At 67.9% G+C, this 45,085-nt stretch carries 47 protein-coding genes and 8 pseudogenes; 22 read left to right on the top strand and 33 right to left on the bottom strand.

Features of this window, described 5'->3' with window-relative positions:
- Positions 1 to 254 precede the first annotated feature (254 nt).
- The 4 genes from ACZ4SW_RS35470 to ACZ4SW_RS35455 form a co-directional block, all read right to left on the bottom strand.
- Positions 255 to 383 (bottom strand): hypothetical protein, encoded by a 129-nt coding sequence (locus ACZ4SW_RS35470; protein ID WP_468253200.1) that lies wholly within the window; start codon positions 381 to 383, stop codon positions 255 to 257.
- Positions 384 to 720: 337 nt separating this feature from the next.
- Complete coding sequence (locus ACZ4SW_RS35465; protein ID WP_468253204.1) at positions 721 to 1,140, bottom strand: AAA family ATPase; 420 nt, start codon at positions 1,138 to 1,140, stop codon at positions 721 to 723.
- 230 nt (positions 1,141 to 1,370) lie between these two features.
- Positions 1,371 to 1,739 carry an MmcQ/YjbR family DNA-binding protein gene (locus tag ACZ4SW_RS35460; RefSeq protein ID WP_468253199.1) on the bottom strand — a complete coding sequence of 123 codons (369 nt, stop codon included), beginning with the start codon at positions 1,737 to 1,739 and terminating at the stop codon, positions 1,371 to 1,373.
- Complete coding sequence (locus ACZ4SW_RS35455) at positions 1,736 to 2,131, bottom strand: MmcQ/YjbR family DNA-binding protein (protein ID WP_468253198.1); 396 nt, start codon at positions 2,129 to 2,131, stop codon at positions 1,736 to 1,738. Before ACZ4SW_RS35455 ends, ACZ4SW_RS35460 begins: the two co-directional genes overlap by 4 nt.
- Before the next feature lie 128 nt (positions 2,132 to 2,259).
- On the opposite strand from ACZ4SW_RS35455, the gene ACZ4SW_RS35450 reads away from it, so the two are divergent.
- Complete coding sequence (locus ACZ4SW_RS35450) at positions 2,260 to 3,192, top strand: helix-turn-helix domain-containing protein (protein WP_468253197.1); 933 nt, start codon at positions 2,260 to 2,262, stop codon at positions 3,190 to 3,192.
- 178 nt (positions 3,193 to 3,370) lie between these two features.
- Here ACZ4SW_RS35450 and ACZ4SW_RS35445 read toward each other — a convergent pair whose 3' ends face one another.
- Positions 3,371 to 3,637 (bottom strand): hypothetical protein, encoded by a 267-nt coding sequence (locus tag ACZ4SW_RS35445; RefSeq protein ID WP_468253196.1) that lies wholly within the window; start codon positions 3,635 to 3,637, stop codon positions 3,371 to 3,373.
- A gap of 134 nt (positions 3,638 to 3,771) precedes the next feature.
- Between ACZ4SW_RS35445 and ACZ4SW_RS35440 the strand changes: the two genes are divergently transcribed.
- Complete coding sequence (locus ACZ4SW_RS35440; protein WP_468253195.1) at positions 3,772 to 3,903, top strand: hypothetical protein; 132 nt, start codon at positions 3,772 to 3,774, stop codon at positions 3,901 to 3,903.
- Between the two features lie 767 nt (positions 3,904 to 4,670).
- Here ACZ4SW_RS35440 and ACZ4SW_RS35435 read toward each other — a convergent pair.
- The 3 genes and pseudogenes from ACZ4SW_RS35435 to ACZ4SW_RS35425 all read right to left on the bottom strand — a co-directional run.
- Positions 4,671 to 5,551 (bottom strand): IS5 family transposase gene (locus ACZ4SW_RS35435; RefSeq protein ID WP_468253194.1). Its coding sequence is split into 2 segments (ribosomal slippage): positions 4,671 to 5,177 and positions 5,180 to 5,551, totalling 879 coding nucleotides; the frame shifts between segments, so codons are not numbered across the junction.
- 93 nt (positions 5,552 to 5,644) lie between these two features.
- Positions 5,645 to 6,232: an SMI1/KNR4 family protein gene (locus ACZ4SW_RS35430; protein ID WP_468253193.1), complete on the bottom strand. Its 588-nt coding sequence runs from the start codon at positions 6,230 to 6,232 to the stop codon at positions 5,645 to 5,647.
- A 49-nt stretch (positions 6,233 to 6,281) separates the two neighbouring features.
- Positions 6,282 to 7,372: pseudogene (locus tag ACZ4SW_RS35425) on the bottom strand (ISL3 family transposase); the annotation flags it as partial.
- Between the two features lie 70 nt (positions 7,373 to 7,442).
- On the opposite strand from ACZ4SW_RS35425, the gene ACZ4SW_RS35420 reads away from it, so the two are divergent.
- On the top strand, positions 7,443 to 7,934 hold the full coding sequence (locus ACZ4SW_RS35420) for a hypothetical protein (RefSeq protein ID WP_468253192.1): 492 nt from the start codon (positions 7,443 to 7,445) through the stop codon (positions 7,932 to 7,934).
- Positions 7,819 to 8,571 carry a NucA/NucB deoxyribonuclease domain-containing protein gene (locus ACZ4SW_RS35415; RefSeq protein WP_468253191.1) on the top strand — a complete coding sequence of 251 codons (753 nt, stop codon included), beginning with the start codon at positions 7,819 to 7,821 and terminating at the stop codon, positions 8,569 to 8,571. The genes ACZ4SW_RS35420 and ACZ4SW_RS35415 overlap by 116 nt, the downstream gene beginning before the upstream one ends.
- A gap of 55 nt (positions 8,572 to 8,626) precedes the next feature.
- Here the strand turns inward: ACZ4SW_RS35415 and ACZ4SW_RS35410 are convergent, their stop codons facing one another.
- On the bottom strand, positions 8,627 to 9,322 hold the full coding sequence (locus tag ACZ4SW_RS35410) for an SMI1/KNR4 family protein (protein WP_468253190.1): 696 nt from the start codon (positions 9,320 to 9,322) through the stop codon (positions 8,627 to 8,629).
- A 54-nt stretch (positions 9,323 to 9,376) separates the two neighbouring features.
- Between ACZ4SW_RS35410 and ACZ4SW_RS35405 the strand changes: the two are divergent.
- A pseudogene (locus ACZ4SW_RS35405) lies at positions 9,377 to 9,726 on the top strand (transposase); the annotation flags it as partial.
- Between the two features lie 16 nt (positions 9,727 to 9,742).
- Here the strand turns inward: ACZ4SW_RS35405 and ACZ4SW_RS35400 are convergent.
- From ACZ4SW_RS35400 to ACZ4SW_RS35390, 3 genes are all read right to left on the bottom strand, one after another.
- Complete coding sequence (locus ACZ4SW_RS35400) at positions 9,743 to 10,174, bottom strand: transposase (protein ID WP_468253189.1); 432 nt, start codon at positions 10,172 to 10,174, stop codon at positions 9,743 to 9,745.
- A gap of 8 nt (positions 10,175 to 10,182) precedes the next feature.
- Positions 10,183 to 10,608, bottom strand: a complete 426-nt coding sequence (locus ACZ4SW_RS35395) for an IS5 family transposase (protein ID WP_468253188.1) — start codon at positions 10,606 to 10,608, stop codon at positions 10,183 to 10,185.
- A gap of 595 nt (positions 10,609 to 11,203) precedes the next feature.
- The gene (locus ACZ4SW_RS35390; protein WP_468253187.1) at positions 11,204 to 11,710 is read right to left on the bottom strand and encodes a MarR family winged helix-turn-helix transcriptional regulator; all 507 of its coding nucleotides are present in this window, start codon (positions 11,708 to 11,710) and stop codon (positions 11,204 to 11,206) included.
- Positions 11,711 to 11,794: 84 nt separating this feature from the next.
- On the opposite strand from ACZ4SW_RS35390, the pseudogene ACZ4SW_RS35385 reads away from it, so the two are divergent.
- Positions 11,795 to 13,288 (top strand): annotated as a pseudogene (locus ACZ4SW_RS35385) (chloride channel protein); the annotation flags it as partial.
- 344 nt (positions 13,289 to 13,632) lie between these two features.
- On the opposite strand, the pseudogene ACZ4SW_RS35380 reads toward ACZ4SW_RS35385, so the two are convergent.
- Positions 13,633 to 14,037: pseudogene (locus tag ACZ4SW_RS35380) on the bottom strand (transposase); the annotation flags it as partial.
- Between the two features lie 15 nt (positions 14,038 to 14,052).
- On the opposite strand from ACZ4SW_RS35380, the pseudogene ACZ4SW_RS35375 reads away from it, so the two are divergent.
- Positions 14,053 to 14,265 (top strand): annotated as a pseudogene (locus ACZ4SW_RS35375) (IS5/IS1182 family transposase); the annotation flags it as partial.
- A gap of 693 nt (positions 14,266 to 14,958) precedes the next feature.
- A complete protein-coding gene (locus ACZ4SW_RS35370; protein WP_468253203.1) occupies positions 14,959 to 16,215 on the top strand; it encodes an amidohydrolase in 1,257 nt (418 codons plus the stop codon).
- A 190-nt stretch (positions 16,216 to 16,405) separates the two neighbouring features.
- Here ACZ4SW_RS35370 and ACZ4SW_RS35365 read toward each other — a convergent pair whose 3' ends face one another.
- Positions 16,406 to 17,080, bottom strand: a complete 675-nt coding sequence (locus tag ACZ4SW_RS35365; protein ID WP_468253186.1) for an HAD family hydrolase — start codon at positions 17,078 to 17,080, stop codon at positions 16,406 to 16,408.
- Between the two features lie 196 nt (positions 17,081 to 17,276).
- Positions 17,277 to 19,094, bottom strand: coding sequence for an APC family permease (locus ACZ4SW_RS35360; protein WP_468253185.1), 1,818 nt, complete (start codon positions 19,092 to 19,094; stop codon positions 17,277 to 17,279).
- Between the two features lie 376 nt (positions 19,095 to 19,470).
- Between ACZ4SW_RS35360 and ACZ4SW_RS35355 the strand changes: the two genes are divergently transcribed.
- Positions 19,471 to 20,907, top strand: a complete 1,437-nt coding sequence (locus ACZ4SW_RS35355) for a sugar porter family MFS transporter (protein ID WP_468253184.1) — start codon at positions 19,471 to 19,473, stop codon at positions 20,905 to 20,907.
- A gap of 98 nt (positions 20,908 to 21,005) precedes the next feature.
- Positions 21,006 to 22,091, top strand: a complete 1,086-nt coding sequence (locus ACZ4SW_RS35350) for an FUSC family protein (RefSeq protein ID WP_468253183.1) — start codon at positions 21,006 to 21,008, stop codon at positions 22,089 to 22,091.
- A gap of 16 nt (positions 22,092 to 22,107) precedes the next feature.
- Here ACZ4SW_RS35350 and ACZ4SW_RS35345 read toward each other — a convergent pair whose 3' ends face one another.
- The 8 genes from ACZ4SW_RS35345 to ACZ4SW_RS35310 form a co-directional block, all read right to left on the bottom strand.
- Positions 22,108 to 23,154 carry a glucose 1-dehydrogenase gene (locus tag ACZ4SW_RS35345; protein WP_468253202.1) on the bottom strand — a complete coding sequence of 349 codons (1,047 nt, stop codon included), beginning with the start codon at positions 23,152 to 23,154 and terminating at the stop codon, positions 22,108 to 22,110.
- A gap of 20 nt (positions 23,155 to 23,174) precedes the next feature.
- Positions 23,175 to 23,549 carry a hypothetical protein gene (locus tag ACZ4SW_RS35340; protein ID WP_468253182.1) on the bottom strand — a complete coding sequence of 125 codons (375 nt, stop codon included), beginning with the start codon at positions 23,547 to 23,549 and terminating at the stop codon, positions 23,175 to 23,177.
- Positions 23,546 to 24,382: a family 1 encapsulin nanocompartment shell protein gene (locus ACZ4SW_RS35335; protein ID WP_468253181.1), complete on the bottom strand. Its 837-nt coding sequence runs from the start codon at positions 24,380 to 24,382 to the stop codon at positions 23,546 to 23,548. Before ACZ4SW_RS35335 ends, ACZ4SW_RS35340 begins: the two co-directional genes overlap by 4 nt.
- 19 nt (positions 24,383 to 24,401) lie before the next feature.
- Complete coding sequence (locus tag ACZ4SW_RS35330) at positions 24,402 to 25,481, bottom strand: Dyp-type peroxidase (RefSeq protein ID WP_468253180.1); 1,080 nt, start codon at positions 25,479 to 25,481, stop codon at positions 24,402 to 24,404.
- A gap of 722 nt (positions 25,482 to 26,203) precedes the next feature.
- Entirely contained in the window at positions 26,204 to 26,872 is a 669-nt protein-coding gene (locus ACZ4SW_RS35325; protein WP_468253179.1) for a trimeric intracellular cation channel family protein, read from the bottom strand.
- A 117-nt stretch (positions 26,873 to 26,989) separates the two neighbouring features.
- Positions 26,990 to 27,631, bottom strand: a complete 642-nt coding sequence (locus ACZ4SW_RS35320; RefSeq protein ID WP_468253178.1) for an NADPH-dependent F420 reductase — start codon at positions 27,629 to 27,631, stop codon at positions 26,990 to 26,992.
- Between the two features lie 172 nt (positions 27,632 to 27,803).
- The gene (locus ACZ4SW_RS35315; protein WP_468253177.1) at positions 27,804 to 29,039 is read right to left on the bottom strand and encodes a threonine/serine exporter family protein; all 1,236 of its coding nucleotides are present in this window, start codon (positions 29,037 to 29,039) and stop codon (positions 27,804 to 27,806) included.
- 684 nt (positions 29,040 to 29,723) lie between these two features.
- Positions 29,724 to 30,038 carry a hypothetical protein gene (locus tag ACZ4SW_RS35310; RefSeq protein ID WP_468253176.1) on the bottom strand — a complete coding sequence of 105 codons (315 nt, stop codon included), beginning with the start codon at positions 30,036 to 30,038 and terminating at the stop codon, positions 29,724 to 29,726.
- A 98-nt stretch (positions 30,039 to 30,136) separates the two neighbouring features.
- Between ACZ4SW_RS35310 and ACZ4SW_RS35305 the strand changes: the two genes are divergently transcribed.
- The 4 genes and pseudogenes from ACZ4SW_RS35305 to ACZ4SW_RS35290 all read left to right on the top strand — a co-directional run.
- Positions 30,137 to 30,406 carry a hypothetical protein gene (locus ACZ4SW_RS35305; RefSeq protein WP_468253175.1) on the top strand — a complete coding sequence of 90 codons (270 nt, stop codon included), beginning with the start codon at positions 30,137 to 30,139 and terminating at the stop codon, positions 30,404 to 30,406.
- Between the two features lie 238 nt (positions 30,407 to 30,644).
- A complete protein-coding gene (locus ACZ4SW_RS35300) occupies positions 30,645 to 30,797 on the top strand; it encodes a hypothetical protein (RefSeq protein ID WP_468253174.1) in 153 nt (50 codons plus the stop codon).
- A 6-nt stretch (positions 30,798 to 30,803) separates the two neighbouring features.
- Entirely contained in the window at positions 30,804 to 31,493 is a 690-nt protein-coding gene (locus ACZ4SW_RS35295; RefSeq protein ID WP_468253173.1) for an inositol monophosphatase family protein, read from the top strand.
- A gap of 184 nt (positions 31,494 to 31,677) precedes the next feature.
- Positions 31,678 to 32,195 (top strand): annotated as a pseudogene (locus ACZ4SW_RS35290) (transposase); the annotation flags it as partial.
- A 95-nt stretch (positions 32,196 to 32,290) separates the two neighbouring features.
- Here the strand turns inward: ACZ4SW_RS35290 and ACZ4SW_RS35285 are convergent.
- From ACZ4SW_RS35285 to ACZ4SW_RS35275, 3 genes and pseudogenes are all read right to left on the bottom strand, one after another.
- Complete coding sequence (locus ACZ4SW_RS35285) at positions 32,291 to 32,623, bottom strand: pentapeptide repeat-containing protein (RefSeq protein ID WP_468253201.1); 333 nt, start codon at positions 32,621 to 32,623, stop codon at positions 32,291 to 32,293.
- 6 nt (positions 32,624 to 32,629) lie between these two features.
- Positions 32,630 to 32,716: pseudogene (locus ACZ4SW_RS35280) on the bottom strand (pentapeptide repeat-containing protein); the annotation flags it as partial.
- A 101-nt stretch (positions 32,717 to 32,817) separates the two neighbouring features.
- A complete protein-coding gene (locus ACZ4SW_RS35275) occupies positions 32,818 to 33,192 on the bottom strand; it encodes a MerR family transcriptional regulator (protein ID WP_468253172.1) in 375 nt (124 codons plus the stop codon).
- Between the two features lie 45 nt (positions 33,193 to 33,237).
- Between ACZ4SW_RS35275 and ACZ4SW_RS35270 the strand changes: the two genes are divergently transcribed.
- Positions 33,238 to 34,131, top strand: coding sequence for an NAD(P)H-binding protein (locus ACZ4SW_RS35270; protein WP_468253171.1), 894 nt, complete (start codon positions 33,238 to 33,240; stop codon positions 34,129 to 34,131).
- Positions 34,132 to 34,213: 82 nt separating this feature from the next.
- Here ACZ4SW_RS35270 and ACZ4SW_RS35265 read toward each other — a convergent pair whose 3' ends face one another.
- The 3 genes from ACZ4SW_RS35265 to ACZ4SW_RS35255 all read right to left on the bottom strand — a co-directional run bounded on the left by ACZ4SW_RS35265 (position 34,214) and on the right by ACZ4SW_RS35255 (position 36,461).
- The gene (locus ACZ4SW_RS35265) at positions 34,214 to 35,482 is read right to left on the bottom strand and encodes a transposase family protein (protein ID WP_468253170.1); all 1,269 of its coding nucleotides are present in this window, start codon (positions 35,480 to 35,482) and stop codon (positions 34,214 to 34,216) included.
- A gap of 32 nt (positions 35,483 to 35,514) precedes the next feature.
- Entirely contained in the window at positions 35,515 to 35,952 is a 438-nt protein-coding gene (locus tag ACZ4SW_RS35260) for a transposase (protein ID WP_468253169.1), read from the bottom strand.
- Positions 35,953 to 36,062: 110 nt separating this feature from the next.
- The gene (locus ACZ4SW_RS35255) at positions 36,063 to 36,461 is read right to left on the bottom strand and encodes a winged helix-turn-helix transcriptional regulator (protein WP_468253168.1); all 399 of its coding nucleotides are present in this window, start codon (positions 36,459 to 36,461) and stop codon (positions 36,063 to 36,065) included.
- Positions 36,462 to 36,538: 77 nt separating this feature from the next.
- Between ACZ4SW_RS35255 and ACZ4SW_RS35250 the strand changes: the two genes are divergently transcribed.
- The 4 genes and pseudogenes from ACZ4SW_RS35250 (at position 36,539) to ACZ4SW_RS35235 (ending at position 39,045) form a co-directional block, all read left to right on the top strand.
- Positions 36,539 to 37,495 carry an NADP-dependent oxidoreductase gene (locus ACZ4SW_RS35250; RefSeq protein ID WP_468253167.1) on the top strand — a complete coding sequence of 319 codons (957 nt, stop codon included), beginning with the start codon at positions 36,539 to 36,541 and terminating at the stop codon, positions 37,493 to 37,495.
- Positions 37,496 to 37,947: 452 nt separating this feature from the next.
- Positions 37,948 to 38,235 (top strand): annotated as a pseudogene (locus ACZ4SW_RS35245) (pentapeptide repeat-containing protein); the annotation flags it as partial.
- A gap of 18 nt (positions 38,236 to 38,253) precedes the next feature.
- Positions 38,254 to 38,382 (top strand): hypothetical protein, encoded by a 129-nt coding sequence (locus ACZ4SW_RS35240; RefSeq protein ID WP_468253205.1) that lies wholly within the window; start codon positions 38,254 to 38,256, stop codon positions 38,380 to 38,382.
- 135 nt (positions 38,383 to 38,517) lie between these two features.
- The gene (locus ACZ4SW_RS35235; RefSeq protein WP_468253166.1) at positions 38,518 to 39,045 is read left to right on the top strand and encodes a hypothetical protein; all 528 of its coding nucleotides are present in this window, start codon (positions 38,518 to 38,520) and stop codon (positions 39,043 to 39,045) included.
- 67 nt (positions 39,046 to 39,112) lie between these two features.
- Here ACZ4SW_RS35235 and ACZ4SW_RS35230 read toward each other — a convergent pair whose 3' ends face one another.
- The gene (locus ACZ4SW_RS35230; protein WP_468253165.1) at positions 39,113 to 39,592 is read right to left on the bottom strand and encodes a hypothetical protein; all 480 of its coding nucleotides are present in this window, start codon (positions 39,590 to 39,592) and stop codon (positions 39,113 to 39,115) included.
- Between the two features lie 942 nt (positions 39,593 to 40,534).
- Entirely contained in the window at positions 40,535 to 40,939 is a 405-nt protein-coding gene (locus tag ACZ4SW_RS35225; RefSeq protein ID WP_468253164.1) for a nuclear transport factor 2 family protein, read from the bottom strand.
- 138 nt (positions 40,940 to 41,077) lie between these two features.
- On the opposite strand from ACZ4SW_RS35225, the gene ACZ4SW_RS35220 reads away from it, so the two are divergent.
- Positions 41,078 to 41,923: a MerR family transcriptional regulator gene (locus tag ACZ4SW_RS35220; protein ID WP_468253163.1), complete on the top strand. Its 846-nt coding sequence runs from the start codon at positions 41,078 to 41,080 to the stop codon at positions 41,921 to 41,923.
- Between the two features lie 184 nt (positions 41,924 to 42,107).
- On the opposite strand, the gene ACZ4SW_RS35215 is transcribed toward ACZ4SW_RS35220, so the two are convergent.
- Positions 42,108 to 42,551, bottom strand: a complete 444-nt coding sequence (locus ACZ4SW_RS35215; RefSeq protein WP_468253162.1) for a PaaI family thioesterase — start codon at positions 42,549 to 42,551, stop codon at positions 42,108 to 42,110.
- A 65-nt stretch (positions 42,552 to 42,616) separates the two neighbouring features.
- On the opposite strand from ACZ4SW_RS35215, the gene ACZ4SW_RS35210 reads away from it, so the two are divergent.
- Together ACZ4SW_RS35210 and ACZ4SW_RS35205 are read left to right on the top strand one after the other, a co-directional pair.
- Positions 42,617 to 43,045, top strand: a complete 429-nt coding sequence (locus ACZ4SW_RS35210) for a MarR family winged helix-turn-helix transcriptional regulator (protein ID WP_468253161.1) — start codon at positions 42,617 to 42,619, stop codon at positions 43,043 to 43,045.
- Between the two features lie 144 nt (positions 43,046 to 43,189).
- Entirely contained in the window at positions 43,190 to 44,083 is an 894-nt protein-coding gene (locus ACZ4SW_RS35205) for a 2-dehydropantoate 2-reductase (RefSeq protein ID WP_468253160.1), read from the top strand.
- A 178-nt stretch (positions 44,084 to 44,261) separates the two neighbouring features.
- Here the strand turns inward: ACZ4SW_RS35205 and ACZ4SW_RS35200 are convergent, their stop codons facing one another.
- Complete coding sequence (locus ACZ4SW_RS35200; RefSeq protein WP_468253159.1) at positions 44,262 to 44,849, bottom strand: histidine phosphatase family protein; 588 nt, start codon at positions 44,847 to 44,849, stop codon at positions 44,262 to 44,264.
- Between the last annotated feature and the right edge of the window lie 236 nt (positions 44,850 to 45,085).

The raw sequence follows: 45,085 nt of genomic DNA, 5'->3' as shown, positions 1-45,085 counted from the left end.
ACCAGATACGACAAGACCGCCACCTCCTACGAAGCGGCGGTCACCCTCGCGTCATTCCTGCTCTGGGCAAGATCCGTTTGAAGACGGACCCTAGTGCTGTGACCGGAAAGGTTTGCCGGGAAGCTCGCGGCGTCCGGTGCGGTACATCGCAAGGCGCAGCATCGCCCGCGTACTGGATGTACTCGGGTGATGCGACAACGCGGCGAGGTGCCGTGCCAGGCGTCGCGAGCCGGTGAACCTTTCCGGTCACAGCACTAGGTCGGCCCAAGCGCGGACTCCTGGGCGATGCGCACAGCCAGGCGTCGCATGAAGTCGTCGGTGGCGTGGTTGTCGTAGGTGCGGTGCAGGGCCTTCGCTTCGGCGCGCAGGAGATCTTCCAGCATCAGGACTGCCCTTTCCCCGGATCCGGGAGACCGATGAGGCGGCTGAGGTTCTGCAGACCGAGGTGCTCTTCACGAGAACCCTGACGCCAGCGAAGGCGACGCCTCTGAACCAGGTGAGCCGACCGGATCTGCCCCTATGATCCGGCATCTGCCTGGCGAGCCGTCGCCCAGTGCTCCTCGAACTCGCTCCGGCTGACCTCTTGTCTCGAGAGCACAGGGTCAAAGAGGTCCACGATCGGTGGATTGAACGGCCAATCGTCAGGGCCACTGCGCACGGCGGTTCCGTCCTTGGCCAGCTCCACTTGGCGAATCCGACGCCCATCGGACCCCACTTCCATCAGATATACGACCGGTTCATCGCTCTCCTCGTCCCAGCGACGCCGCAGGAACACGACGTCTCTCTCTGCGAGCGCACCGAAGCCTTCACACTCACGCTGGGCGTCACACTCGGCGCGCAGACCATCCAGTCCTGGAGGCATTCGAGGACCGTCGATGTCGACTTCCTCCAGGCCCTCATCCTGAGACCGGGCCACAGTGTCCGGGTCGGTGACCACCTCAACCCAGGCGAACGTTTCGAGGACCTCCCGCTTGGAACGACCCCTGGTCGGTGCGCACCGCCGCATCGGGTGCGCTCCGTGGCCGACACCGGCTCGAAGGTCAGGCCGCCGGCGTCCGCGAGGAGCCGGGCGATGGTGGTCTTCCCGACGCCGGGCGGGCCCCACAGGACGGCGGAGCTGAGGCACTGCTGAGCGACCATGCGGCCCAGTGGGGCGTCCGGGGCCAGGAGGTGGGCCTGCCCGACGACATCGTCCAGCCGGGTGGGGCGCAGGCGGTCGGCGAGGGGCCGGGCGGGCTCCTCGCCGAAGAGCGGCAGGGTCGGTTCCATCGGTCTCTCGGCTCGCTGGCGGACGTGTGCGGACATGACGAGCCTTGCACGAGGGTGCTGACACGCGTCGGCTCAGCCGCGCGTGGGGAAGCTCGCGGAACTCATGGGGCCCTGGGGCGGTCGCGTCGCGGCAGTCGCTCGACGGCCAGGTGGTAGGAGTCCTCGACCGCGTCGGTGACCAGTTGCTCGGTGATGCCGGGGCCTGCCCCGAGGGAGATCCAGTGGCGTTTGTCGAGGTAGCGGCCCGGTGTGATCGAGGCGTAGCGGCGTACTTGGGCGCGGGCGTGTTCGGGTTCGCACTTGACCGTAATGATCTGCTCGTCCGGGTCGTCGGTGACGATCAGGAACACCTTGCCCGCGACCTTGTACACGCCGAGTCCGGGGGTGAAGGGGTATCCGTGGCTGACGTCGGGGAGGGCGAGGGCCGCCTGGCAGGCGGTGTCTTGGAGCCGGTCGCCGGCCGCGCTCACCGGGCTGACCGTGTGCCGTTGCCGTAGGTGCGTGGGTCGACGGGCCGCTCGGCCTTGGGCAGGTGGGCCACGACGAGCAGGTAGGAGTCGGTGACGAGTTCCCTGACGAGCTCCTTGCCGACGTCTTCCCCGCCCTCCAGCGTGATCCAGTGCTTCTTGTTCATGTGATAGCCGGGAGTGATGTGGCTGTGGTGTTCCCGCAGAGCGAGGGCCTCCCCGGGGTCCGCCTTGAGGATCACGACAGGTCGGCCGGGGACCTCGGTCATCAGCATGAACACCTTGCCGCGTACCTTGAAGACCTCCCAGTCGGGGCCGAAGGGGTGCTCCAGCCGGGCTCCGGGAAGTTCTTCCGCGCAGTCCGCGGCGGTCTGCTGCAGGGTCGGTCCGTCCATGGGCGGTAGGCCTCCACGAGTGGTGTCGGAATGTGGCGTCAAAGGACGCGGAGGCACGCCACGCGGTCGCGGCGGCACGTCCCATCCTTCCCTCGAAGCCGGCACAGAGGGCAGTAAAATGCGGACACGTGATGGTCGGCAAGCGACACGACAGCCCGAGCGGACAGGCCGGGTCGGCCGCGGTTCCGCTGTACGGTTTCCAGCCCCCGGTCGGCACGCCGTACGGCCTGGAAGTCACCCTCATCGAGGACTTCTTCGCCCAGCACGACGACTGGCCTTGGAACCCGCCCCTGCCGGGGCGCGCCACCTTCCACTACCTGATCCTGGTCACCGAGGGTGAGTTGCTGCACGACGTCGACCACGTCACGCGGACCGTCGCCCCCGGCCAGTGGCTGTGGGTGCGCCCCGGGCACGCACAGTGCTGGCATCCGCCCGGCGCCGCCCGCGGCCCGTTCATCCTGTTCGAGCCAGGCGTGCTGACGGCCGGCACCGCCCGCCTCCTGGCCCCGCTCACCTCGCACGAGGCCCCCGCCGTGCTGAGTCCGCATCCCGACGACGCCGACTGGCTCCAGCAGACGGCACTCCAGCTCCTGGACGAACACCGCGCGCTCGGACGCCGCCCCCTCGACGTCCACCACGCCCTGCGCCGCAGCCTGCTCGAATCGCTGCTGCTGCGTCTTGCCAACTCCCCCGGCATCGCCCCAGCCGACACCACGGCCGGTACGGGGCATGGTGAAACCTACGGACGGTTCGCGGACGCCCTGGAGCTGCACTTCCGCGAACTGCACCGGGCCGCGGACTACGCCGAGCTGCTCGGCTGCTCGGTCCGCACCCTCAGCCGCGCCGCCCGGAACACCACCGGAAAAGGGGTCCGGGAACTCATCGACGAGCGGCGGCTCCTCGAAGCCCGGCGCCTGCTGGAAGGTGCTCGGTGGGACGCCCGGGCCGTGGCCGCGCACCTCGGCTTCACCGATCCCGCGAACTTCGGCCGCTTCTTCCGCGACCGCACCGGCCTGACTCCGGCCGCGTTCGCGGCCGGCCACGGGAGGACCGGTAAGTGAGGTGAGCGCGCGGAGGCCCGCCTCCCCATGGCCGACCAGGTTTTTACCGCAGTGCACCATCACGACCCGACCGGCCGATCCAGGGGGTTGAGCGCCTCGCGCAGGCACCGGCCAGTGACGCTGTCGGGACTGTCGGCGAGCTGCTCAGGGGTGCCGGTGGCGGTGATACGTCCGCCGTTCACGGCGCCGGGCGGTGCTCGGTGTTCCACCAGAGCGTCCAGGCCAGAAGCCGGGCGGTGAAGTCCTCGAAGCCCAGCAGCACTTCGTCCTTCGGACGGAAGGAGCGTTTGCCGGGGCGCGGCTGACGGGCGTAGCCGGGCAGCGCGGCCAGGAACATGCTCTCCACCGCCCGGTTCAGGCCCTCCACAGTGCCCTTGAGGTGGGGGGTGCAGGCGGGCAGGTCCTCCACCGCCACGTCCAACAGATCGAACGCTGCGGTCACCATCCTAGACAGGAAGTCCTTGCCACGGTCCACCCATACCTTCTCGGGCACGCCGCCGAACGGGCCGTAGAGGTCCTCACGCAGCAGGGCGGAGCGCAGCGCAGCAAGTACCGACTCCCGCGACGGATGCCCCCGGCGTGACCGCGACGGATGCCCCGGGCGTGACCGCGACGCCGGTGATCGCGTTCGTCGCGCAGTCGGTGAACCAGATGATCCACGGCCTGCGGGCCCTGCCGCCGACGTCGACCAGCACCACCGCCTGGACATGATCGGTCTCCCACACCTGGTTCCGCCCGCCCCACGACCAGGCCAGGAACACATCACGCTTGCACGCCGCCCGCTCCCCACCCACAAACCCGGCCCGCTCCCCCGGCGTCAGATCACGGCAGATCGCCCGGAGCAGCGTCGGAATCGACGGAGGAGACTCGCCCTCCCCCCTGACCGCGCGAGCGGTCAGCTCACCATGCACCGCCGCGACATTGCCCTTCCACAACCCCAGCAGAGCCCGGACCTCATCAGTAACCGTCAACCGCCCCGGAAACGCAGCCCCCTCCCCCGCTGCCCGGGCCACAGCCTCGTCCCGCTCAACGGCCGCCAGCCACCGCCACACCGCACGCTCCCACACCCCCAGCACGTCCGCCGCCGACCTCACCTGCCCAGTGGTTAGGCTCCCCTCCCACCGCAGGGCCAACAGACGGCACACCGCCAGCCCCCGCAACACCCGAACCGACACAGCCGGCAAAACCCCACTCGAACCACCACCCGCCCCTTCCGAAGCCAGACCCAACTCTCCCTGATCCACACCCCCGAGCACACCAACACCCACCAGCCAGGGAATCAGAACCCACAAAACTGAGACAACGACACCCCCCATACAACAAAGCCCAGAACAGCAACGCCCCCCAGCTCTCTCACGCCCAAAACAGTGACCCCACACCTCCAAACCGCCACCGACCAGCAACAACACACCCAGCCCCCCACCATCTCTCACCCCACCACCCCAAAACCAAGACATCGCACCTACTAGGGTCCGTCTTCAAACGGATCTTGCCCACAGCAGGAATGACGCGAGAGAGACCGCCGCTTCGTAGGAGGTGGCGGTCTTGTCATACCGGGTAGCAATGCCGCGAAAGCTCTTGAGCCGGTTGAAGCAGCGTTCGACAGTGTTGCGCCGGCGGTAGATCTCCCGGTCGAACTGCGGCGGGCGACCGCCGTCACGGCCCCGGTTGCGGCGGTGGCGTTGCTGGTCCCGCTTCTCCGGAATGGTGTGGCTGATGCCGCGCTTGCGGAGGTAGGCGCGGAAGCCGCGGGAGGCGTAGGCCTTGTCCGCGACCAGGTGGTCTGGTCGGCAGCGCGGTCGGCCCGGACCGATGCGGGGCACTCGGATCCGCTCGAGAAGCGGACGTGCGCAGACGCCGTCGTGACGCTGACCGGCCGTGAGCATGACGGCCAGCGGCCGTCCCCGGCCGTCGCAGGCGAGGTGGATCTTGGTTGTCAGACCGCCTCGGGATCGGCCGAGGGCGTGATCATCCGGTTCGTCTTGCCGGAGGGTCCCCTTTTTCGGCCCGTGGCCCCAGCGTGCTGATGGGCGCGGACGATGGTGGAGTCGATCTGGACCAGCCAGTCGATGTCTCCGGCCGCATCCGCCCGGGCCTGCATCTGCTGCAGGGCCCGGGTGAAGACGCCATCGAGGGCGTAGCGGCGGAAGCGGGTGTAGACCGTCTTCCATGGCCCGTAGCGTTCGGGCAGGTCACGCCAGGAGATCCCGGTCCGGATCTTGTAGACCATGCCGTTGATCACCCGGCGGTCCTCCACCCGCGGTCGTCCCGTTTTGGCCCGCGGTATGAGTGGAGCGAGTAACTCCCTCTCTTGGTCGGTGAGTTCATGACCGCGTACCACACCACCATGATCCACCATCTAGCGATCTTTGAAGACGGACCCTAGTCCAGGGGGGAGGGACCAATGGCTTTGTCCATGAGAACGGGTTCTTGCTCAGGTTCTGTGGAGTGGTCACGGCGAGTGAGCGAACTGCTGCCGAATCGGATGCGCTCGGAGCTGGGGTGAGGTGAGCTCCAGAGCCCGGTTGTCCTGTCCGGCAGCCATGCGGTCAAGCCATCGTTCATACCAGGCGAGAAAGTCCGGGGCTGAGGAGACGTTCGGGCCCCAGAAGCCGTCTGCGTTGCCGATGAGCATACGCCCGGTGAGAGGGCCGGTTATGCCTATGAGGACGAGATCGCTGCATCCGCGTTCGATGACGTGTAGGAACAGGTCACCACGGCGGGTGGGGCGGTAGGCCCGGCTGAATCCTCTTGAGCCCGTGCTGGCGTCTCTGGAGTTCATCGTGAAGAGCGTGCAGTCCCCCAACGGCATCAGTCCGTAGTACGGAGACGCACCACTGCCGCCCATGTTGGTGAGGAAGTCTCGATAAGGCTGCGGAAGTTCCACGTCATGCTCGGCCTGAAAGGCATCTGCCTGACCTTTGGTGAGACGGGGGCCGAGACGAAATTCGTGCCGCTCCTCCCCAAAGGAGTGGCTTCGGTTGGGCGCGTAGGGGATGCGTGCCAGCTTGCGTCGCAACCGCGGGATACGGGAGTCCATGCGAGCTCTTCTCTCGTGTCGCCAGCAATCTATCGCATGGCACCAGAGCTCATCCTGCGAGCAGGACTCGCTTCCTCAGCAGCTGGAAGCCTGCCCGGCCAAACATCTGGCGCTTGAGCATCTTGATCCGGTTGACGTGCCCTTCAACAACGCCAGAACTCCACGGCAGAGTGAGGCCGGCGATGACGGCGTCGCGGTCGATGCCCGCGGCCAGGGTGTGGAGGCTGGGCAGGGCGTCTCGCCGGACGGCGTCGAGCCAGTCGGGCAGGCGCTCGCCCTTGCGCTCGGTGAGCATGGTCGCGAAGGAGCGGGCGTGCCCGGTGAGGGCGTCGAGTTCGGAGCAGTGCGTCCGGACAGCCTTGAGCTGGAGTTACTCGGTCCCGGTGAGGGCGTCCGTCCGGCGGAGGATTCATCCGGCGACGGTCCGGGGCGAGGGCGGCCGGGCGGTCACCGGCTGCGGCGAGGTGCGCTTGTCGTGCAGGTAAGCGCGAACGCGCTGGTAGCTGCCCTTGTAGCCGAGTGGCACGACCTCCTCCCACACGTCCAGGCGTTGGTGCAGCCCTTGCTCCAGCGGTCGTCCAGGTAGGGCGGCTTGTAGTCATCGAGGATGGAGGGCCGGTTCTGCCACTGGCCGATGAACAGCTCTTCCGGCGTCGTGGCTTCAGCGAACTGCTTGACGGTGCGGTAGGTCATCCCGAGCTGCCGCTGGACCGAGCGCCGGCTGTGTCCCGCCGTCAGCAGTGCATGGACGGCAGCATGTCTGGCCCGGGTCCGGTCGGCGAATCGGTGCCCGCGCGGCCAAGGAGAACCGGACGAGTCCGCGGCCGGAACAGCCTTGGGTCCGGGTCCGGGTCCGGGTCCGGGTCCGGGTTCGGGGACCAGAGCGCGGAGGCAGCGACGGTGCTGGGCGACGCTCCGCTCGGTGGCCTCGCTGAGGTTGTGCCAGAGATGCCACCGGTCCGCGACCTGGACGGCCTGCGGTGCACCGGCGGTGGCGCCCTCGGCGAAGAGGGGCGCCCGGTCGCGGCATACGACCTCGACGCCGGGCCGATCGGCGAACCAGGCCGCCAGGCTCGATGCCTCCCGGTCGGGCAGTAGGTCGACAGGACGGCGGGGCTCGAAGTCGACAAGAACGGTGCCCCCCGGCGTCGTCACCAATCCTCTTCCTCGTTCGGGTTCCCTTGCGGCAGACGGTAGGTGCACGGAGGGCTTGAAGAACGGTGAGGGTCGTCAGTGCGTCACGTTCAAGCCGCTGACCACCCCTCACCCGTTGACGCGAGCCGCAGTGGCCACAGACGGTCTGATCACGCCTCTTGTTCCGTGGTGTGCTCAGACGGGCCTGACGCAGACCTACACGATCGAACGCCGCGAAGGCTGCCTGGCGTTCACCACGCTCGTCAACTGGACGAAGAAGGATCCCGAAGGCAACGCTCAGACAGCCCATGCGGCGTTCAACGTGTTCGTGGAGGCGAAGACGGAGAACAAGGCGACGTTCACGGAACGCATGTCCATTGTCGCTGTGGACATGGACACCGATCTTGGTGGCGTGTCGCTGGACTACTGGGACACCCCGTGCACCCCTAGCTGTGACGCCACGTACACGAACAACTGGACCGGAGCAACGTGGACGAGTCTCGCGGACAAGCACTGGGCCTCGGCGACGAAGGCGAATACGTGGACCGCCGACAGCCGGCACGTCTGAGTCGTTCGACCGTGGCGTGTTCCTGAGCTTCAAGGCCGAAAGCCCGGAGTGGAAGGGCCTCCTTCCCGTGGACAAGCCGGAAATCTCGCTGTTCGATCAGATAGGTTGCGACAACTCAGTGTCGGTTCCCGCTTCGGGAGGAACTTCCGTCGCATCCGGGCAGCGCGCAGTACGGCAAGCCGCTGCACCGGTAGAGAGAAAGCGACGTAAGGCAGAAGAACAGAGGAAAGATCTGCCCAACCTCCTACACGACGAACACCGAAGCGACACCCGAAGTGACAAAAACAGCCCGGATGGCCGTCAGTGCGACGAGTATCCGTTTGCCGCCACAAAGGAGAGTGGCGGCCAATCCGTGACCGGCGGAGACCAGTGCGTCCAGCTGTATGCGAAAAAGAGTGACAGTGACGGTAAGTGGCGCCTGTATCCCGACGACCGCCCCGACGTCCCGCGCCGACGTGGCAGGAAGTGTGCCGAAGGGCTTCGATGTCTGCCAAGCAGAACGAAGCAGCAGGCCGAGGACTCTCGGCCTGCTATACGAAGGCGCGGATGGGCGACGACGATCCCTTCTACATCGCCGCTCCTGGGCTGGAGGACTGCCGCCCCGATGAGGTGTACGTGGTCCGCCCGTAGGGAGTAGTCGACAGAAGAATACAGAAGGGCCCCAGTGTGTGTCATATTGGGGCCCTTCTGTTTCAGGCGATATCCCAGTCGAGGACTGCTCCGCTGCCTTCTGCCCGGATGCGCGGCGCATATGTCAACCCCAGCCTGCAGCGGGACAGGGGTTGGTTCGTCTCGAGCGATGTCACCATGTCTTCGCACATCGTGCGCACGCTGTCCCACGCGATCCGGAAGCCCGGGTCGTCGTGGGCAACATCGAGGACATTTCCGTACGTTGGGCCGTGCCGGTGGTCGACGACCAGTTGGTCGCCCGATATGTTCGCGCCGATCGGGACCCACTTGACGTGTGCGTTTCCCGGCGCGGCGGTCAGCCCCAGGTCCTCTCGCAAGTAGTGCGTCTGCCCGTCACCGGTGATCTCTATTCCGTCGGCGATGACGAACATCGTGACAGCATCATCATTGTCCTCTTCGAGGCTCCACGCGACCAGTTGTTCCATCTCACGCTGGCCGGCCTTCATGTTCTCAGCCGGCAGGATGGAGTATCCGCCGGGCAGGATGTACCCGGCGTTGCCCGGAAGGCCGAATGTGATGCCGTTGTGCCACTGCAGGAGTGTGACGAGGTCGGGATGAAGATCGAACCGGTACTCGGCGATCTTTTGGATGTCGTCCTGTGCGGCGGGCGTGTTCAAGGCTGCGTAATCCGCGGTGGCGTTTGCTTCCAGCCATGCGTCGAGCCGCTCCAGAACTCGGGCGAGGTGGTCATCGGTCATGCCGACGAGCTTAGACATCGTTTCCTTTGGTGCTGTTGGGTCGTTGTGTGGTTTGTGGCAGACCTGGTTGAGCGGCTGGTTCCGAGCGAGTTGTGGGTGTTGTTCCGTCGGGTGGTGCCGCCCACGGAGATCAAGCGCCCGCAGGGCGGCGATCGGCGGCGGACGGGTGACCGCGAGACGCTGGCCGCGATCATCTTCGTAGCCACTTCCGGCCGCACCTGGCGGCAATCACCGCCGGTCTTCGGTCCCGCCTGGCCCACCCTCTACCGACGCTTTGCCCGGTGGAGCCAGGACCGGGTCTGGGCTCGGCTCCCCGTGTCCTGCTCAATGAGCTTGGCGGCCGAGGCGACTTGGACCGGTCGCGGTGTGCGATCGACTCCGTCAGCCTGAGGGCGGCAAAAGGTGCCCCTATGGTCTTCGTCAAGCGGTGACCGGGATGGGCGACTGGTAGAAGGTTCCGTCCCGGAGCATGGCGAAGAGCACGTCGATGCGGCGCCGCGCAAGGCAGATGACCGCGGCGACGTGGTGTTTGCCTTCCCGGCGTTTCTTGTCGTAGTAAGCCCGTGAGTCCGGCTGCGAGAGGGAGGCAAAGGCTGCGAGGTAGAAGGCTCGTTTGAGCTGTCTGTTGCCTCGCCGAGAGGAATGTTCGCTGCGGATGGAGGTGCCGGATCGGCGGGAGGCGTACGCCTTGTCCGCCCGCACGCGGTGGGGCCGGGTGCGTGGTCGGCCCGGCCCGATGCGGGGCACGCAAATTGCCTTCAGGACGGGCTCGAACTGCGGGGAGTCCCCGCGCTGTCCGGCCGTGATGACGATCGACATGGGATTCTGGCCCTGCTCAACGGCCAGGTGCAACTTGGTGGTCAGGCCGCCGCGCGAGCGTCCGAGGCTGTGGTCGTCCGGCTCGGTGGCGATGCCGCCGGGCGGCTCCTTTTGCAGGTCCCCCTTTTCCGCGCCCCAGCGGCGTGCTGGTGGGCGCGCACAACGGTGGAGTCGACGTTGGTGTCCCAGGTGATCAGGTTCTTCGCGTCGGCCTGAGCTTGGAGCTCGGTGAAGATCCGCTTCCAGGTGCCGTCCCGCTGCCAGCGGCGGAACAGGTCGTACACCCGACCCCATGGCCCGTACCGCTCCGGGACATCCCGCCACTGCGCCCCGGTCCGGGTCCGCCAGCGTATGCCGTCGATCAGCTGCCGCCGCGTCCATATCGGCGGACGTCCCGGCTTCTTGCCCTTGGGCAGCAGCGGCTCCAGGCGAACCCATTGTGCGTCCGCCAGATCTCCACGTGCCACCAATCAAGATCAGCCCAGGTCCAAGATCCGCTTTCGATACACGCCCTAGGAGGGTGGTGACCTTAGCCATTGAGATCTGCTCTCGCAGCGACGTGGGTGGCGGGAGCCCGGCTGCTGGCGCTGGCCGCGGTGGCGCTGACGGTGGTGGGCCTGGCCGGGCATGCGGCTGGCGGGGTGTGGCTGACCACGACGGTGGGGCCGACGGCGTACCTGCTGCTGGCGCATCGCGAAGACGAGGCGTCGCGGCTGCGCAGCTCGCTGCTCGGGCCACGCCGCCGCGACCGGGTGCGGGCTGGCTTGGCTGGCCGTCTTCGGGCTGTGAAACCCCTCGGTCGCCGAAGAGCACCGTGACAGCCTCGCCCAGATCGCCGCGCAGGCCCTGGCGGTCGGGACAACGCTTGTGCTGCTGACCGTGCTGCACGCGCTCATCCGCCCGCCGCCGCGACCGCTCTGCTCATCTCCTCCAGTATCGCCCGGCCCGGCCCGCCGCTGTGCGGGATGCTGGCCGGCCTGGCGCTGCTGATCGCACTGGCGGCCGTGCTGGCCCATATCCCAGGCGCCCATCCGAAACGCGGGGCCCCGGGCGGAGAGTGAGTCAGTCCCAGCCGGGCAGCAGCAGCTCTCCGTAGGTCCCGGGGGCGACCTGTGGTTCTCCGGCGGCGTCGGCGAACGCCTGCAGTGCCTCGATCATCGCGCTGCGGCGCTCGTCGGGCATGGCCTCCACGATGCGGGTGATCTCCTCTTGGCGGCGCTGGGTCACCTGGCGGACCACGCGCTGCCCGCCCGGGGTGAGGGCGAGCTTCGCGGCGCGGCGGTCGGCCGGGTCGGTGGTGCGCTCCACCATGCCGGCGGCGATGAGCCGGTCGGCCATGCGCATGGCGGTGGAGGGGTTGACCGCCAGGTGCTCGGCGAGCCGGGAGAGGTTGACCGGCCCCCCGGCCTCCAGTACCACCAGCATTCGGAACTGCGGCACGGTCAGTGTCTCCCCCACCGCTGCCAGCGAGCGGGCCGAGACGGCGACGAGCGCTCGGGAGGCGGTGACGACGGCGGCGACCATCTCGGTGACGTCGGCGGGTGCGGGGGCCGGTTTCGCTTCGGACATGAGTCCAGTTCTACCCGGTCGGGCGGGACGGCCGGACCCCACCCCCATTTCCCCGCACCAAGCAAATTTTGCATAATGCATGGTATGAGTGACACGGTCCCCCCTGCCATATCCACCCCCGCCGCCGGTCATGCTGCGCCGGTGCGGCCCCTGGCGACCCAGCGCGGCCTGCGGCGCGCCTGGAGTGCGCTGCGCGAGTCCAAAGGCGGCCTGCTTGTCCTGTCCCTGCTGGTCGGAGCAGGAGCCGGTGGCGGTGCGGTGGTCTTCCGATGGCTGATCGAGACCTTCACGCTGCTGCTGTCCGGCCACGGCGACTACTCGGCCGCCGGCCATGCGGCCAACCCGCATCTGCCCTGGATGGGCCGCTACTTCGTACTCGCTGCTCCCGTGCTGGCCGGGCTGGTCTACGGCCCGCTGGTCCATCGGTTCGCCCGGGAAGCCCGCGGCCACGGCGTGCCCGAGGTGATGTACGCGGTCGCCCGTCGCGGCGGCCGCATCCCGTCCCAGGTCGCAGCGGTCAAGGCGCTCGCCTCGGCGCTGTGCATCGGCGGCGGCGGCTCGGTCGGCCGCGAAGGGCCGATCGTGCAGATCGGCTCCGCCCTCGGCTCCACCCTGGGCACCTGGGTCAAGGTCGCCGAGGACCGGCTGCGCGTCCTGGTGGCCTGCGGTGCGGCCGGCGGCATCGCGGCCACCTTCAACGCCCCGCTGGCCGGCGTGTTCTTCGCCATGGAACTGATCCTTCGCGACTTCACCGCCGAAGCCTTCGGCATGGTCGTCCTCGCCTCGGTCACCGCCAGCGTCATAGGACGCGCCTCCTTCGGCAACGCCCCCTTCCTCGACCTGCCCCCCTTCCATGTCCAACACCTCGTCCAGTACGCATTGTTCGCACTGCTCGGCCTGCTCGCCGGAGTGGCATTCAGCAAGGTGCTCTACCGCATCGAAGACGCCTGCGACGCGCTCTGGCGGGGCCCGGAGTGGGCGCGTCCCGCGGTCGGCGGTGCTCTCCTCGGCGGCCTGCTGCTGGCACTGCCGCAGATGTACGGCGTCGGCTACCCCGTCCTTCAGAACTCCCTGGCCGGCCGATACGCGCTGCTGTTCCTGATGGCCCTCTTGGCCGGCAAGATCCTCGCCACCTCACTCACCATCGGCATCGGCGGCTCAGGCGGCGTGTTCGCCCCCAGCCTGTTCATCGGCGCCATGCTCGGCTCCGCCTTCGGCCAGACCGCCCACCACCTGCTGCCGCACCTCGCCGGACCGGCCGGCGCCTACGGCCTGATCGGCATGGGCGCGGTCTTCGCCGGCGCCGCCCGCGCCCCCATCACCGCCGTCATCATCCTGTTCGAACTCACCGGCGAGTACACGATCATCCTTCCCCTCATGGCAGCCATCGTGCTCGCCACCGGCACCAGCCGCCTGCTCACCGGCGAGACCATCTACACCGCCAAACTCCGCCGCCGCGGCGTCGACATCGACACACCCGCCCCCGGCGCCCCCGCCGTGGCACTGACGGTCCGCGACGCGATGGAACCCACTCCCGGCGCACTCCCGGAGAACACCCCCCTCGCCCAAGCAGCCGACGGGTAGACGCCCGGTACGTCCTGTCCGGCCCCTACTGGACAGACGTCCAAATCGACTCCGGCCACCGCACGTATCACCTCGACCTGCCCTGCAACTGACAAGGCGGCACCACGGAACGCGGGGCGTTCCCAACACCTTGGTGGTGGGAACGCTTCCCGCTGCCGCGAACACGGCCTCGCCGTCGGGTCAGGGCCGACAGCGGCGAGGAGGATCCCGCCGGGCCCACTTCGCGTCCGACAGATCACCACACGCGCCTGGCTACTTGCTCCTGAAAAAGCGTTTGGCCTGGTGGCCGCCCTGTTGCTCCGGGGTCGTTGCTGTGCCGAGTTGAGGCGCTTCCGTCCTCACTGGCCACTGACGGTCATCCGGTGGAGGTTGTAGGCGAAGATCCCAAGTCCGGCCCAGGTCTGCGCGCCCGCCAGGCGGCGCAATCGGGTGCGGCGGAAGCCGAAGCTGCGTTTGAGGTGGCTGATCCGGGCTTCGATGCCGACTCTCCAGTTCCGCATCCGTCGGAAAGGGCGGGTGTGCTCGTACTCGCGTCGCGCCTTTCCCGGTGTTCCGTTGCGTTGGAGGCCGATCCGCTGAACGCCGAGTTCGGCCAGCGTCCGATCGTTGGCGGCCGTGCCAAAACCGCGGTCGGCGACGACGGTGCCGGGCGGTCGGCCAGTCAGCGCGGCCACTCGCTCGACCGAAGGCACAAGCTGCGGTGCGTCGGGCGGGTTCCCGCGGTGGACTTGGTGGTCGACGAGATCCCGGCCGTGGCCGGGGCCGTCGGCCGGCCACGGCGACGGCCGGACATGGTGTTCGCGGACCGCGGCTACGACCACGACAAGTACCGGCGACTGCTCTGGTCCCGCGGCATCCGTCCATTGATCGCCGAACGCGGCCAGCCGCACGGCTCCGGCCTGGCCGTCTTCCGCCGGGGGGTCGAACGCACCATCTCCTGGTTCCACGGCTTCCGCCGCCTGCGCATCCGATGAGAACGGCGAGACGATATCCATGAAGTTTTCCTCGGCCTCGCCACCTGCCTCATCACCTACGTCGTCGGGGATGGCCTCCAGGTGCGGCGGACGCCGACGGCTGCGACCGTATTAGTGAAGGCAAGTAGCGACGGGCATGGACGGAGGCGGCCGTCGTGCCGTGGCGGATCCTTCGCTCCACAGGGAGCTGGTCGAGCACTGCGAGACGCACAGGTGGGTCGTCGTCTTGCAGAAAGGGCAAACACGCGTCAGCTGGAGCACACAACATACACACTGTGTGTGGTCTCAGGCACCAGTCAGCTGCACACGGTCCTGTATGTGGTACGCAGCCAGTTTGCCGGCGCCATGGCACCCGAAAGGCGATCCGGTGACCAGCCAGCTTGCGGGACGTGCCTCTCCGCCCCGGGGTCTTCCGACAGCCGCCTTCTCCGTCGCCGTTCTCTTGCGCGTTGCCCTCTGTGCCGCGGCGCTCGCGATCCACCGGGTCAGGCGCTCACAGTTCCGGCAGATATCGCAGCGATCTCGTCTTCTTCACCTTCGTCGATGGCCACCCGATCATCGGCCGCCATCTCAGGCGACGGCGACTCCCGACCCTCGGCGCTGTGCCCGCAGAGTCGAGGAAACCGATGCGCCCCACCGCCTCGCAACATCACATCGCCGTAGCAGGAAGGGTTACGAAGGGCCCTCATGATGACTACATCCGCCACTGAGCAAGTTCTGGCGGGCCTGGATGCCACCCTGATCCAGGACCTCGAAGCGCTCTATCAGGACCTGCACGCCCATCCAGAACTGTCCTTCGAGGAGCACCGCACGGCCGCCGAAGTCTCCCGCAACGCAAGGGAGCTGGGTTACGAGGTCACCGAGGGCGTGGGGCGGACCGGCGTCGTGGCCAAGCTGGTGAAAGGCGAAGGCCCGACCGTGCTGTTGCGTGCCGACTTCGACGCGCTGCCCGTCACCGAGCGGACCGGACTGCCCTACGCCTCGACGAACGAGGGAGTGATGCACGCCTGCGGCCACGACGTGCACGTCACCTGCCTGCTCGGCGCCATGGCGCTCCTCGCCGGCGTGCCCGAACAGTTGTGGTCGGGCACTGTCCTGGCCGTGTTCCAGCCCGCCGAAGAGCTCGGCCAGGGCGCCCAGGCCATGATCGACGACGGTCTGTATGCCCGCTTCGGCACCCCCGACGTCGTCCTCGGGCAGCACGTGATGTCGATCCCGGTCGGCACGATCGCCTGCCACCCGGGGCTCGCCTTCGCCGCCACCGACGCGCTCAAAGTGCGCATGTTCGGGCGCGGGGCACACGGGTCGATGCCAGAAGCGGCGATCGACCCCGTGGTGATGGCCGCCTCCACCGTGATGCGACTGCAGACCGTGGTCTCCCGCGAGATCGCCTCCAAGGACCGGGCTGTGGTCACCGTCGGCGCACTGCAGGCCGGGACGAAGGACAACATCATCCCGGACGAGGCCGAACTCCAGCTCAACATCCGCACCTACACCCCGCAGGTCCGCGCGACCGTCCTGAACGCGGTCGAGCGGATCGTACGCGGGGAGGCGGCGGTCGCCGGGGCGCAACGGGAGCCCGAGATCGACACAATGCACACCTTCCCGCTGATGTTCAACGACGAGGACGCGTGCGCCCGCGCCTTGGCCGCCATCGGTGACGTGGTCGGCCACGACAAGTTGAACGACCCCGGCGCCTCCTCCGGCAGTGAGGACGTCGGCGTCTTCGGCACCAGCGCGAACGTCCCGGTCTGTTACTGGCTGCTCGGCGGCACAGACCCCGACGCCTTTGCCAAAGCTGATGCCGCAGGCACCAGGAACCGGGACATTCCGCAGAACCACTCGCCGTTCTTCGCGCCCGTCATGGAGCCCACCCTCACCAACGGCGTCACGGCGCTGACGGCTGCGGCCCTCGCGTGGCTGGGCCCGGCCGCACACCCGGCGTAACAACTTGTGCGATCGCGGGAGCCAGCGAACCGCACAGCGCCAGCGAGGGCTTCATCCGGATTCCTCCTTTTTGGCGTATTCGGGTCAGACGGCGGTCCCATGCCAGCACGCCGCCGAGCATGCCGTTGGCGCACACCGCGCACACCCCGCTCAGTCCATCGCCTGGGTCACCTCGACATATGGAGCCCCGTCATAGGCCGGGGAAGGGTTCCAGCAGGGAGTCCAGGACGTGGTCGGGTGCCACGGCCTTCAGCGCTTGAGCGGTGTAGTGGCCGCTGGCCACGGCGACAGCGGTGGCGTTAGCAGCGTGCGCAGCCTGTACGTCGAGCGGTGTATCGCCTACGACGTACACGTCCTGGACCGCCAAGTCCCTTCCGTGCAGCCGGGCGGCCTTGGCGATGGCCAGGCGGGTCACTTCCGTCCGGTCGGGAGAGTCCGAGCCGTAGGCTCCGAAGACGAAGTAGCGGCCCAGGTTCGCGGGCTCGAGTTTCGTCCGCGCGGCGCCTTCCATGGCTCCGGACAGGACCCCCAGGATGATCCCGGCGTTCGCGATCTGCGTCAGTGTCTCCTCGACCCCGTCCAGGACTCGGTAGTGTTCTGAGGTCCGGATGTCATCCGACAGGTGCCACAGGTAGGCGGCGTACAGGCGGGCCATCTCGTCGTGGTTCGGATCGCGGCCGAGCACTGCTCGGAAGGTCTTCCAGCCAACCTCGGGATCGGTCTCGCCGGCCGATGTGTGCTTTCCGATGTCGGCGGCGACTCCGTGCAGTTTGTCGAAGGCCCACGCCCAGCTGCGTGCTCCAGCTCCCCCGGTGTGGACGAGGGTTTCGTCGATGTCGAACAGCACGGCGATCGGTGCTGCCATATCTGTTCTCCTGTGATCAGGGGCGACGGGTGGGAGCCGTCGCGGCCAACGCGATCTCGGGAACGTTGCTGCGGATGTGCTGCCACCAAGTACCAGAGTGCCCCCTGTTCAGCGCGGTGGCGACTCGGCTCCGGCCCGTAAGGTGACGCGGCGGAGTCGGCCGGCCATCGGGGGTAAGTCAGCCGTCGTTGTCCGGTCACAGGTCGAGGTGGTACGGGAGGAGGCAGATCACCGCGTTGGTTCGGGAGCTGAGCACGGTGGCGAGCAGGATGCCCCGCTGGTTCTGCAGAATGCGGTAGCGGCGGTGACGGGGTTCGACTTGCGGGATGAGCACGGCGACCTGTTTGCCGTCGCTGCAGGCTCGTTCGACGTACCTGACAACGGGGTGAACGAGGGAGTGGTGGGGGCTGTCGATGATATGGAGCCGTACATCCGTGGGGTTCCACTGGTCCCAGGCGGCGCGCATGGCGTCGGCCCCTATGCGATCGGAGAAGACTGCGACGACGTCGACCGTGTCACCGAGCGAGAGTGCGGCGGCGACAGCGCGTTCGGCGACAGCGTCGACCTGGCCCAACGGGACGATGACCAGGCTGGGAGAACGCGTTGGGGGCCTCGGCGTCCGGCCTAGTGCGAGCTTGGTGCTGGCTTTGGTGTAGTAACGCTGGATCCGGGCGAACAGCAGCATGAGCAGCGGCAGCGTCACAACGACGAACCACGCGCCCGCGAGGAATTTCGTGGCGAGCAGGACGGCGCCTGCGACGGCGCTGAGCACGGCTCCCATGGCGTTGATCAGCACGCGGGGCACCCACCCGTGGGGGCGTTGCGTCGTCCAGTGCCGCACGAGTCCGAGCTGGCTGATGGTGAACCCGAGGAATACCCCGATGGCGAAGAGCGGGATCAGCCGCTGTGTATCGGCATTGACGGCGATCAGCAGGATCAGGGAGAGCAGGGCGAGGGCGACGACCCCGTAGCGGTGCACCGGCCGTTCGGAGCGCAGGGCGAACAGGTGGGGCAGCCGGTTGTCCTTGGCGAGCAGACTCATCAGTACGGGCAGGCCACCGAAGCTGGTGTTCGCGGCCAGCCCCAGCGCAAGGGTGACGACGAGGCTGGTGGCGTAGTAGGACCAGCCGGTGCCGTAGGCGCCGGCCGTGAGCTGGGCCAGGATCGTCACCCCCGCGTGTGGCGTCACATGGTCGCGGCGGATCAGCACTGACAAGCCGATCAGTAGGACGCCGAGCAGCACACCGAGCATGAGCTCCGTGTGCTGCGCCCGCCTGATGCGCGGTTGACGGAACATCGGCACCGAGTTGGCGATGGCCTCCACGCCGGTCAGTGCCGAACACCCTGACGAGAATGCCTTCAGCAGCAGGAGAATACTCAGCGCCTGGGTGGCGTGTACCGACTGAGGACTGCCGATTGCCGCGACCGGATGGGAGCGGAACAGACCGACGACGATGACGCCGAGGATGCTGACGACGAACAGCACCATGGGCAGCATCAACACCCGCGCACTGTCCGCGATGCCCCACAAGTTGACAGCGGTGAGCAAGGCCAGACCGACCACGCACACGAGCAGCAGGTGTGAGGCGAGAACAGGGAAGGCCGAGGCGAGGTTGGCCGCGCCTGCGGCGAGGCTGACCGCGACGGTGAGGACGTAGTCGATCACGAGGCCGGCGGCTGCCAGCAGGCTGGTCTTGGCACCGAGGTCCTTCTTGGCCACCGCGTAGGAACCCCCGCCATCCGGATGCACGGCGATGACCTGGCAGTATGAGATGACGAGCACGCCGAGCAGCGCGGCGATGACGAGTGTGATCGGCAGCGCCGCGGCGATCGCCCCGGACCCGGCGGCGGCGAGCACGATCACGATGGCCTCCGGGCCATAGGCGATGGAGCTCAGCGCGTCCAGCGAGAGTGCAGCAAGCCCCTCGATGCTGGTGATGTGTGCTTTACCGCCTTCGCCGTGGCGCTGCGGGACCTTCGGGTGAACCTTCCTGGATGCCAGGCCGAGCGTCACCGCAACCTCACGTCGTCCATCGTGGCCCCCTCCGGTCGGCACCCCGGCCGGGAGCATTGCGTTTCCCTGGACCTTTTGTTGTGTAGGGGAATGATCTACCGGCACCAGGTCGCCGACAGAGTTGCCAGGACCGTTGTTCGCTCGCTTGGCCCATGGCTGGCGCACTCCGAACGGACCTCTACCAACTGGCAGTAACGCCTCGCCGAGACGAGTCAGTGGGTGCACTGCTCCGCCGGGGGCCAGCGTTGTTTCCAATGCGGCGAGTCTTGCCCCATCGACCGTATCGAGCCAAGAAAGTAACACCGACGGACTCGTCGTCGGCGTTTCCAGTCGTCTGCGTAGGCGAGCGATTCCTCCTGCTGCGAAGGGGACGCGCATGGTCCAAGGTTTCTCCAGAGAGCCGGGCACCGAAGGGCCCCTGGCCGAAATCTCGGAAGGGGGCCGTCGGCGAGTCTGGCGCTGGGCAGCGGTTATCGCGCTCGGCGGTTTTCTGTTCGGATTCGACACCGGCGTGGTATCCGGTGCCCTGCTGTATATCAAGCGCGACTTCGGCCTGAGCGCATTCGAGCAGGGCAGCGTGGTAAGCGTGCTGCTGATCGGGGCTATGTTGGGCGCGGTGGCCGCTGGGCGTATGGCGGAGAACCTGGGCCGCAGAAAGGCGCTGGGAATCGAGGGAACGGTGTTCCTCATCGGAACCGCGATCCTGGTAGCTGCTCCCGGTTACGGGGCGCTGCTCGTCGGCCGGGTCGTGCTCGGCCTGGCCGTGGGAGCGGCGTCGGCAACTGTTCCGGTTTATCTGTCGGAGGTCTCGCCGAAGGAGATCCGCGGGCGTGTGCTGACCCTCAACCAGTTGATGATCACCACTGGCATTTTGATCTCGTACTTCGTCAACCTCCTCTTCGCGAGTGGTGGGCAGTGGCGTGGGATGTTCGCGGTCGGCGCACTTCCGGCCCTGGGGATCGTCGCCGGAGCGTTGTGGCTGCTGCCGGAGTCGCCTCAGTGGCTGATCCGTCACGGCCGGAGAGACGAGGCCCGGGCGCTGATCGTGTCGGTGGCCGGTGAGGGACGAGCCGACCACTTGATCGAGCAGGCGCAACGCCGGGAAACCGAGGAGCATCGGAGCAACTCCCCAAGGGCAGAGGGGTGGCGTGTCCTGCTGGAGCCTAGGGTCCGGCCCGCCTTGATCGTGGGACTGACGCTGGCCGCTGTGCAGCAGTTCGGTGGTATCAACACGATCATCTATTACGCGCCGACAACCATCGAGAACACCGGACTGAGTGCATCGAACTCCATCCTGTACTCGGTGGCCATCGGCGTCATCAACCTGCTCATGACGATTGTCGCGATCAGACTGGTCGACCGTGCGGGGCGACGCCGCCTGCTCCTGGGTTCCCTGGCCGGCATGCTGGTGATGCTCGCATTGCTGGGACTCTCTTTCGTGGTCGGCATGAACGCGCTGCTCTCCCTGCTCTTCATGGTGGTGTACATCGCTGCGTTCGCCGTGGGTCTGGGGCCCGTCTTCTGGGTGCTGATCGGCGAGATTTTCCCCCCGCCTGCCCGTTCCGCAGGCTCCAGTGCCTCCACGGCGGTGAACTGGATCTCGAACTTCGTGGTCAGCCTCGTTTTCCTGCCGGTGGCGAACGTGATCGGACAGGGGCAGACCTTCTGGGTCTTCGCGGCTGTCTGCGCCTTCGGGCTGTGGTTCGTCAGCCGGTACGTTCCTGAGACCCGGGACCGCGACTTCGAGCAGGTCGATGCCGCATTGCAGACTCGCTTCCGCAGGCGTCCGCGGGTCGGAGCGGAGGCCGGTTGAGGCTGCGTCTACGTGCCGGCCCCGTGGGCAGGTGGCGGCGCGCAGTGGTGCGCGCCGGGTCCCGGGCGTGGGCACGGGTGGCCGCAGGCGCGTGGCCGGTGCTGCAGCAGACGGCCGCTGCGAGCACGGCATGGGTGATTGCCAGGCACGTTGTTCACCACCGGCAGCCGTTCTTCGCCCCGGTCGCCGCTGTCGTCGCGCTCAACGCCTCGCGGGGAGAGCGGGGCACGAACGCCGTGCGGCTGGTGCTCGGAGTCATCGTCGGCATTCTTGCTGCGGATCTGGCGATGTCGGTGCTGCACCACGGGTACGGAGCCCTGGCGGCGGCAGCCTTCGTGGCCATGGTGGTCGCGCTCGCGCTGGGGGGCGAACGCATCGTGATCGCACAGGCAGCCGTGAGCGCCATCCTTGCCGTGGCCGTAGGTGGCGGGGCCGGGCCGCAACGACTCGTCGACGCGGTGATCGGATCCGGTGTTGCCCTGGTGTTCAGCCAGCTGGTCTTTCCTGCGGAGCCGGTCATGTTGCTGCGCCGAGCCGAATCTGCGGCCCTGGCGGGCATCGGCAGCGTCCTGCGCCTCACCGCGCAGGCCCTGGAACGCGATGACGACTCGCTCAATGACCAAGTGGCCCAGCACCTGCACAGTGCCCGGGACCTGCTGATGGACCTCGCTCGGGCTCGCGAGAGCAGCCGTCGCATCATTCGACACTCACCCGTCTGGTGGGGACGAGTGACTCCTATTTCGCGCGAGAGACACAACGCGGAGCGGCTCGATCTGCTGGGCAGCAGCTGCCTGATGCTCGCCCGTATGGCCACGGCCCACCGGATGGATGACGGCGAGGAACTCGCCGCGTCTGCCCCGGACGTGCGCGAGCTGGCCGGCGAGCTCGAGGAGCTCGCTCGCACTCCGGGAGATCACGAAACCCGTCGACGCGCTGCCCACCGTGCGCTGAACGTCGTGCACCGGCTCGCGGCACGGGAGCATGGAACCGGGCGCCCCACCGCCCTCCGCATGGCGGTACGCATGGTGGCCACGGATCTCATGGCTTTCGCCGGCGTCGACGCGGCACAAGCCGTCGACATCGCCCGGGCAGCTCCGGAAGACCCGGGCGAGCTGTCCGTGCCCGCCCCTCCGTCAACCCTGTGGACACGCTTGAGAGGAAGGCGCCGCAACTCGCACCCGTAACAGACGGCGCTGCGCATCAGGCACGAAGATCCACGACGACCTTCACGTCGTCGCCGGATTTGTGCAGCCCCTCGGAGAACCTGCTCATGGGCACCCGGCGGGTGATAATCCGCTCCAGCCAGCCCAACTCCGTCTTGGCCAGCGCGTCCGCAGCCTGCTGGTAGTTGGGGCGGCCGGCATTGACCGAACCGAACACCACCGAGTTCTCCAGCACCATCTCCTTGTTCATCTCGTCCAGTCCTACCTCCGCCTTCCTCGAACCGGAGGAGATGCCGGTCAGGCAGATGACCGCATCGGCCGCCACCAGCTTCGTCAGCGCGAAGACCAGGGGACCGGCGCCCGTGCATTCGATGGCCACGTCGGGCACCACCCCGACGTCCTGTATGTCACCGGTGTGGAAGGTGGCGCCCAGATCAGCGACCAGGCGGCCCTTGGGGCCGCGGTCGTTGAGGTCGAGGACGTGCGTCTCGAGGCCTCGCTGCACCGCCAGCAGCGCGGCGAACAGGCCGATCGGCCCGGCGCCGGTCACCAGCGCCACCTCGGGCCGCCAGGAAGCCCGGGCGAAGATCCGCTCCGTCTGCTCCCATGCCTTGGCCAGCACCGACACGGGCTCCAGCAACACCCCGCAGTCCCCGAGCCGGGGATCAAGCTTGACCGCGTACTCGGGTTCGATGCGCCACCGCTCGGAGCCGTACCCATCGCGCCCCTTGATTCCCCGCTCGGTGTACTGGCCGTTGCGGCAGAAGTCCCACTCACCATGAGCGCAGGGCCCGCACGGCACGGGGTCGGGACGCCGTACGATGCCTGCCACCAGGTCGCCAGGTGCGAACCCGCTGCCCTCGGGCGCTTCCAGGACTTCACCGAGGGATTCATGCCCCACCACCAGACGGTCGTGGCCCGGCGGCGGCGTGCCGTAGCCCCCTTCCACGATCTCCACGTCCGTCCCGCAGATGCCGAGCAGTCTTCCCTCGACCAGCAACGATCCGTAGTCCGGGTCGGGCTCGTCGACGTCGCCGGTCATGACCCGATCCGGTTCACCGGGAACGACAGTGATCGCCTTCATGCCGATGTCCTCCTGTTGGTTCATCCGCCGAGTCCTTGGCCACGCTCCGGCCGCGCCGCATCGATGTCACTCGCGCGGAGAGTGCTGATCGGCGGCTTGGTATACGGCTCGATGCCCCACTGCGTCTGATGTGTCTCGCCGGGCTGCAGGGTGAGGATCCCTTCACCGGAGTTGAACGCGTCCGGCGCGCAGGTCATCGGCTCGACTCCCACCAGGTCGTGGTAGCCGCCAGAGCACACGTCGACCGTCGGGGACAGCGGCGCGGCGTAGCGCAGGTCGGCGGCGACGCCGTCGGCGCGGGCGGTGTTGCGGTCGACAAGCACGATCTCCCGGGAGGTTCCGCCGCGTTCGACCAGGGACAGGGCTGTGGCCGATCCCGCTACGCCTACCCTCATGTCTGTACCTCCGAGCGTTCGGGTGGCCTGGGAGTCTCGGCTTCCACGGCTACGACGGCTTCGCTGGTGTACACCAGGAAGGTCAGCGTCTCCTGGAAGTACAGCCGGATGCTGCGCTCGTCGTGCGACAGGTAGCCGATGGACAGGTCCTGGCCGATGCGCAACTCGAAGTCTCCGCCCCGTTTCGACACCAGGAAGGCGCCGTCGATGGCGGGTGCCCACACGATGTCGCCGTCCAGGACCCGGGCGATGTGCTTGATGACCGGGTAGCCGTAATCGGACGTTTCGCTGACAGCGGTGTACGCCACTGCACTCAGAGCCAGGGCGTAGGGGCCGCCCACACCGGCGAGTCGCAGCGCGGTCAGGGCCTTGCTGAGGGTGTCCGGGTAATCGCGCACCTCAGCCGGCAGTGCCAGAACGGAATTGGACGAACTCTCCCTCAGCCCCGAGATGTCCGCAGCCGCGTACCCCTCGAACACCGCGCGGTCTTCGGCGAAGGCGATCCGCCGAGCGGCGTCCTTGACCGGCTGCCAGTCCGCGTCGTTGGCGCCTCGTGCGACGTCGTCGACCTGCTGCCGATCGACGGTGAACGGCACCCGCAACTCGACCAGCGGCTGGAAACGACGTACGCGAGCGGTGACCCCTTCAGCCGGCGCCTCCACGTCCTGCAGGTGACCGGTCCCCACACCTGCCAGCTCCAGCCCCCCTGGCTCGGGCACGTCGACCATTCGGCGAGCCGCGATGTGCCGCTTGAACGTCCGTCGTGCCTCGTCCTCCAAGCCGGCCCACGCGGCGGCGGAGAGGGGTGCCAGTTCCCGATGCAGATTGTCCATCGCCGGTGCTCGCCTCCTGTCACGTCCTCAGATCGCCGATCCCCAGTGAGCCGTCCGCAGCAGGCAGGCGGACCGTTACAGGCACAGCCTCGATCTCATCCACGCTGCCCATCTCGCCGGCTCCTTCGGTCTCCTCGCTCTCACCCGCGGCCGCCGGCTCGGGAAGGCCTTCGAGAAAGTCGCTGCTGGGCACGTAGTACAGCGATCCGGTGACCGGCGTGGAGAAGTCCAAAATCCGGTCGTGGGGGGCCTGAGGGGCTCCCAGGAACATGCGCTCCAACATCCGCTCTGTCACGGCCGGAGTGCGGGCGTAGCCGATGAAGTACGTACCGAATTCGCCCTGCCCTGCGGCGCCGAAGGGCATGTTGTCGCGCAGGATCTGATGCTTCGCCCCGTCCGGGTCCTCGACCGTGGTCAGCGCCACGTGGGAGTCGGCTGGTTTGACGGTGTCGTCGAGTTCGATGTCGGACAGCTTCCGCCGCCCGATCACCATCTCCTGCGCCTCCACCGGAAGTGCGTTCCAAGCGTGCAGATCGTGCAGGTACTTCTGCACGATCACGTAACTGCCTCCGCTGAACCGGGGGTCCTCGTCACCGATCAACACCGCAGCCCTCGCCGTCGGGCCCGTCGGATTCTCCGTGCCGTCCACGAACCCCAGCAGGTCTCGCACGTCGAAGTACTTGAATCCGTGCACCTCGTCGCGAACGGTGACGACGGCGCGAAGCCGCTCCATGATCTCGGCCGCCAGGGCGAAGCACAGGTCCAGCCGAGCCGCGCGGATGTGGAACAGCAGGTCACCCGGTGTCGAGACCGCCTGGTGCCGCGCACCGACCAGTTCACGGAAACGATGCAGTTCCGCCGGGCGGGGGCCGGCGAACAGCCGATCCCACGCCTCCGAGCCGATGCCCGCGACCACGCTCAGCTTTCCGTCTGGCGTCGCCCGGAAGCCGACCGCCCGCTGCAGCCCATTGAGGTCCGACAACAGCTCCCGTACGACCAACTCACCGCCCGGGTCGATGGTCACTACCAGGAAAATCGCCGCGTTCGTCAGTGGGGACAGCACCGGCTGGGGCACCGGATCCTGGGAGTGTGCGCGCATGACACGCGCCCCTTCCTGACGATCACCGACGAAACCCTGATCCCAAGCGGAGACGCAAGCACCTCACGGGCAGCGGAGCCCCCGCCCCTGGTTGGACGACGGCCTGATCGGCACCCTGGCGCCGAGACCCCGTCGAGTGCCCGCGGGAACGCGCCCTTACTCACCGTATGACGCAACCTCGCGTCACGCCTACCGCACACGATGACGAGCCCTATACAGCCACGGACGGTGACGGTCCGGGACACCACGCGGCCGACAGGCCCGAACGCCGCAGTCGCGGCAGCGTCGGCGCAGAAGACACGGGGATGCAGGATCGGTCCCAGGACGGAATCTGCTCCGGGGAGAGCGGATTGTCGAGGTCCGCAGGCGCTGGGTGGTCGGGCCCGGGGCGACCGAACGGAACACCGCCGACTGGTCACCGTGCGGACCGGCAGGGCATCGGACCGGCGCCGTTGGACAGCACGCCACCTACGCCGGCACCGCCGATCCCCTCATGCACCTGGTAGCCGCAGTTCTTCAGATGCACCGTCACCCGGGTCGCGGTCCGGTGTCGCTGGTGGCCCCGTCATGCAGGCCCTTCTAGAGCTCTTTCAGTTCGGACCGGTTACCTCCGAGTCCTGCCAGCACCGCATGTGCGGATTCCTTGAGAGCCATGCGTGCTCCTCTTCCTCAGTGAGCGATCACCTGCGTTTTTCCTCCGCGGGGTCGGACTGACTGTGGAGTCAGGAATCCTGATCCTGCGATGTTCCCGGTCTCCAGTCGGGGCTGCGTGGGAGTCTCCAGTTCCAGGTGAGGGCGGCCAGCCGTAGTGAAACGCCGATGACGATGCCGACCAGGATGCCGACGGTGGGCGCGCCGAGCCGGCGGCAGAGGACCATGACCCCGCTCACCAGCACGGCGACGGTCGCGTACAAGCGGTTGCCGCCGAAGATGGCGGGGGTGCGGTTCAGCATGATGTCCCGGATGGCACCACCGCCGACTGCTGTGATCGTGCCCAGCAGCACGGCCGACAGCCAGCCCAGACCAACAGCGAGGGTCTTCTGCGCCCCGGCGACCGCCCAGACACTGAGCGCCAGGGCGTCGAGCAGGTTGAAGGGCAGGCCTGTGGTGTGGCGGCTCAGATCGGCCACGAAGGCCAGCATGGTGCCGGCGGCGGCTACGGCGATATAGGTGTAGTCGGTCAGAGCCACAGGGGTGCCGTGCTGCAACAGGGTGTCGCGCACGATCCCGCCGCCCAAGCCCGAGACGATGCCGATGGCCAGGAAGCCGAACAGGTCCAGACGGCGGTCCCGTGCCAGCACGCCGCCGAGCATGCCGTTGACGAACACCCCGCTCAGGTCCAGCGCCCGGGTCACCTCGGCCACGTTCTGCGGGGACAATGAGCCGGCCACGCATCAGCACCTTCCTTCCCCACCGTCGAAGGAGCCCCAGTGGGGACCCGTCTGCCGGATACGCGCGAACGCGTTCGGGGTCCTGGCAGACTTCTGGTTGCGGGGATCGGCCGGCTGTCACGGCAGGATCGCGATGGCGCTGGACCAGTTCAGGCCAAGCCGTTCCTGTGAGGCCATGTGCAGGAACTGGAAGGCTTCCAGCTCGCGCGCCCGGCGCAGCGGTCCCACGTCCAGGGGGCGCAGCCCCGCGGAGGAGACCAGGTCCGTTACGGCCTGTTTTGCCGTGTCATCGTCTGCGGCGATGAAGACGTCCAGTGGCCGGCCGGCCACCTGACCTGTGGTGAGCGGCCCGGCGAAGGTGGTGTTGAAGGCCTTGACCACCCGGCTTTCCGGCGCGGCGGCGGCGATCTGTTCGGCAGCTGAAGTGCCGGGAGGTACGACGAGTGAGTCGAAGGTGGTGAAATCCACCGGGTTGGAGATGTCGACGACGATCCTTCCTGCCAGGGCGCTGTGCCATGCTGCGGCAATGTCGCGTCCGGCCGGATAAGGCACGGCGAGCACCAGGATGTCGGAATCAGCCGTAGCATCGGCTTCCACCGCGGTGACATCCGCTCCGGGGATCGCCTGGACCAACGCGGTGGCCAGGTCTTCTGCCTTGGCCGGCTTGCGATCGTGCAGACGGACGCAGTGCCCGCCTGCCAATGCCCGAGTACCGATACCGCGGGCCATGTTCCCGGCACCGACGATGGTGACGATCATGCGTGGCTCCTCGATGGACGTCACATGCCTTCCACCCTCACACCCCCCGACGGACACTGCCACCGACCGGCCCTCTTCCGGCTGACGCCGCAGGCCAGGCCCGTCCGAGAGAAGCGGCCGTGTAGCCCGTTCGATGAAGGACTGCCGGTGCGCGGGTCGTGGGCCGTCTCGCCTACGTGTCGCCGTCCCTATGGGTGAGCGCTACGCCGACCACCAGGCCAATGGCGAGGGCGGTGACGATCGTGACCAGTTTCAGCAGGTCCTGGAAACCCTCGACATAGCCGCCGGCCAGAGTGGTCAGGCCGCGCATGCCGAGCGAGCCGACGGTGAGTGTGAAGAAGCCGGGCAGCATCAGGACCAGCCGGGGCGGGCGACGTGGCCCGCGCGCGATCAGCGTAGCCGCGGCAGCGAGGACCACTGCGGCGACGAACGTGCCACCCGTCTCCCCGACGAGCTTCGTGAACGCCGACTGCACGCCAACAGTGACGTAGACAAGAAGGAGCAGCAGCCAGAAAAAGCGCAGGGGGATCGCGAAAGCGAGCAGCGTGCCCGCCACGAAGACGATCCAGGCCACGAACAGCGCCCACCGGGGCAGGTCGGAGTGGGCGGCGACATCGAAGAGGGCGTGAGGGGAGGAGCCGGTGAAGAAGACACCGAACAGCACACCGACATACAGCTGGACCAGGAGAAAGGCGGAGTACACGAGCCGGATCGCACCAGTGGTGATCAGACCGGCCGCCAACTCGGCGGTCGCCGCGCTCAAGTAGTCCCCGGGGACGAAGTAGAACAACGCAGGCAGCATCAGCAGCACGGGACCACCGCGCGCAGGGTTGTCGGCGAACAGCTCGATCGTGGCGATGGAGACCACCGTCGACACCATCAGCGGAAGGATCCGGTGCAGCCGGGGCACGCGGTCTGCCGTGACCACGAGAGCCGCGGCGAGCGCGCCCAGCACGGCCGTGGTGGCGACCTCGTACCAGGTGGGCTGCATCGCCGGCGCGAAACCCAACGCGAACAGCACCACGCCGAAGAACTTCAGCCACCACGGGTACGGCGCCGGCGCCGCCTCGATCTCCATGAGCCTGCGGTCGGCCTCCGCGATCCCGATCCGGCCTGCCCGCACATCGGCGAGGAGCGGCTGGAGCGCGACGACTTGGTCGAGACGGAAGACGTCCGGAAAGCCGTGCACGACAACGATGCGGGTGCTGCCGTCCGCTGCAGTGACCGTGAGCGCCGCCGCCTCCGGCACCAGCAACAGGGACGCGACACCGCCGAACGCGCGGGCGCTTCCAGTCACCGCACGCTCGATGCGATGAGCGCCCTCACCCGACGAGCGCAGGAGCAGGCCGGTCAGCCGGGCCAAGAACACCGTGAGGTCGTCGAGATCCGCGACCGCACGCTGCTCCATGCCCGCCTCCTCGCTCCCGGGGCCAGGAGTTACTGATTACACGGACATCTGCCTGTGGGCATCTCGGGCAGCACGACCCCCGTCACCCGAACGGCGGGGTTGAGGGCCGTGCCTTCGACTTCCTGCGCAGTTGACTTGAGAGATGAAGGACGACGGCCGGCCTGCAGGGCGGCTTTCGACGCGCGGCAGTTCTTCGGTTCGACGGCGATGGCTCAGGGATCTGCTGATGGATCTCCTCGAGCAGGGTGCCGGCGCCGACGGCGGTCAACGGGTGATCGTAGGGTGGGAGGCGAGCGCGCCGGTGGTGGCGAAATCAATCCAACTCCACGTGCCCCGCCCCATGCAGTTTCCGGTGCATGGTTCCGAGGGGCGGGCATCGCGCTCACAACGGCATTACGTGCGTGAACACCACCCAGCCCGTCGGCTCTGACCGTCAGGCACGTGTGTCCAGGAACTGATCGGTTCTTGGACGCTGGGAAAACCAATCCTCTGCTACGTTGCTGCGCACTACGCTCACGAAGCATGATCCTGGTGCGGCCGCCCTTCTTCGTTCGTATGGGCTACAACGAGCCCTACGACTACGCTCCCTACGACGGCGTTCCCCGGCACCTTGCCGGGGCTTTGCAGATGTGGGTGCCGCGACACCTCACGCCACGCGACGATGACGCGGCAGTGGAGGTTTGCCTACGCCTCCGAGTCGTGCTGCTTCCTGGTCAGACTGCGTATGACGCACTGGTTGGCGCAGACGGCATGATGCTGCTCGACATAGTCGATGTCATCCTCGGATGGGAGCAGCCCGAAGATGGCGAGTACATAGGTCTCGGAGGCGATCCTGATGGGTACCTCACTCGGATTCTGGACGCTGCGGGATCCGCCTACCGAGTCAATGACGCCGGGAACGGGCTGGAAGAACGCATCGTCCCCGCCGTCCGCGAGATGGTAAGCCAAACGATCGATGCGGCGTCGACCGCCCAGGACTCCGGGTCCGCAGCCGATCATCTGGCGCTCTCCTGCAGGCCGCGTACGGCCTGCATCCGGACCCGGTACGGGCGTACAGCGAGGCCATCAAGGCAGTTGAGTCTGCTGCGCACGCAGTCGTGGAGCCGAACAACAGCCAGGCGACGCTCGGCACTATGTTGCGTGTGATCCGCGATGCCTCGCACAAGTTCACCACCACATTGGGTGGAGGCTCGACTGTCCCGGTCGAGGCGATGATGCGCGCACTGTGGGAAGGACAAACTTCCCGACATGGCGGGCAGGGCGGCACTGTGCCAGAAACCCTGGAAGCCGCCCGCGCCGGCGTCCATGCCGCAGCCGCTCTGGTGCAGTGGTTCACCTCTGGTGCAGTGACCGTCTGCCCTGATTGACCAGCCACGGCACCGACGCCCGACTCCCATCGATGGACAAGCGGCCGCCCGGCGTTGCTATGCGCCGTCCGGAGCAGGGAGCTGGACCCCGCTAGCGCGCGAGACTCAGTGGATGCGCTGACGCGGTGTGTTTGTAAGCACCTCATTGGGCTCCACGACACGGCTCAGAAGTGGCTCACAACGTACGAAGTTGATCTGGCCCCACCCGGCGGTCAGTGAGCCGTGAAAGGCTCGACGGATGGATTACGCGTTCGATGCCCCTCCCGTCGACCGGGAGCTTCTGGATTTTGCTGTTCGCCTGGCCGGTCGCGCCGGGCAGATGTCGACGCAAGGCTTCTTCAGCGATGACTTGCACAGCCGTCTCAAGGAGGACGGCACCGAGGTCACCTAGGTCGACGTGGCAGTTGAAGAGCTGATCAGGAAGGAGCTGAGCCGGCGGGTGCCGGACGACGGGATCTTCGGAGAGGAGGGCGGTTCGACCAGCGGGTTATCAGGACGGCGATGGATCATTGATCCCATCAACGGCACGAAGTACTTCACTCACCGAGTGCCGCTGTTCTCGAACGATCTCGCCTACGAGGACGAGTACGGACCCGCTATCGGTGTGATCAACATGCCGCTGAGTCAGCAGATGATCGTGGCGGGTCGTGGTCTGGGCTGCTGGGTGCTGCCGGGTCCGGACCCGGACCTGCAATCGGGCCGCCGCGCCCAGGTCACGGAACGGACCGGCCTGGGCGGGGCAAGGACGCTGATGCACAACCCGGCCGGTTGGCCGGAGGAACTCCTTTGCGCTCTTCACCGCCGGGTCCTCCTGGTGCCCTCGACCGGCATGATCGTGGCCCTGGTGACGGGCCGAGCCGATGCCGGCGTCATTGCCGGTCCGCCGATGGGCTACGAGGACGTCGCTCCGATGCCGGTCATCGTCACAGAGGCGGGCGGCCGAGTGACCGACCTGGACGGAGCGTCCGTACTGGAAGGCGACATGTCGGTGCTGGTCACCAACGGCCGACTGCACGAGGACTTCCTGCAGTTGGTGAACGGCTTGCCGCACAGCCGCGACTATCGAGCTCTCGACGATGGTGAGTAGCGCGCCGACCAGCGGCGCAGCACGGGCTGGAGAGGCTCGTGCATACGCCGACAGGCAAGTCTGCGACGTGCCCTCTTTGGAGTGAATGCGTCGTCTCGTCCAGCACGGCCGGGGCTGTGGACTGAAGCTCCCCGATGCGCCGCGCGGCAGCGAACAGCCGCCGGTTCCGCTCGCCCTCGACGGCTTGGGCCACGTCGTCGGCCGCTCCCTCGAGGGCTGCGACCGCGTACCGCTCCGCACGGGAGGACGGGGACAGCAGCCGCACGGGCGCCGGCGGTCGCGGCAGCAGTTCGAAGGAGTGATCTGGCGGTTCAGGACCGGCGGGCAGTGGCGGGAGATGGCGCAGCAGTTCGGCGCCTGATCGACCGTCCACAACCGCTTCCGGCAGTGGCGCGACGCGGGCGTCTTTCAGGCCCTACTGGAGGGCCTGATCGCGGCAGCAGCACAGCGGGACATGGTGGACCTGACCCTGGTCAGCGTTTGATTCCACCACCATGCGCTCCCACCATGACGCTGCCGGGATGCACCTGGCCAAGACCTTCTCGCCGCCCTCGAGAAGGCCGTCGCCGAGGACGGGAAGGCCAGGTCAAAAGGGGCGGCATCGAAGAACAAAGCGGTCAGGACACCGAGACCGATGCCGCGCGGAAGGAGCAACGACTCATGCGGCATCGCCACAGGCTGCGGCAGACGGCTGCGCTCCTCAAGATCGATAGGCGGGATGGCAGCGAGTCGCGGCGTCCAATAAGGCTGTTTAACAAGTCTGGCCGTCCGGTAGCCCGCAAGGACCGAATTCTGCGTCATGGGGCTGGGCGCACTTGCGCTGCGATCTCAGGTGGCAGGACGGTGTTGATGTCGATGTCGGCCTGCTGTAGCTGATCAGCGGTCAGCCCTGTGGCATCAGTGAGGTTCGCCCCACGGAGATCGGCGCGGGTGAGGTTCGCCCCATCCAGGTCCGCGTCAGTCAGGTCCGTCCCATCCAGGTTCGCATCAGTCAGGTCCGTCCCATCCAGGTTCGCATCAGTCAGGTTCGCCCCGTTCAGACTTGCGAGGGGCAAGTCCGCTGCAACTAGGCTCGCGCCGGTGAGGTTCGCCTCGGACAACTTGGCGCAGGTCAAGTTTGCCGCCCACAGAATGGCGTTGGTGAGGATCGCCCCCTGCAGGTCGGCATCGGTAAGATCCGCCTGACGCAAGTCAGCGCCTGTGAGGTCCACTTCTTGCAGGTCGGCATCAGTTAGGTGTTGCGGGTCAAGACGTTGATGTCGGCGGTTACTTGCTACTGATCAAGGGCTATGGTCATCGACCGCGAATTCCTCACGTCGGATGATCAAGGGTCCCAGACGAATGTCGCGCAGTCCGCGCACTCCTCGAGGTACCGATGGCGACACTCGACGGTGTGCCGGAGGAAGGTGATCGCTTGCTGTCTGCTGCGGACCTCACTTTCGAGCGCAGCGATCTTCGCGCGCACGACCTCCTGCGCTGCGGACTTCTTCGGGGACATCGCTGCCGTGATCTCTGGCAACGAGAGCCCGACTTGTCGCAGTTTCAGCACGGTTCGTGCCTGCTCCAGGACGTCGTGGTCGTAGAGGCGGTAACCGTTCGCGTCCCGGTGCACCGTGAGTGCTCCGACGTGCTCCCAGTGCCGTAGGACATGGGCCTCGACTCCAAGCTGCGCAGCCGCCTCGCCGATCGTTATCGCCATTCCGCCCTTGCCTTGATGTCGACCTGAACCTTTAGCCTCCCCAGCATGCCTGACAGTTCTCCCACCCCGCCTACTCCTGCTTGCTCCCGATCGGTCCTGGTCACCGGCGCGACGGGCAACCTCGGCCGTGAGCTCATCGCGCGGCTGCATGCGCGCGCAGCAGCTGTGCGGTGCCTCGATCGTCGCCGTGTTGGCCCGCGACCCGGCATCGAGTCGGTGCGCGGTGACCTGACCGACGCCGACTCCGTCCGTGCGGCACTCGACGACATCGACACCGTCTTCCTCATATGGCCGCTGCTCGACACCGCCTCCGCCGAGCCTCTGATCGCAGAACTCGCCGCAGCAGCACCGCGCGTCGTCTACCTCTCCTCGACTGCGATTGATGACGCCTCATTTCGCCAAAGCGACCCGATTGTGCAGGTACACGCGGACATGGAACGCCGACTCCGTGATGCTGGCCTGCATCTCACCGTGCTGCGCAGCGACACGCTGGCGTCCAACACCCGGGGCTGGGCGGCACAGCTGCGCGCAGGCGACGTGGTCAGAGGTCCGAACATAGCGCGCACAGCAGTCGTGGACGAGGGTGATGTCGCGGCCGCAGCCGCGGAGGTGCTCCTTCGACGCCAGGACGATTCGGATCGCACCCCCTACCTGCTGACCGGGCCCGAGCCGCTCAGCAGGGCCGACCAGGTCGGAATCCTCGGTGCCGCCCTCGGACGAAAGTTGCGTTTCGAGCCGGTCCCCGTGGATATCGCGCGCGCACGAATGCTCGCGGACGGCCGTCCCGAACAATTGGTCGATGCCCTCATCACGGCGTCAACGCGGCGACCCGAATCACGCCTTGTCACCGATGATGTCGAGCGCCTGACCGGTAGGCCGGCCCGCCCCTTTGCGCAGTGGGCTATCGACCACAGCACCGAGTTCGGCCCGCGGCCATGACCACACACATCAGTCAGTCTCTAATACTCCAGCCGTAGATCGTGATCTTGCTTGCGGGGACCACTGCCTCCATGAGTTCCTGTTAGTACCAAAGAGTGAGCCCGACTGCGCCGACTCCTGTGCGCGCCGCGTAACGCAGCACCCGAAGCGGGCCGTCGATCAGCTCGTCGATGTTGCAGTTCGGGTCGTCCGCCATCTCATCTAGCCACAGCCGGATCCGGGTGGCCACGTGGGCCCGACGCAGAGGGTGAAGGACGAGTACTTGCTCGGCCGCGGGGAGCGCGGCCCGTACTTGGGCGGCATCGAACAGGAACTGCCCGCAGCAGCCTGGGAATCGGAGTGTCGTGTCGCGGCCGAGCCCCCACATGAGCGCCGCCGCGCCGTCACCCCTGGGTACGGCAGCACAGAACATGCCTGCGCTCTCCTGCTGCGGGACCGCGTGAAGCAGGTAGTCCTGGAACTCTTCCACCTCGGTCTCGTCGTTCCGGACTCTGTAGACCGCGTCGGCAAAGCGCACGATTTCGTCAATGCGCGACGACCGCTCGGGTGTCCCGTCGAGCAATTCCGCGGGCTCGAGAGGCTCGCACCACGGAATCATGTCGGCGGACGACGCCGACCACGCGCCGTGGGCGCCTGCCGCGTCGGGGAATCGGCGACGCGCTTCCTCAATGGGATTGTCCGCCACTACGCCGACCACCCAGACCCCCATCACGCCCATCCGCGCTCCTTCACATCCACGTCGCTCAAGATTGGCGATGGGGAAAGCTAGTGCCGTGACCGGGAAGGTTACTGTCGGAGGGCATGGCGCTGGTAGTGGCTGCTGCGCGCATGGGCCTGATGTCGTCGGCGCCAGCGACCAGCTGAGTCGGTGCGCCAGGCTGCGGGGATGTGGTGCACAGAATGCGGCGAAGAGGCGTTGGATCTCGCCGCAGGTCAGCGGGGCGAGCCCCGGTGTGGTCGCGGCGGTCCGTTCGATCGCGGCCGTGACCACGAGGAAGGCGTGCGCGAGCATGGCCAGCGTGGTCCAGCGATGCCAGGAGGTCCAGCGGCGGACCTGATGCTCGTCCAGCCCGGTCAGGCCCTTCGCGGACTGGAAGGTCTCCTCCACGGTCCAGCGACGCCCGGCCACCTTGACCAGCGTGCTCAGTGGAACGAGGCCAGCCGAGTAGCAACGGTGGAAGGCGAGTTCACCGGCGCGCCGACTGCGTCGTATGAGCAACGACCGGTGGCCCGTGCTGCCCGACGGGCTGACGATCTCGACCTGGGCCCAGTCGTAGAAGCGGTGACCTTTGGCGCCGTCTCCGGCCGAGAGCCGCTGCCAGGCCTTCTTCGGGAGACAGTGAGCCGGCATGCCCGCCGTGAAGGCGCCGGCGCGGGTCGGGATCAGTCGCCTGCGTGAGACGGCGAGGACATAGCCGATCCGACGGCACTCCAGCTCGGCCTCAGGTAAGGGTCGCCGCCGTAGACCTCGTCGCCGGTGACCCATGCGGCAGTGACGCCGGCGTCCAGGGCCTGGGCGATCATCTCGGTGGCCAGTGCGGGCTTGGTGGCGAACCCCGTGCTGTCCGGGATGCCCGCCGCCCGGCACCGGTCGGGGTCCTGAGTCCAGGAGCGTGGGATGTAGAGGCGCCGGTCGATGGCAGCGTGCCCGACCGGGGTGGAGTAGACGAGGTAGACGGCCACCTGGGCGTTTTCGATTCGCCCCGCGGTCCAGGTGTACTGGCGCTGCACCCCGACGCTCGCAGTGCCCTTCTTCAGATCGGCCGCAGCCCACCGTCCGCCAACAAAGGCGCTGTACGGCAGCCTGACGGGCCAACGCACCGCGCCCCGCCCAGAGAAACCCGGGCGGGGCGAAAACGCGTGTGACTGAGCGCTTCAGTTGGCGAGTTGAGCGTTGAACCGTCGGCGTACATGAACGTGCCGCCGGGCCGTCAGCCCTGGGCGTCGTAGGCGACGCGGGCGGCGCGCACCTCGTCCATGTGTTCCTCCGCCCAGCCTTTGATCGCGCACATGACCGGCAGCAGCGAGCGGCCGAGCGCGGTCAGTTCGTATTCGACGCGGACCGGGACGGCGGGGATCACAGTCCGAGACACCAGCCCGTCGCGTTCCAGACGTCGCAAAGTCTGCGTGAGCATTTTCTGGCTCACGCTCGCCAGCCTGCGTTGCAGGTCGGTGTACCGCTGTGGCCCGTCGGCAAGCGCGTTGACGGCGAGGCTGACCCACTTGTCGGCGATGCGGTCCAGCAGCTGCCGGGCGGGGCATTCGGCGAGGTAGGCGTCGTAGGAGATGCGCGCCTCGGCTCGACGCTGGGCAGCGGTGCGGGTGGGCATGGCTCTCCTTCCGGTGCCGTAGGCACCTCGAGGTGCGTACTTCCCAATGGAGAGTAGCACTCTCTACGGTATGCAACATGATTGCTGAAGAGCAGATGAGGGCGGTGGTCGCCCGCGGTTACGGCGGATCCGAGGTGCTCGAGTTGGTGACGGTTCCGCTGCCGGAACCCGGCCCCGGGCAGGTACGGATCCGCGTCGAGGCCGCTACCGTCAATCCCGTCGACCTGGTCACCCGTTCCGGCGCGCTCGTCGAAGCCGGGTTGATGGCCGCCCGCGAGCACACGGGCATCGGCTGGGACGTCGCGGGCGTGGTCGACCGGCTCGGAGCGGGAGTGACGGCGTTCACGCCGGGCCAGCGGGTGATCGGGCTGCGCGACCTGCTCGATGTATCGCTGGGCGCCTACTCCGAATACCTGGCCCTGGACGCCGCGGCAGTCGCACCCGCTCCGCCCGGTGCCTCTGCTGTGGCCGCGGCGACGCTGCCGTTGAACGGTCTCACCGCCCTCCAGGCCCTCGACCTGCTCGATCTCGTTGCGGGCGACACCGTGCTGGTGACCGGGGCGGCTGGAGCGGTTGGTGGCTTCGCCGTCGAACTGGCGGCGCGGCGCGGCCTGCGCGTCATCGCCCAGGCCGGCGCCGCCGATGAAGAGTTCGTTCGCGGTCTCGGCGCCGATTGGATCGTCGGCCGTGACGCCTCCGACCTCGCGTCCGATGTCCGGCGCCTGGTGCCGGGCGGCGTCGACGGCGCGCTCGACACGGCAGGACTCGGAATTCGCGCCCTGGCCGCCGTCCGCACCAGGGGCGCCTACGTCACGGTGGTCGGCGGTTCGGCCCCGCTCCCGTTGCGCGGCATCCGGGTCCACCAGCAGTGGATCAGTTCTGATGGTGCGGCCTTGGCTGAGCTCGCCGCCATGGATCTGACGCTGCGGGTTGCCGACGTCCTCCCGCTTGAGCGCGCGGCTGAGGCTCACGATCGCCTCGCGGCGGGCGGTATACGCGGCCGACTGGTGCTGGTTCCTTCCGAAGGATCCTGAGTCGAGCCGGCGGCGGACTCCTGGACGCTGCTGAAACCAACGCCTGCTGCACGGCGCGGTCGAGGCCGTCTCCAACGGTGCCCATCGGGTCCTTCCGTTCGTGATCGTTTCTGTGGGCTCTCCTGAACGAGAGGCGCCGTAAGCCGCTCTGAGCCCCGAACACACCCCGCCTTGCGGGGATGGAAGCCCAGGACGGGGCGAAAACGCGGGAGACGGCCGTACAGCCGCGTTACCGGGTTGCGTAGCCGATCTGCTGGTCGGCCCAGAAGCCCTGTTCCGGGATCAGGCCCGCCGCCTGCACCCGCGGAAAACGGTAGACGGCAAAACTACGTCAGCGGGCCGTGTGGCCGTACCATTCCCGGACCAGCCTGGACCTGTGTGATCGGCCGACGGGCGGCGACCTGTCGGAAATCCGGGCGACGGCCACCGACCCGGCTGACACCCTGGCGCACATGACCACGTCACCGACCGCGAGACAACGACTTGCCGCACTTCACCGCCATGCGGCCGTGAACCGTGAGGACTTCACCGGCCAGAACCTTGCTTCCACCCACATCCCACGGCTGCGGTTCACCCACTGCTCGTTCATCGGGGCAGACCTACGCCACGCCACTCTGGACGGGTGCTGGTTCAAGTTCTGTGATCTCAGTGGCGCAGACCTGCGTGGGGCTTCACTGCGTGAGGTCAGCCTGGTCGGATGCGATCTACGGGGTGCTGACCTGCGCGACACCGATCTGACCGGCGCTAGGCTCGGAAGCGTGAACACCGGTATGCCCCCGCTCGGGCTGACCGACGTCACCGGGGCCCGGTTCGGCGGAGCGACCCTGCGCAATGTCCAAGCGGAAGGCGTCATCGGCTGGCCACCTCTGCACTACGGGAACGAGTAGAGCCTGCCAGGCGGCGCGTCGATCTCACCCACCAGGCTGAGGTTGAGCACCAGCCCTCGCCAACCGAAGCACCTAGCGACACGACGCAAGATCACGATCTACAGCTGGAGTACTAGCCTGAAAGGCAAGCCACCCATGGCGGTCCTCGCCGAATACAACTGCAAGGCCACCCCCGGCCGCCGCGTCGTGGAGGTCTACGACGCGGATGCCTACCTCGGCGACGACGACGCCATGAAAGCCGCCCGCACACAGGTGGTAGCCGGCAACGGCTACCACCTGTACCTGCGCAGCCTCCAACCCGACATCGACGTCGAGGTCACCATCCGCATCTGGGACACCCCACCCACCCCACCAGCCGACGCCGAAGGCCACATCGGCATCAGTCTCGAATCCGAGACCGGCATCCTCGTCATCAACCAGCTCAGTCTCGGCCCCGGAGGCGAAATGCCCCTGCCCCGCCCCGGCGTCTACGAAGGCCACGCCTGGTGGGCCAACCGCCAAGCCTCGGCTGACTACTACAACACCACCCTCGCCCAACTCACCGACGACTCCCCCGACGGCTGGCTCACCCAAGCATGGAACAACTGCCCCGTCACCGAACGCTACGTCCTCGACCTCGCCTACACCCGCGAACCCGAACCCATCGACGACGAGGACCTCTGACCCGCCGCCGCCACGCGGCATGTGTTTGCAACCCTTCTCGGCCAGTTGGGCTCGGTTGTGCGTCGGCTCAGCGGCGACCGCTTGCTGCCTGCTGAGAGTCGTTGTACAGATCGAAGCTCGCGTCGGCCAGGTCGGGGGGGGCGGCCAGTTCTATGTTTCTGCGGTCGGCGGCGTAGCCGATCAAGCCGAGGAGGCGGCGCACGATGTCGCCCTCTTGATGCCGGTGCTGATAGCCGGGATCGTATAGGCCGTCGTCAACCGGGGGCGGCGGGGTCCTGCGATAGCGTTCGTCCTCGGCGACACAATCCTGCAGGGCCGTAGGCCACACGAGGGGCTCCCGCGAAGGTTTCTGCGGTGGCGCCTCCTTGCGATGGCGGATGGCGTGCGGGCGGTGCGCCTGCTGATCGTCCTCGCGCACCGGGTGCTGCCTCTCGGCATCGTCGCGGTGGGCGTAGCGGTCCATCGTGGCGCGGGCTCGGTCGGCCGTTGCGGTGAAGGCGTCTCCGAGGTGGCGCAGCCGCTCGGCTGTGAGGTCGAGGGCTTCCACGTCGGTGCGGGATTCCCGCAGGGCCGCAGCGCCGTCAGGTCCACCGCCCCCTGTCGGCCGGTCTCCGGCTCTTGGTCGTCGTGCTCGGGGTCGGCTACCGAGCGCGCGAGCAGCTGCTCGGGCATCGCCGCCTGCTGGTGCCGGGCGACGTCGTACGCCCGGCCGCGCGTGGCGACGGTGGAGCGCAGCTTCTCGCGGACCGCAGCGCCGGCGAGGACGGCCCGTTCGTACTGCAACGGCACGCGGGGTATCTCCCACTCGCCCGGCCCCAGGTCCGGAGGCCGGGGCGCGGCGGGTGTGCTCGGGTCGGCTGGTGGCTGCCGGTTGGGGACGGTGGTGGGTGGGCGCCGACGGTCGGAGGTGAGGTCGGCCAGTGACCAGCGCGCGGTGTAGAGGCGGTAGGCGGGCAGCAGGCCGCGCAGTGTCTTCGGTTCGCTGATGTCCAGGCAGTACGTGGCGAGGGCAGCGTCCACGATGTGCTCGTCCAGGCCCGGCTCACGGCGGCGGCCGCGCAGGAGGAGAGCGAGGCGACGGCGGCTTCGGCGAGCAGGTGCCGGCGGTGGAACCAGCCACCGTCGTTCATCACGAACACCGTCGCGGCGACATCGACGGCCGCCAGGGCGACATCGACCACAGCCGCGACCCGGGCCCGGATGGCCGCCGCTGCGGCACGGGCCTACTCGAGGAGGCAGTTGATGACGTCGGCGGCCACCCCCGAGGCGCGGATCGCGCTCTCCTTCCACTCCTCACTCAGCTTGGCGAGGGGCCGGGCCTTCTGCTTCGGCGGGCGCGTCATCTTCGCGGCGACCCGGTTCAACTCGGCGCGGGCCCCGCCTTGCGGCCGAGGGCCCCGGCCCGGCGCGCGGCCGCGGGCTTCTTCCCGGCGGCGAGCTGGTCGGTCTCGATCCGGTCGGCGTGCGGGTGCCGGCCCTCGGACAGGCCCTATGCCCCGGGCAGCGGCTGGACGGTCAGGTGGTAGTCCTGCAGGATCCGGCCGTCTTCGTCCAGCACGAGGAAGACCCGGGCGGCCCAGGCCACCTCATCGGCCTGCGGGCCCTTGGCATGCGTCAGCTGGATGGTGAACATGACGACGTCGTCGTGAACGGTGACGTGGTTGTCGTCGGTGACGTGGTAGTCGCCGGTGGCGACAAACAGGCCGTGCGCCTCCGCGACCCGGTCGACCAGCCCGGCGCGGCCGCGGAACTGGGCGCCTTCGACGAACTCGACGCCGTCCGGAACCCACAGCTCGGAGACGGCGCGCTCGCGTGCGGCCGGGTCCGGCTCGCTCCACGCGGCGACGTAGCGCTGCACGATCCGGTCGACGTCGATGGCGGTGGTCTGCGACACGGTGGGTCAACTCCCTCGTTCGGTGCGTGATTGGCCGGGTTCCGGCCGTGGGCACCACGCTCCCGGCGGACGTCGCAGGAGAGTCAAGGCAACAGTGCGGCCGAACTCTCCCCCTGCGGGAGGCCGCACAATCGACGGGTGACCAGCTACCTGTCGATCGGGGACTTCTCCCGCGCCACCCACATGAGCGTCAAGACCCTGCGCCACTACCACGAGATCGGTCTGCTGGAACCGGCCGACGTCGATCCGCAAACCGGCTACCGGCGCTACTCGGCCGAGCAGATCCCCACCGCCCAGGTCGTGCGCCGCTTCCGTGACCTCGGAATGCCCCTGGAGGAGATCCGGACCGTCCTGGCCACCTCCGACGTGGCCACCCGCAACCGGCACATCAACGCCCACCTGAACCGGCTGGAGGAAGAACTGGGTCGCACCCAGCGCGCGGTGACGGCACTGCGCGACCTCCTGTCTCCGCCAGTCGCCGCGGACTCGCCCGCGATCGAGCTGCGCAGCGTCGGCGCCGTCCAGACCGCGGCGATCACGGCGACGGTCGAGGCCCAGGATGTCGGAGCCTGGTTCCAGGGCGCCCTCGGTGAGCTGTTCGCGACCGCGGCGGGCCAGGAGCTGAGGGAGACCGGCCACGCCGGCGGCGTGTACGCGGACGAGCTGTTCACCCTGCACCGTGGGCAGGCCACCGTCTTCGTCCCCTGCGACGGCCCCGTCCGCCCGGTCGGCCGGGTCACACCGCTGCTGGTCCCGGCGGTGGAGCTCGCCGTGCTCGAGCACTGCGGGCCGCCCTCCGAGGTCGACCGCGCCTACGGCACGCTGGCCGCCTACGTCGCGCGCCACGCGCTCGCGGTGGCCGGCCCGATCCGTGAGTACTACCTGGTCGGCCAGCGCCACACCTCAGACAGCGCACTGTGGCGGACCGAAGTGTGCTGGCCGGTCTTCCGCACCGCCGTCGGCGCCCCGCAGACAGCATGCTGAGCTCGTGCGCGGACACTCAGGTGCTGCCACTTCTCGGCAACACTTTCCGGATCAAGACGCAGGATCCGCTCTCGGAAGCCGCCGATAACTGCTCTCGGTCCTGACCTGCGCGGCTTGCTGGACGGGTTACCGCCGAACAACGGTGAAGCCTCCAAGGCAGCGTTGGCCGTTGGGTCATCAATGCCTAGTCGGCGGAATCCGGCAGGACGGTTTCAGCAACGGCGATAGTGCCCTGGGCGATCGCGCAGAGCGTCTGGGCCCCATCGGAGTTCATCATGAAAAGGTCGCATCGGCAGACAACCCGAGTGCGGCCGGGGCGCACGACCCGGGCATGGGCCCGGAGTGCCTCGCCCTGGGCGGGACGTAGGTAGTCGATGGTGTAGCCGGCGGTGAGCAGCCCAGGGCCGGCGACCGTACCGGCAGCGAAAGTGAGCGCATTGTCGGCGGCGTAGCTGAGGACACCGCCGTGGACGAAGCCGTTCTGCTGGCGCAATTCGTCGCGGACGTCCAGCTCCAGGACGGCGGCGCCGTCTCCGAAAGCCGTCAGCCGGGCGCCGAGGTAGATGCTGAAGGGCTGTGAGGCCAGCACCTTCCGGGCGAGTGCCAGATTCGGGGTGTATGCGTTCACCACAACCTCACTTCACTAGTGGACTGAGCATCGCGTCGCACGGCAGGCCCTGTCGAGATCGGACCATGCCGCCTGAGCCTGACCCACGCCTGTTCTTCCTCCTGCAGCGGGCCGCACACACCCTGCGTCTGGCCGCGGACCGCCGCTGCCTGGCCGCCGCCGGGGTCACCACCGCCCAACTCGGTGCCCTGTTCGCCGTGCGAGACCAGCCGGGCCTGACCCAGCAGGGACTCGCCCGCGCCCTCGGCCTGCGCCAGTCCGCGGTGACGCCGCTGGTCGGCCGGCTCACCGCTGCCGGGCTCGTGGCCAAGAGTGCCCACCCCCAGGAGCACCGTGCCGTCGTACTGCAGCTGACGCACACGGGCGCGGCGGCACTGCGCAACGCCGGTCCAGAAATCGACCGGTTCAACGCGGAAATGCGCGATCTCCTCGGCGACGACGGCTTCACCCATGCCGCGGCCGCGCTGCACAAGCTCGCCCACTGGCACGCCTAGCCACATCGGGGATCGTGCATCTGGAGTTGCGTCGGATCGAAAGCACGTAGGCGAACGTTCGCGTCGCGGTGCGCACCACTGTGGCTCTCCCCCTGTGCGGCGGCGTCCTTCGAATCGATCTTGGTGCGGATAGGCTCGGTGGACATGGCAAGGGTTGCGGTAGTGGGTGTGGGAGCGGTGGGCGGCGTTGTGGCCGCGGGGCTGATGGCGACCGGCCGGGCGGAGGTGACCGCTTGCGTGCGAGCGCCGCTGGGCGGGTTGCGCATCGTATGGCCCGACGGGTCGGCTCTGGAGGCGTCTGTTCCTGAGGTCTCCGACCCCGCCGAGATATCGGCGGTGGAGTGGGGGGTGCTGGCGACCAAGGCCTATCAGACGGCCGCAGCGGGGCCGTGGCTCAGCCGACTGTGCGGTGCGGGCACCCGGGTCGTGGTGCTGCAGAACGGGGTGGAGCACCGTGAGCGCGTGGCGCCGCTGGTCGGCGCCGCCCGCGTCCTTCCGGCCGTGGTGGAGATCTCGGCCGAGTCGCAGCGCCGCGGCCACGTCCGGCTGTTCGGCCGGCCGCGGCTCACCGTCCCTGGTGGCGATGACGGAGCCGACTTCGCGGCCCTGTGTCAGGGCAGCGGCATAGAGGTCACCTCAACCTGCGACTTTGTCACCGCTGCTTGGGCGAAACTGTGCCTGAACGCGGCGAACGGTGCCATTACCGCCCTGACAATGCAACGCATGCCGGTCTTCGCCAGTCCGCGCATCGCCCAGTTGGGACGCGCGCTGGTGGAGGAGGCGCGGCAGGTCGCCGCCGCGTCGGGCGCACGCCTTCCCGAGGACCTGGCCGACCAGGTCATCGCCCGGTTGCGAGCCATGCCGCCCGAGTCCGGTAGCAGCATGCTCTGGGACCGCCTCGCAGGTCGTGAGATGGAGTACGACGCCCGCAACGGCGCGGTGGTGCGCGCGGGTGCCCGACTGGGCATCCCCACCCCCTACAACGAGACTGTCACCGCGCTGCTGGAAGCCGTGAGCACACCAGGGAACGCTTCATAGCATCACCTTGTCGTGACGCTTTCCACGCAGACGGGGATAAGGCCGAGCCGACCAGAAGCGTGGCGCGCACCCTGCCCGCAGAGATCGCACCCCGCCCGCTGACGCCGCTGGTTTCCACGGTGGTCGCTGCGTTCAGCGACAAGGTACTCACGGCAGGCGTGATGCGGCGGGCTGCCATCTACGGCACGTTCCAGGCGGAGATGAACGGTTGCCCATCCTCAGTGGCCAGGAAACTCAGAGTTCCGGGATGTGGGTGGCCCAGCAGTCGGCTGGCCGACGCGTCCAGGCCCAGCCACCGCACGGCGAGCACGCGCGCTAGATGACCGTGAGCGACCACGGCGACGTCGCCGTCCTTCAGCAGCGGCCGGATCCGGTCCAGCACCGCGTCCGTGCGCGCGGCCACCTGCTCGAGCCGCTCACCGGGGTGGTCAACGTCGCCGGGAATGACACCGTCCCGCCACAGATCCCAGCCCGGCCGCCCCTCGCGGATCTGCGCTGCGGTCAGGCCCTCATAACCGCCGTAATCCCACTCCACCAGATCGGGATCGGGCCTGACACCGGCCAATCCCGCCAGCTCGGCCGTCCGCATGGCCCTGCTCAGCGGACTACTGAACACGCCGACCAGCGGGCGTAGGGCCAACCTCGAAGCGAGCGCCTTGGCCGATGCCTCACCCGCGTCAGTCAGCGGAACGTCAGTGCGCCCCGCGTGCTGGCCCGACAGGCTCCACTCGGTCTGGCCGTGCCTGATCAATATCAGCTCACCCATGAGCGAGCACGCTATCTGATCACGGGACACGGTGGGCCCGATTGCCCGTCTTCGCTCCCCGCCATCTACCGCCACCAACCGGCCAAATGAGATGGCCTGTTAGTGAGCGTTTGGTTCTGGTATTGAACGGTTTATGGGGGCTTTCAGGAGCCAGGTCGAGCGCTCAACGAAGCGATTCGCCGGAAAACGCCGCCTCTGCGGCAATCAGCAGGGCAGCAATGCGCCGGGTTCCTTCC

The organism is Streptomyces sp. NPDC028331, assembly GCF_055565775.1.
Note: the sequence above shows the minus strand (reverse complement) of the source record. Positions and strands in the feature narration are given on the sequence as shown.

Excerpts from the sequence above, each read along its gene's own strand:
- ACZ4SW_RS35300 (WP_468253174.1), top strand. The coding sequence starts at position 30,645 with ATGGATTACGCGTTCGATGCCCCTCCCGTCGACCGGGAGCTTCTGGAT.
- ACZ4SW_RS35210 (WP_468253161.1), top strand. The coding sequence starts at position 42,617 with ATGCCGCCTGAGCCTGACCCACGCCTGTTCTTCCTCCTGCAGCGGGCC.
- ACZ4SW_RS35465 (WP_468253204.1), bottom strand. The coding sequence starts at position 1,140 with ATGGTCGCTCAGCAGTGCCTCAGCTCCGCCGTCCTGTGGGGCCCGCCC.
- ACZ4SW_RS35355 (WP_468253184.1), top strand. The coding sequence starts at position 19,471 with ATGGTCCAAGGTTTCTCCAGAGAGCCGGGCACCGAAGGGCCCCTGGCC.
- ACZ4SW_RS35200 (WP_468253159.1), bottom strand. The coding sequence starts at position 44,849 with ATGGGTGAGCTGATATTGATCAGGCACGGCCAGACCGAGTGGAGCCTG.
- ACZ4SW_RS35235 (WP_468253166.1), top strand. The coding sequence starts at position 38,518 with ATGGCGGTCCTCGCCGAATACAACTGCAAGGCCACCCCCGGCCGCCGC.
- ACZ4SW_RS35430 (WP_468253193.1), bottom strand. The coding sequence starts at position 6,232 with ATGGACTCCCGTATCCCGCGGTTGCGACGCAAGCTGGCACGCATCCCC.
- ACZ4SW_RS35250 (WP_468253167.1), top strand. The coding sequence starts at position 36,539 with ATGATTGCTGAAGAGCAGATGAGGGCGGTGGTCGCCCGCGGTTACGGC.
- ACZ4SW_RS35365 (WP_468253186.1), bottom strand. The coding sequence starts at position 17,080 with ATGGCAGCACCGATCGCCGTGCTGTTCGACATCGACGAAACCCTCGTC.
- ACZ4SW_RS35265 (WP_468253170.1), bottom strand. The coding sequence starts at position 35,482 with ATGCCGGCTCACTGTCTCCCGAAGAAGGCCTGGCAGCGGCTCTCGGCC.
- ACZ4SW_RS35470 (WP_468253200.1), bottom strand. The coding sequence starts at position 383 with ATGCTGGAAGATCTCCTGCGCGCCGAAGCGAAGGCCCTGCACCGCACC.
- ACZ4SW_RS35390 (WP_468253187.1), bottom strand. The coding sequence starts at position 11,710 with ATGTCCGAAGCGAAACCGGCCCCCGCACCCGCCGACGTCACCGAGATG.
- ACZ4SW_RS35320 (WP_468253178.1), bottom strand. The coding sequence starts at position 27,631 with ATGATCGTCACCATCGTCGGTGCCGGGAACATGGCCCGCGGTATCGGT.
- ACZ4SW_RS35310 (WP_468253176.1), bottom strand. The coding sequence starts at position 30,038 with ATGATCGGCTGCGGACCCGGAGTCCTGGGCGGTCGACGCCGCATCGAT.
- ACZ4SW_RS35340 (WP_468253182.1), bottom strand. The coding sequence starts at position 23,549 with ATGAGGGTAGGCGTAGCGGGATCGGCCACAGCCCTGTCCCTGGTCGAA.
- ACZ4SW_RS35455 (WP_468253198.1), bottom strand. The coding sequence starts at position 2,131 with ATGGACGGACCGACCCTGCAGCAGACCGCCGCGGACTGCGCGGAAGAA.
- ACZ4SW_RS35330 (WP_468253180.1), bottom strand. The coding sequence starts at position 25,481 with ATGCGCGCACACTCCCAGGATCCGGTGCCCCAGCCGGTGCTGTCCCCA.
- ACZ4SW_RS35255 (WP_468253168.1), bottom strand. The coding sequence starts at position 36,461 with ATGCCCACCCGCACCGCTGCCCAGCGTCGAGCCGAGGCGCGCATCTCC.
- ACZ4SW_RS35370 (WP_468253203.1), top strand. The coding sequence starts at position 14,959 with ATGACTACATCCGCCACTGAGCAAGTTCTGGCGGGCCTGGATGCCACC.
- ACZ4SW_RS35335 (WP_468253181.1), bottom strand. The coding sequence starts at position 24,382 with ATGGACAATCTGCATCGGGAACTGGCACCCCTCTCCGCCGCCGCGTGG.
- ACZ4SW_RS35315 (WP_468253177.1), bottom strand. The coding sequence starts at position 29,039 with ATGGAGCAGCGTGCGGTCGCGGATCTCGACGACCTCACGGTGTTCTTG.
- ACZ4SW_RS35275 (WP_468253172.1), bottom strand. The coding sequence starts at position 33,192 with ATGGCGATAACGATCGGCGAGGCGGCTGCGCAGCTTGGAGTCGAGGCC.
- ACZ4SW_RS35445 (WP_468253196.1), bottom strand. The coding sequence starts at position 3,637 with ATGGTGACCGCAGCGTTCGATCTGTTGGACGTGGCGGTGGAGGACCTG.
- ACZ4SW_RS35345 (WP_468253202.1), bottom strand. The coding sequence starts at position 23,154 with ATGAAGGCGATCACTGTCGTTCCCGGTGAACCGGATCGGGTCATGACC.
- ACZ4SW_RS35205 (WP_468253160.1), top strand. The coding sequence starts at position 43,190 with ATGGCAAGGGTTGCGGTAGTGGGTGTGGGAGCGGTGGGCGGCGTTGTG.
- ACZ4SW_RS35270 (WP_468253171.1), top strand. The coding sequence starts at position 33,238 with ATGCCTGACAGTTCTCCCACCCCGCCTACTCCTGCTTGCTCCCGATCG.
- ACZ4SW_RS35410 (WP_468253190.1), bottom strand. The coding sequence starts at position 9,322 with ATGACCGATGACCACCTCGCCCGAGTTCTGGAGCGGCTCGACGCATGG.